The following is a 56,692-nucleotide window of genomic DNA, read 5'->3' as shown; positions in this document are numbered from 1 at the left end:
GAACCATGCGGTTCTCTATATTATCCGGTATTAGCTCCGGTTTCCCGAAGTTATCCCAGTCTTACAGGCAGATTGCCCACGTGTTACTCACCCGTCCGCCGCTAATCTTTGGGAGCAAGCTCCCTTGTATTCGCTCGACTTGCATGTATTAGGCACGCCGCCAGCGTTCATCCTGAGCCAGGATCAAACTCTCCAAAAAGAGTATTGATTGCTCAATAGTTTGTTACTTAATTTAAAACGTTGACGTTTGTTTATTGTGTTCAGTTTTCAAAGAACTTTTAATCCGCCGCTCAAAAGCGACTTTATTAATATAACATTTCGTATATTAAATGTCAACATTTATTTAATAAAATTAAATGAGACATTTATGAACATCGCTCTTTGTTTTTCAGCGACGGATATTAATATAACATGACCAAAACATAATTACAAGTGTTTTTTATTTTTTAAAGGCTGTTTTTTCAAAGTTCGTTGTATTAGACGTAAAACATTGAATCGGTAGTTTTATTCAACCTACGGCTTCACAAGAAAACAATCTATACGAAAACCTCTCATTTATAAAACAAAAAATAAAGCTACCCTACGAGTAATCTCGTAGGGTAGCTTTTAGATAAGTGATTTATAATATTGATATAGGTTTTCTGTTTCATTATATTCGTGCTCATATCCAAGTTCATTGTATATCTTCATTAATACTGTAAAAGGAATCAGATTTAAATGCTGTCTGTTATGCTGTTCATTTTCATCAAATAATAAAGGAAGGATCGCAATGTCCTGTTTACAATAGGAAATACATTCATCTACTGAACGATGATTATCTAGTCGTAACTTATCATGAATTTTAATTAACCATGTGTAACAGCGATGAACTGTGGCCAGGTTTTTGGACATTTCAATTGCTTTCAGAAGGAGCTTTTCTGTTAAATCGTATCTCTCCATCTCAAATGTCCATATTCCAATACCAAGTAAAAATGCACTAGCCTCTCTTCTTGTTGTTAAACTACTTTCATAGGAATCTACCTCATCTATCTTAAATCCTGATAATCCGTAAGACCTTTTACATACGTTCCTAACCATATTTTTTTCCTTATCAGTTAGTGATCTCCAAAATTCCTCTAAATTAAGCTGCCTGATAATCCCCCCATAACTCCGCGTAGACAATCCATGGCCTATTTCGAAATTCTTAGTTTTGAATAAATTTATAAAACTCATATATACCACCTCTTCAATGTACAACCATTTTATGCAAGAACCCTTTAGTTCATGAAGAGTTAGTTCAGTTATTTAGAATCGTGTGTTTAATAGAGAGAAGCTGTAAAAAATGCAAAAACCAACCCCATCGTTGCAGAAAACAGAAGGGAATCTGCCTGCACTTTCCCTTCACTATTAGAGATTCTGATTCCTTCCATATAGGCAAATGATAGAAGAAAAAGACACATTACAAATGATAAGAAGAGAGCAAATGCTTGAATAAATTCCATATCGTTACCTCCATATATCTGTTTGATAGATATATATGATAGAGAGTTTTCTACTATTCCCCTTATTAATAGAGTATTTTTCAATTTAACAATCTCTAGTAAATCTCACTTACAACAATCTTTGAAGGATTAATCAATTATTTGACCTAATTAATAATCAATAATCATCGTAATTGAATAGGATAATTAAAACGATGACTGGGGGGATTACTATGATTAGGATTAAAGGAATGACCATACACCCTACTAATGAGAACTTACCTTCATTGACCAAACAGGAAACAAACATAATCAAAATAATGGCAAATCAACAATCAATTCATGAGTATGATTCATTCGAACAGCTTATCTTTGAAATCAAACTTAGATTAGAGACTGTTAGGGCTGCTGAAGAACTTAATAATAGTGGTGTGAAATTTGCGACATTTGCAACTTCCAAATGTAATGAAAGCTATTGGGAATTAATTAATACTGGTGCTTTCGTTATAACAGACCACATAACACCGTCAGAGGCCATCTTAGATATTTTCAAACATGGAAACAAATATGCTTTTGAATGCGCAACTGCAATGGTCATCGTATTTTACAAAGCTATACATGATTCCATAAGTCAAGATTCTTTCAACCAGTTGTTTTCTGAACTAGTACTATATGATTGGCATTACGACAAAGACCTTGGTTTAACAACAACAAGAGAAAACGAGTTTATCCCAGGTGATTGTATTTATTTTAAGAATCCTGAATTTGATCCAGAAACGCCATATTGGAGAGGGGAAAATGCAATTGTTATAGATGAAGATTTGTATTATGGTCATGGAATCGGATTGAAAGATGCAAACGAGATAATTACTCACCTTAACGATCACCGAAAAATGAATGCTTCAGAATCTGCTTATATGCTCGACCAAGTATCTAGACCTGATTATCGGTCTCTTTCTAAATACGAAGCCCACACAAGACGCATACACTATCAAAGGCCAACATCCCTTTCGACTGCCATAATTGGAAGTTCCCTATATATCATTTAAAACAGTTTACACTTGTGTAAACTGTTTTTTTATCTTCGAAAAGGGATGCATTATTTGGTAAAAGTTGAAAATACTACTTATAAGAAATTATTTGTCTGGAGGAAGTTTCATGATACGTATTGTTGTCGTTTGTTTAACTCTATTCTTTGTTAATTTAAGTACTTCATATAGTGTGTTTGCGGCTGTTTCAGATGAAGAAGTCAGTGAATATATTGAAAGGATTGGAATAACACAAGAGGAATTAACAAACTATTTAAGCTTCTATCATCTGTCAATCGAGGAGTTTGAATCTGTATCAGATTTAGATTCATTTTTAGGAACTCCTATTAATACAGAAAATTTAAATCACCTACTTACTGCAATTGATTTATCAGAGGAAGAACTCCACACTCTACTAGCAGGATTTGGAGAGTCAATCGACGATTATTTATTTATAGAGGATTTAGAAGTTGATGTTAATTTTTATTTGAAACATGCTGAAATGATCCATGAAGCCGAGCGTCTCTTATCTGATATCGGTATGACTAGTGAAGAAGCTGACGAACTATTTGGTCATATTATTTCCTTAAATAAAAATGGTTCACTAGAAGACGAGTTAGAAACGATAAGTATTAATCTAGAGCAATACTATGCTTATGATACAAATGCGACTTTATCAGATGAACAGAAGAATGAGTTGATTACCCATTTCGAAAATCTGTTGAGTGCTCTTCATTTATCCTCTAGTTATTATGTGATGAATAACGGCACACAGCAACCAACCACACTGGAAAATTTACTTACAGATGAGGCGATCGAAGAGGAACAAATTGTTGTTGTTCAACTTAATAATGACCAAAATGAAACCATTATGGACCTTCAATTGAAAAAAGATGAATTGTCATCTGACTTCCTCATCTTGCGTGGGGAACAGTTCTTAACTATGGCAACACTAGCAAATGAATTAAATGGTACTATGATGACTGCAGAACTGCCTAATACCGCATCGCCGTTTTGGAACAATATGATGATTGGGCTTACTTTATTTCTTCTAGGCTGGTGGATTATATTAAGGAAAACTCTCTCTAGAAGAGAGTCTTAATTAATTATAAAAGCAAGGGTGTTACTCATACCCTTGCTTTCTCTTTTAAATCCCTAATATTAAGATTTTTTCATAACATCCCACCTTTAACATGAGAGTATCGTTTACGTTCATTTAAAAGGTACAAACCAATTCCTGTAATAATGATGACTCCTCCAATAACTTGTGTCCATAAAATATGTTCACCTAAGATAAAATAAGCTAAGATTGCTGCACCTACAGGTTCAAATAAAATTGCCATTGAAATAGTGGAAGTACTCACCCATTGCAAAGACCAATTAAACAATGTATGGCCTAATAAAGTCGGAACAATGGCTAAGAGCACGAAAACAATCCAGTCATTTGATGGATAGGGGCTTAGAGGGTAATCCAAAATGATTACATACAGGAATAATGTTATGGTGCTTATACTGTAAACAAGGAACGTGTACGTTATAAGAGAAAGCCTTTTTCGGATGTTTTGTCCTACTAATAAGTATGCAGTAACCATGGCACAAGCAACTAAAGCTAAAAAATCGCCATATAGAGCCATTCCACTTATTTTGAAATCACCCCACGCAATAACGACACTCCCACTTATCCCAAGAAAACCACTTGCGACTGCACTAAATCTTACTTTTTCTTTAAAAAAGAAATAGGTTCCTAAAAACGCGAATAAAGGCTGTAAGGTAACTAATACTGTAGAGCTTGTTACAGAGGTATAGTTAAGCGATTCAAACCACAGTATAAAATGAAAAGCCAAGAACACGCCTGCCGCAACTGAATATAGCCAATCTTTCTTTGAGATTCTTTTTAGCTCAACTTTATATTTCAAAAGAAAGATAGGAATCATTAGAACTGTCGAGAAAAACAAACGGTAAAATGCAGTAACTGGTGCTGGTGAGCTGGCCAACTTTACTAAAATAGCCGATGTTGAAACAGCCACCACACCAATCCCTATTAATACATACGGATTTATTTTCATTTCGTTTTAAACTCCTTAGTAAGATATAAATGTTTGTGATGTAATTATATCTAAAACTAGGAATTTGACTACCTTAAATTACTTAAACCTTATCTCGCCTTTGAGTTCAAATGTATCCATTTGATGGGCGGTTATTTTTGATGGAGAAAGAGCATACAAATAATCCCCTATATAAACCACTCTTGAAATACTACTCTCCCAGTCCTCATAATGGTGGTTACCTTCCATATGGTGGGTAATTTTTGACTGAAGCTGAAAGCCTTTGTCTAAATCTAGCTGATACACATAAGCCCCTTGGAATTCAAACCGTTGTTCAAATTCAGTACCCTCGACGTCATAATAAACAGATACAGGTAGGGAAAATAACCCTTTTGCTTTATGAAACAATAGCGCTTTATGATCATAATCAATGGGCGAATAAGTTCCTCTACCTCCAATAATTTCAGTGAACTTTTCTTTCGGGCTTGAAACATCACTAACATCAAACAATGAAATTTTAACACCTTGCGTTAACACCAATGGTTCTTCCCCTGGTTGTTTACTTGGAACGACTTTTGTGTCATGCCCAAACCCGATGATGTGATTTTCATCATAAGGATGCAAATAGTTACTAAAACCTGGAATTTTGAGTTCTCCTAGGACACTTGGCTTTTTAGGGTCGCTTGCGTCAATTACGAATAACGGGTCAACTTGTTTAAATGTTACAACATATATTCGCTCTTGCATAAACCTCGCAGAATAGATTCGTTCACCACGCGCCAAATCCTTGAGTTCTCCTAGTTGTTTTAATTGTTCATCATAAATATAGAGATTATTGGAAGATGGACGAACCTCATCCCATGTGTCACCCTTGGTTGTTACTACTCTAAAATGTCCTTTATACTCATCCATTGAGAACTGATTTAGAATTGTACCTTCCACCTCAGTCGTACTTTGAAAAGTAACAGTATCTTTATCAATTGAAAATTTATAAATATTTGTATTTGGTGAGAAGTTGTCCTCTGCCCTAATTCCAACGTAGCCACTATAATCAGCAACCGCTAAATATAGATTGTCTTTCGACATGTATAGTTGATGACCACTCCCCAGATAAGTAGTAAGCGACGCTTCTTTAATAGGTTCCTCAAGACTAAAAGCTGCTATCACGGTATAGTTTGTTTCAGGAGAACTAGGAAAATATTGAATGTCTTCATAATTAACAACTTTATCAATTCCATCCTCACTTCCTGCTGAATCCGAATAACGTGGCCTAAGTTCCATCTCCGCTTCCTTTTCATAAGTCCATATGTCTGGAGAATGATTTGATACAAGATAAATATGTTCTCCAATCCTTCTTGAAGTAATATAAGATCCCTCAATTTCCACATCACGAATCTGCTTCGGATCTTTTTTATCACTTAAGTCATATACAAGTGCACGTGTAGATTGAAAATAACCTGGCCAAATCCTAGAATCTTCTTTAGCAATAGTCGTCTCTTTTTTGACTTCAGTTTGCTCTTCATATCCATAACCAATTACAACTAACTGATTTTTATAAAGATAAATTTGTGTTGGTGAAAATGATTGTTTATACAAAATCGATCCTTCAAGCTTCATTTCACCTACTGGAACTGCTTTTGTAATAAGGACTTTCCCATCTTGTACTTGGTAAATATATTCACCGTCTATTTTTACAGTATCTGCTTCATCCACACCAGAAACTTGATTATTAGTTTCAGAATGACCCTGCCCCACGGCTTCATTACTACCTGTAGAATCAGCAGCAGATTCTGTAGACTTCTCCTCAGAAGCACCCATATCGAATAAACTAAATCCACGTTCTTCCTTCGCTCGTTCCATTGCTGTTTTAAATATCTGCTCAAGCTTTTCCTTTGAGCCGACAACGGGTAAGGTTTCTTGAACAATGAAGGTTTGTTTTTTAGCAGATTTTAGGCTATGACCATTATTCGCCTTCAACGATTTTTTGATATGAAGAGTGTAATAGGAGGCATTTGGATCAAACCCTTCCTCTGGTGGTTCCATCGTAATCGTTTTACCATCTTCACTTAAAGCTAGTTTCACATTTTGTTTATCACCCTTGTGATTAACGATGAAAATGGAATCAGATGTAATTGACTTAGGATTTAATTTCCTAGAGAATTCTATCTCCCACTTCTTATTTGGCATAACGACTATCTTCTCATCCGCCCATTTATTCATGACCTTCGGGTTCATTCCCAATAAGATGCTTAAGGTGAAAATTGATACAATAACAACACCGCACATGATAAGTAACTTTTTTTTCATAACTTACCCCCCTTTTTTCTATAGACGTAAAGAGAATCATTTCGTTACACTATTTAAGTTAAAATAAGTCAGAAAGAAAAGAATTGACTATCTTGTACGGGAAAATTAAAATAAAGTTACACCTTATAACTTGGGACTGTAGTTCAGTGGGAGAATACTTGTCTGGCAGACAAGGGGTCGTGGGTTCGAATCCCATCAGTTCCATACTATACTTCAATGCATTCTTTCTAACTATAGAGGAATGCATTTTTATTTTGCTCTTTATTGCATGCAAAAAAGACAGGAGTATCTCCTGTCTTTTCCATTAATTATGAAAATTCATACCATCCGTAGTCGCTTCAATTACACCTGAACGAACGACAAAGTCACCGAAATGTTCATCTTGTTCACGTTCTTTTGCATAACGAGGTAGTAATTCTCCTAGTACATTTAAAATTTCTTCTTCACCAATATTCTCACGATACATTTTGCTTAGTCGACTACCATCATGTGCAGCACCTAAATACATATTATATTTACCTGGTGCTTTACCAATAAAGCCGATTTCCCCAAGTGCGTGGCGAGCACAACCATTAGGACAACCAGTCATACGAATAGTAATCTCTTTATCACTAAGACCATTTTTATCTACAATCGCCTCAATTTTATCCATAAGAACAGGTAAATAGCGTTCTGCTTCTGCCATCGCTAATCCACAGGTTGGAAGAGATACACACGCAAGAGAACTGCGTCGAATGGCAGAATAGTGTTTACCATCTGTTAAACCATATTGCTCAATCAGTTCACTAATTTTTTTCTTTTTCTGACTTGATACATCAGCAATGACGAGGTTTTGATTTCCTGTTAATCTGAAATCACCAGTATGAATTTTTGCTATCTCACGCAAACCAGTCATTAATTTATACTCTTCAAAGTCCGCGATACGCCCGCCTTCAACAAACAAGGTAAAATGCCACTTTCCTTTTACACCTTTCACCCATCCATAACGATCACCATTATGGTCGAAATGATAGCTTTTAGCTTCAGGAAGTGCCCATCCAAGTCGGTTTTCTAATTCAGCCTTCACATTATCAAGACCAAGTCGATCAACCGTATACTTAAAACGTGCATTTTTACGAACCGAGCGGTTTCCGTAGTCACGTTGAATCGTTATAATTTTTTCTGCAACATCTACCATTTGTTCTGGCTTACAGAACCCTATCACTTTAGCAAGTTGAGGATATGTTGTCTTGTCACCATGTGACATTCCCATACCGCCACCGATTGCAATGTTAAACCCAACTAACTGGCCTTCCTCTATAATCGCGATAAAGCCAAGGTCTTGTGAAAACACATCGATATCATTTGAAGGAGGAACCGCAACACCAATCTTGAACTTCCGTGGTAAATACAAAGGTCCATACATTGGTTCAACTTCTTCATCAAATTCAGGTGTACTTGCTACCTTTTCTTCATCCAACCAAAGCTCATGATAAGCTCTTGTTCTTGGTAACAAATCATCACTTAGTTTTTTAGACCATTTAAATACCTCAGAGTGAACCTCGGATTGGTTCGGGTTTGGATTACACATTACGTTACGATTTACATCCCCACATGCAGCAATCGTATCTAATAGAGATGCATGTATTTCTTGTATCGTTTTCTTCATGTTCCATTTGAGAATTCCGTGCATTTGAAACGCCTGACGTGTTGTCAATTTCAACGTACCATTCCCATACTTTTGAGCTAAATCGTCCATCACAAGCCATTGAGCAGGAGTTGATACCCCACCCGGAGTTCGAACTCTTAACATGAACTGATAAGCTGGTTCGAGCTTTTGTTTTTGACGCTCATTACGAAGATCACGGTCATCTTGTAAATAACTTCCGTGGAACTTCATTAGTCGGTTGTCATCATCAGAAATCCCGGCACTAATTGGTTCAAGCATTGATTCTGCTAATGTTCCGCGCAGATAATTACTTCGTTCTTTTATATCTTCCACATCACTAGGTGTGCCTTCCGGCGCTTTTAATGTATTTACCATGTTGTCAGACTCCTTTCTAAATCAAGATCAATATACATCACGTTGATATCTTTTTTGCTTTTGCATATCTGCAAGGTAAGCTTCCGCTTCACCCGTGGTCATTCTTCCTTCTTTTTCAAGAATTTCAATAAGTGTGTTATGGACATCATGTGCCATATGCTTTTCATCACCACATACATAGAAAGCAGCCCCAGCCTGAATCCAATCAAACAATTCTTTACTGTTTTCAAGCAAACGGTGTTGTACATATACCTTTTGGTCTGTATCACGTGAAAAAGCAACATCCATCTTTGTTAAGACACCGTCTTTAACCCATTTTTGCCATTCTGTTTGGTAAAGGAAATCTGTGACAAAGTGTTGGTCACCAAAGAACATCCATGCCTTTCCTTCTGCACCTATTTCTTCGCGTTCTTGCATAAAAGAACGGAATGGTGCTACACCTGTCCCAGGTCCAACCATAATAATTGGAGTATCAGGATTTTCAGGTAACTTGAAATTTTCATTATGTTGAATATAAACTGGCAGTGTATCTCCTGGTTGCAAACGCTCTGCACATAAGATAGAGCAAACGCCTTTTCTTTCACGTCCATGTGCATCATATCGAACAGCTCCAATTGTCAAATGGACTTCATCTGGGTTAGCTGCAAAACTACTAGAAATTGAATATAGACGTGCTGGCATTTTTCTCAAGATTGAAATAAATTCTTGCGGAGAATTCTCCCACGGTCCAAAATCGCGAACTAAATCTAATAAATCGCGTCCTTCTAAGTATTCTTTTACCTTTTCCTCATTTCCAGCAGATACTAAATCCTTTAGCTCCGAATTCGAAGATATTTCAGCAGCCTGCTTTAAAAGCGGTTTAGTTAAGACCGTTATTTCAAATTGTGAGATGAGAGCATCTTTTAATGAGCCCACTTCTCCTTGCTTATTTATTGTTACTGTTTCTTCCGGATTCCATTTCAATTCTTCAAGTAGGATGTCTACAAGAGCCGGATCATTTTCCGGATAAACTCCTAGACTATCACCTGGTTGGAATGTAAGACCAGAACCTTCTAGCGATAATTCAAGATGTCGGGTTTCTTTATTTGATCCACGACCATTTAAGTTAAGATTCTCAAGAACTTCTGCTCGAAAAGGATTGGTTCTTGAATAGATTGATTCAGTTGTTAATGATTCAACACCTGTGCTAACTGGTGTGCTACTTCCACCATTAGCCTTACTTAGTCCATTAAGGACTCCATCAAGCCATTCTGCTGCTGGCTCATCATAATCAAGGTCACAATCAACACGCGGGTGAAGACGTACTCCTCCTAGTTCTTCTAGCTTTTCATCAAACTCTTTTCCTGTCTGACAGAAAAACTCATATGAGCTATCTCCTAAGGACAAAACGGAGAAACGAAGATCCTCAAGTTTCGGGGCCCTTTTACCATGGACAAATTCATGAAATGAAAGTGCGTTATCTGGTGGGTCACCTTCACCATGTGTACTCACGACAATAAGTAGATTTTTGACCTTTTTCAAATTATTAGGCTTAAAATCACTCATAGAAGAAACTTCTATTTTGAACCCATTCTCTTCTAGTTTCTTTCCTGCTTTCTTAGCAAGTCCCTGTGCATTGCCAGTTTGTGAACCAAAAAGAATGGTCACTTCCTTGGAAATTGGCTGTTCTACATTTACAGAAGGAATTTCCGAAATAGGTTCTGAAGTTATTGAGGATGTTTGAGCTACTGGCTGGGTTGCGGCAATATAACCACTAAGCCAAATTTTTTGTGATTCTGTTAAAGTCGGCAGTAAGCGATTAAGAAGCTCTACCTGCTCTTGATTAAACGGACTGTTCATTACCTGAAGTTGCAACAATATCCACCTCACAAAGGAATATAAAACTATCATATTACATTTTATTTATTATGACCTGTTTCTACAATTTTTGCGTTTCACCTTTTCAGTGAAAAAATAATTAATTTTATCGTATATTCATTATTCCTATAAGTCAAGTAGGTTTTATTACTCTTTTAGATTTTTTAAGAGCTTTTCTTTTTAGAGTTAAATTTTATAAATCTCCTTGAAGACCCTATTCTAGATTGATAAATAAGATATTGATTAACTAATTGTCGAAATCATGTGATAAGGAACGTCGAATTTACTCGGAAAGTATTAGTTATCAAACACACTAATCTTGTCAATCATAATCTAGAACCGGGCAGGTAAGACTGACTACCATTGCTGCTTTTATCTCATAACATTCATCATCACCTTGCCTGGTTTTTAATTCTAATTGAATGTGTATATATTTCATCATTTAATCTAATAATAAATATAAAAACAACATATAGGTGGGGTTTTACTTGAGTATATTTGATTCTATTTCTGCATGGAAGAATGAAAGACATCACCATCATGTAACACAAATGAAGAGTAGTGGAAAATGTCCTGATTGCAATGGGAGTAGAATTGTCCCAACTTTCCGTGCTATATATAATGGACCACCCTTATGCTCTGGCTGTAATGGAAGTGGCTTATATTCTGATTGGCAAGACCGACAATAAAGGAGAGGTTAAGACTCACAAAGTCTTGATCCCTTACTCCCTTATTTATTTGTCTCTAAATTCTCCTTGCCTATCCTCTTTAACACAAAGATACTTTTCCTACCCTTAGACTTTTCAATTGAATTTACAATTAAGCTGACAACAATCAATTCAGATAGTATACCGATTGATTGCGCAAACGCACCAACCGCTCCGTTCCATTCACTAGCATATGTAACACCCAATCCTAAAAAGATCAATGTGATGATAAGGTTTGTGGATTGCGAAACAATGGTTACTTTGGTTTGTCTATGTAGCATTAAAATTCCATTAAAGAAATCAACAAACGGGAACACAATTGCCATAATTAAAAAGATTTTCAAGACTTTTAGACTCTCTTCTAATAATCTGCCATCTACCCCCATCACGTATCTTAGGAATAAAGCCCCTACTTCCGTAAAACAAAAAACAGCAATGATAACAAAAGGAATAAAGCCTATAATTAGCGAGAACCGTTTGATTTTATTCTCATGTTCATCATAAAAATTGATGACGATTTGATGGATATACGAAAAGAAACTTATAAATAACTGAGTAACTCCTAATGCAATGGCGTAACTTGCTATTGCAAGTTCGATATTCCCTGTTTTACCGAGGAACACATTAATAGCAGGACCTATTAATACTGTAATAAATGAAGATAGCATTAAGGGATTATAGAACCGAAAAATTTGACGGTTGGACTTAATTTTCAAGTCACTATTTACAGGCATTTTTTTCAATAAACTCAATGCCTCAATCATACTAATTATACACTCTATGATCATCCCTACTAAAAATATATAAGCACCAGATACAGCTGTTATATTACCTGACTTAATAAAATAAAGAGATAATAAATACATACCAATTAGCCTTATAACCATCCCTATCGTTAACCACTTCGTTTGTCGATTAAAGATGATAATTCCGTGACAAAGACATCTTAGTCCAGAAAAAATAGTAACATAAATCAGAACCTGATAGATCTCCTTAATACCTGTAACCATGTTTTCTTTCACGCCAAAAACGTTAAGGAAAATAAAGTCTCCTAGGGAAGTATAGGCAATAGCCAATGAAATAAGAAGCAACCCCCCGATTAGGTAGAATGCAAAATGAGTCATTAACTTAAAGGAGTTCTTATCTCTTACCAATGTGGAACATGTCTGCCTCAAAATCACAGCAAGTCTCTCAGTAATAGCAAATAAGCTCATGGCAATCGCGTAACTAGAAATTATCAGTTCTGAGTTCTCCGCTCTTGCTAATGTACTATTTATAATCAGGTGAGAAAGTGTAACAAGACTAGCTGAAATTCCAAGCGGTATGAAAAATAATAATAATGTTTTGGTTTCAAGCTGCTTTATAGTTCCTGAATTCATCGTGTTAACAGCACCTTTTATCCTTTTTAGCAAGTCTCTCGCAAAATCAAATAAAAGAAGCTGTCCCTATTTCGTGCAAAGCACTTTAGGAGGGCAGCTCCTTTCTTATACGGGTTTACACACCCATTTTCCTACGAGTATTACTTGGTTTTTTCGTTTGTTGGCTCTTAGCTTTCTGGTTTGCACTTAAACCATGCTTTTGTCCCGTTGATTGGGCCTGTTTTTTATTAGCTAACTGCTGTTTCATTAATTCCTGCAAGCTAACCTTTTTACGTTCTGGTGCTTCAACTGGTTCTTGGTTATTTTGTTCGTTCGTCATATATATAAACCCCTTTACATACTTTTAATGCTTCATTACTGATTGTCACCATTATAATACAACCCTAGTCATAAAACCATTGTACTGAACAAAATATTTTGCTTTTTATATTGATTTAGATATTCATCCCTTTTCTTCCCACCGTAAGCCAACGTTCGAAAAAAGCGCATCAAACAAATGTTTAATACGCTAATAACCCTTAGGTTTATCTTGTTTGTCCGTCACCAGACATTAAATATTTAACCGTTGTTAATGCAGGTAATCCCATTGGTCCCCTAGCATGTAGCTTTTGAGTTGAAATTCCAATCTCAGCTCCAAAGCCTAATGCACCACCATCTGTAAATCTGGTAGAAGCATTATGGTATAGTGCTGATGCATCAACCATTTTCATAAATTTAGTTGCTGCTGATTTGTCTTCAGTAATAATTGCTTCAGAGTGCTTTGTTCCATATGTTTCAATATGATCAATCGCCTCATCAATATTGTTTACCACTTTTACAGCAATATCTAAGCTTAAATATTCATTACTCCAATCATCTTCATCCGCCTTGAGTGCTCCAGGAATTCTTTTCACAACGGTCTCGTCTCCATGAATCGTTATGTGATTTTCACTGCAAGCTGTGACGAATTGCTCAAGATTTTGTTCAAACCATACCTTATGGATAATTGCTGTTTCTGCCGCATTACACACCGCTGGGCGATCTGTTTTAGCATTTATCAAGATTTTTAACGCTTTATTAACATCTGCGCTTTCATCAATATATAAGTGGCAATTTCCTACACCTGTTTCCAGAACTGGAACTGTTGCATTGTTCACAACAGCGTTAATGAGTGAAGCACCACCACGTGGAATTAATACATCAATATGTTCTTTCATCGTAAATAGTTGCTGTGTTGCCTCACGGTCTGTACTTGCAATAAATTGAACAGCCTCTTTTGGAATCTTAGTTTGCTCAAGTGCTCCATGCATGACTTCTACAATTGCTTTATTTGAGGTAATAGCCGAAGATCCTCCCTTTAAAACAATGGCATTTCCTGACTTAAGAGCAAGGCCTGTAGCATCAACCGTTACATTAGGACGTGCTTCATAAATCATCCCAATCACTCCAAGTGGTACGGTAACCTTTTCTACTTTAAGTCCATTATCTAGAGTCCAGCTTGACAATACCTCATCTGTTGGGTCTGTTAGTTTGGCAACTTGACGTAGTCCATCTGCAAAGTCGTAGATTCGTTCCTTTGTTAAGGTGAGTCGATCGATGAAGGCTTCTTCATATCCCTTTTCTTTTCCTGCTTCCAAATCTTGTGCATTTGCTTTAAGAATCGTTTGATACTCTGATTCCAATGTATTTGCCAAGATCATTAGTGCTTCATTTTTTTCTTCTGTTGTTAGTAAACTTAACTTTTTTGCTGCTTTTTTTGCAGCGATTGCTTGCATCTCAACATTCGTCTTTTCTATAACTGCCATCCAATCACTCCCGCTTTTTTTATAATCCTGCTGGTATTGATATATCTAAATGACATACAAAATTCTCTATATCCACAACTGGCTTAATATGTGTCTGCGCATTCTCTGTTCCATCCAAATATTCTTGTATTTGATCTGATGAATAATTAATAATCCCAAGACCTATTTCTTCTCCATTTTCTTTACAAAGGCGAATAACAGATCCTTCTTTGAAATAGCTATCCAGTTCAATGACTTCATGGATATATATACTTTGTTTTTTGTCTACTAGCAGTTTTTGTGCTTTATCTGTTAAAGTTAGATTTCCTTTCGGACCAGAGTTGAACGCAATCCATTGTTTTTTCTGATTTAAACAAACTGTATTATTCTCCACCTCAAAGTATGTTCCCTTAGCTTTCTGGTGAACAGCATCAATTAAAATATTAGGATTACTTGCTTTTCCTAAGAAGATATTAATTCCTAAAGCCATCGCTATTTTTACTGCGTCTATTTTAGATTTCATCCCACCAGTACCTACTTCACTACCTGAACCTCCGGCAGCTGCCTCAATTTCTGGTGTAATATCATGGACTCTATCTAAAAGTTTCGCTTCAGAATTCTTTCTAGGATCTGAGTCATATAAGCCATCTATATCTGAAAGGATGATCAATTGATCGGACTCAAGCAAGCCCGCTACCTTTGCTGAAAGTGTATCATTATCACCAAACTTAAGTCGATCAACTGTCACTGTATCATTTTCATTCACAATTGGAATAATTCCACGCTCTAACAACACATTAATTGTATTTCTAACGTTGTTATAGCGGTTTTCATCAGAGAAATCTCCTCTGGTAATTAAAATTTGGGACGCTACATAACCATGAGACAAAAATAATTCTGAATATGCCTCAATTAAAAGCCCTTGCCCAATAGAAGCAGCTGCTTGCTTTTCTGGTAATGAGATTGGTCTGTCAATACAACCTAGCTTTCGATAACCTGCTGCTACAGCTCCTGAAGAAACTAATACAACTTCATGTCCTTCATCTTTTAATTGGACCACTTCATCAACTAGTTTTTCAAGTTTCTTTCGGCTAATCTCACCATGTCTGCTTGTTAGTGAGCTGCTTCCTATTTTTATTACAACCCTAAGGTTGTTAACGTCTTGGGCCGACATTCTATCACTCCTGTGTCTAGTTTGGTTGTTAATTAATAAGGTTTACATCATGCTTATATTACTTGTTTCTTCTTTGAAGAGGATTCTCCTTGAAGCTGAGCACTAATCTCCATTGACCGAGCTGCTGCACTTCTCACTGCTTCTGCAATCGCATTGCCTCCACCGTTCAATTCTAATGCCTTTAAACCAGCTGCAGTTGTACCATTAGGAGAAGTTACATTCTCACGTAAAACCGTAGGTGTTTCATTTTGCTCTTGAATCATTTTTGCTGCACCGACAATCGTTTGGGCAATGATTTGTCTCGAAGTTTCTGGGTCTAAGCCGTTTTCAGCTCCTGCCTTCTCCATATGCTCCATTAAATAATAAAAGTAAGCTGGACCGCTTCCCGCGATACCAGTAAAGATATCCATTTTTTCTTCACTTATAACGAATACTTCTCCGATTGTTTGAAGTAGTTCTTTTGTTAATTTGACTTGTTCAAATGATGTTTGTGTTCCAGAGGAAATAGCTGTTGCTGATTCACCGATCATACTAGATGTGTTTGGCATTACCCGTATGACTGGCTGGCCTTCTTGAAGATGTTGTTCCATATATGAGGTTGTAATTCCCGCCAAAACGGAAAGTATAAGAGCATTTGGATTAATTTCATTTTTTATCGAAAGTAAGGCTTGATCAATATCCTTTGGTTTCATTGCTAGAATAATGATGTCGACTTCCTTTAAATTCACTTTGTCTCTTTGAGAAACCGATATCCCATACTTTTTCTCAAGTTCTTTTAGACGTCCTACATTACTTCTATTTGTTGCAATTACTTGCTTTGCTGGAACCTTTTCAGAGTTAACGATCCCTGAAATCATTGCCTCTGCCATTGATCCTGCACCTAAAAACGCGATTTTCTTTTTATATAGCATGTCATCTCTCCCATGTGTTTTGTTCGTATTATTGTTCTTATTTTTTAACAACGACTTTATCGTAACATGTTTGAAAATGAATTCAATAGGTTCAAAGGAAGTCATAAGGAAATCAATCAATTAGTGAGTGAAAGCGTTACCATTTATCCCTATTCTTTGATAAACCCTTCTGAAGGCTGATAATACCGTCTCAGTCTGGAATTTAGCGTTTGCTTGGACAAGCAGTCTTCTTAGAATAGTACAAAAGTAGTCTTCTATAAAAATTAAATCATGATTATATAACTACTACTAATCACACAAACAAATTTATAAGCAAAGAGAACTTATTTCAAATTAGTTCTGATAAAAATAAGACTGTATAACGAGACTAACTTTTAAAATGTGATAAAATAATGCTAATATTCGAACATTTAATTGAATGGAGGCGTCTATAATGAATCCTTTCGAGTTTCATTTACCCACAAGCATAAAACTTGGTGTTGGGAGTTTTCAAAAAACTTCACAGTATTTCTTAGAGTCCATCAAAGGTAAAAAAGTTTTTATTGTTACAGATCCTGGTATTGAGAGAATTGGGCTCGTCAATCAGCTTGATTCTTCACTTAAGGAAGATGGATTATCAACCTATACCTTTAATAAGGTTCAACCAAACCCAAGAGATTATGATTGTATTCAAGGTGGGTTCGAGGCACGTGATTTCAATGCAGATTGTATTATTGCTTTAGGAGGAGGCTCTGTTATCGATGCCGCGAAGGCAATAGCAGTTTTACAGGTGTTAGGTGGTAGCCCTCAAGATTATGCCGGCAGAAATAACATACCATCTGCTGTAACACCACTTATTGCAATCCCTACGACAGCTGGAACAGGAGCAGAGGTGACTCGTTCATCAGTCATCACTGATACAAAAAAGAAAACAAAGCTTACTATTAAAGACGTTAAAATAGCTCCAGCACTCGCAATCATTGATCCAGAACTTACATACAACCTCCCTGCGCCCTTAACTGCTTCAACCGGTATGGATGCACTGGTACATGCAATTGAAGCTTTTACTTGTAAGCTCTCTAATCCTATTGCAGATGGTCTTGCATTACAAGCCATGAAATTCATCTATCCGAACTTACGTAAGACATATACTGACGGCAAAAATAAACAAGCACGAGAACAATTAATGATTGGATCAACCATTGCGGGAATGGCTTTTTCACATGCTGATGTAGCATCTGTCCATTGCATGGCTGAAGCGATTGGTGGATTATATGATACTCCACACGGTGTTGCTAATAGCATGTTTTTACCATATGTCCTAGAATTTAACGCACAAGCAAATCTGACCAAACATGCAACAATCGCGAGGACAATTGGTGTTGCAACTGAAACACAATCAGATGTAGATGCAACAATCAATCTCGTAGAAGCTATGAAGAATCTTGCTAACGAGCTCTCTATCCCAAATTTTTCATCTTTAGCTAATGTAAATCCTTCTGATTTTGATTATTTAGCTCAATCCTCTTTTCTTAATGGATCGACACCAAGTAATGCTAGAGAGATTACGAAGAAAGATTATTTTGAGTTATTCCAAAGTGCTTATAAAGGACCTGTCTCCTTATAAAATAGCAGGAAAAAACATTCACTTTATCACCAAGTGAATGTTTTTCTATTTATCCCCCTCACCCTCCCTACCAAGCAATAGGCATATCTATAGGACGAGTTTCATAAATAATCTATATATCTCTATATTGGAGGAAATTCTATGAAGTTACTACTACCTGTTTCACTGGTTGTGATTGTTACCTTAGTTATAACCGCACTATCTCTCTCACCTTCACCTTTAACTGAAAAGCCAGATGTATCAATTGAAGAACAAACTGAAAACAAATACCTTTCCTTTCAAGCTCTTAATAGTAAAAAATTAGAAAATGATGATCTCGAATTATTCCAGACATTGAAAAACAATATCCAAATTTCAAATCAAGTGATGAACGAGTTGGATTTCCTTTTAAACGAATATGCAACAAGTGATTCTTTAGATGGTGCAATGGAAGCGATGGAAATTGCTTATGAAGAAAGTGTTGTACTCGTTCGTGATATTCAAACACGTTTTGACCCGAATGATCCTACCCTTCTAGAACTTAAAGAAAGGTATACAACAATCATGACCCATTATATCGAAGGATTAAGCAATCAATTAACGGCAATTGAAAGCGGAGATATAGAGAAAATGAATCACTCATTGAACGTAGCAAAACAATCAAAACAAGAAATATTGCTTTTAGTCTCTGTATTGGAAAAAAAGTCAAATTAAACATTCACCCATCTCTTTCATCTGAATATCATACGATGAGAATTTATTCATTCTCATATTAGATGAAAGGTAGGTCCTATTATGTTTTATCACATTAAAGAGTTGCAGTACAAAGCAAAGCCTGAACGTCCAGACCCAATCTTTGCTAGACAACTACAAGAGATTTTAGGAGGGCAATTTGGAGAAATCTCCGTTGCACTACAATACTTATTTCAAGGTTGGAATACTCGTGGAGATGGAAAATATAAAGACTTGTTAATGGATACGGGTGCTGAGGAATTAGCGCATATTGAAATGCTAGCCACAATGATTGCACGCTTATTAGACGGTGCACCAGTTGGAGATTTAGAAGTTGCTGCAAAGGATCCTGTTATTGGAGCGATCTTAGGTGGAATGAATCCTCAGCATGCGATTGTGTCAGGTTTAGGCGCAATGCCAGCCGACAGTGTTGGAAATAAATGGTCAGCAGATTATATTATTGCAAGTGGGAACCTATTGGCTGATTTCCGTGCAAATTTAAATTCAGAATCCCAAGGGAGACTTCAAGCAGTAAGGCTCTATGAAGCAACAACTGACCGTGGTGTGAAAGACATGTTATCATGGCTAATTGCGAGAGATACCATGCATCAAAATCAATGGTTAGCAGCTATTTATGAATTAGAATGCAAAGAAAATGTCGTTGTTCCAAGTACATTCCCTCGTGAACTTGAAAAGAGAGAAGTCTCTCATGTACTATTTAATTATTCAAGAGGAAACGAGAGTGCTACTGGGCGCTGGGCTAATGGACCAAGTATTGATGGAGAAGGTGTATTCCAATATGTTGAGAATCCTCAACCATTTGGAAAAAAACCAATCTTAAAACCTGCACCACCATATATACATGATACATTACCAGCTGTTCTTCGCGATCAAGAAATACCACCTAGCTTGAAATAAACAAGAAAAAAGCAGATTCCCTTTAGGGCGGGAATCTGCTTTTTTCTTAATTATTTTTATTTATCACTAGCTCATTATACAAGTTACGCAATACCGCTGCTTTATAGCTTTCAAGCTTTCTTCTACCTACTGGGTGGTAGGAGTATCCATTTGACTTCAATTGTTGTACATACCAACCTTTTGATCCTACATGTGCCATTTATCATTCTCCTCTACCTTTTATTTTTATTATCTATATTCAGGTAGACAAGCTTTTATTACCTTATTGAGGAATTCAATTATCACTATAAGTCACTCCACATGTACATCGTTTGTTCCCAAAAAACATAGAATAGGCTACAGGAAATTCCTGATTAACTCTCTGTACTTCTTTTGCGAACTGATGTTTATCCACAGGAACTCTTTTTAACGAATCTGCCTTATCTTGTGTATCAATGTGAGCTCCTGGAGGTACAAAGGAATACGGTTCTATAGTAACTCCATTTGATACACTAGAATAAGCTGAAATATAAGAACCTTCACCCACAATTGCGTCAAAAATAATGGAGTTAAATCCAACAAAAACTCTATCACCTATAAAACAAGGACCGTGAATTAGTGAACCATGGGTACATGAAACCTCTTCACCGATATAGATTGAGTACTTTTTTTGATGGATCTCGATTTGTTTATTCTTAAGTCCATGCAAAGTGACTCCATCCTGGAGGTTAGTATTTTTACCGATTCTAAAAGGGCTTCCCTCATCAGCTCTAATGCTAACAAAAGGTCCGATATAGACATTCGAATATACCGTTACGTTTCCTATAACTAAACAAAAAGGACTAAGTGTTGCCGTTTTTGATATTCGGGGAAACATGATTGCTTGGTTGAAGGATGTATAAGGGTTTGCTCCAATATAATAAGTATAAGCATTGTATGGTATATATTGACCTTTCATCAATTAAGATCCTCCTTTCACATCATAATTAACTTTATTCATCTGGATCTCTGATATGAATGAATCTCCCATCCCCACTTTACCATCTTTAAGTCCACATACTTTTTAGCTTTCGAATCATACTAAAACAGAAGTCTTAAAAATGGAGTTGATCCTATGGGAAGAGTTAAAAAAGGAAATCCAAATGCACAACGTAACAACAATGTAAAAGAGGGTAATCGTACGAGTGAAGAACTTGTCGAATTCGCTTCTTACACCGAGTTCAAGGCAGAAAAGCAAAACAAAGATAAATAAAATGAAGAAATTAATGCCAAGGTGTCTAGCCTTGGCGTTTCAGAGTATTGACAAAGTATAATTTGTAAAACCCAGGCTGATTGAAAACGCTTGAAGTCGAGGCGCGAACCCTTGGGAGGAGCGGAGTTACCATGAGGGTAATGAGCACCGAGCGAGGGTTCGCAACGAAGAATGCGAGCGTTTGTCAACAGCCTGTAATGCCAAGGTGTCTAGCCTTGGCGTTTTTTGTATTAAATAGGCACTTACATATTTTCTGATATTCTGACATATTACCTCATTTTCATGAATAGAATAAATTTCGCGAAACTTTTACTACTGCTTTTACGTCTATTATTATGAATACCTACCAGAGGTGGAAAAAAATGAGGTATGCATTCTTATATGCAAATCAACTTGCTGATCAACTAATGCTCACGGTCACTGATTTCGTTCTAAATAAGACCATCACATTTACAATCGATGAATTACAAAAGAATAATCTAAGTGAAAGTTTAAAAACATTCATACTAACAAATCCGGACATGATGAAGTTTTTTTGAACTTAAAGACTTAAAAATGCCTGGTACCATTTGGTGCCAGGCATTTTTAAGTTCTCTTCTTTATAATTCTTCTAATTCTGTCACCGCTACAGAGCTCTTTTCATCCTCTTTGCCTCTCATATGTACTGTACATGTATGACCTTGCTCATCGCAACCATCTATCCATACTGATTGTCCATGATAATGCACAGTGATATCCTCTGGTGACGATAGTATTTGCTTGGCACGCTTAATATCCATTTTTTCCCCTCCTTAATTTCAACATATACTCAAACTTTAGTTTCTTATTTTGTCAGCCATTTTATGCAAATCTTTTTATTAATTGCACACACTACTAACACGGTTATGATGAAAAGGAGTGACAATATGAAATTATCAGCAGAAGAAAAGAAAACACTAAGTTCGGCTATTGATAAACTAAATGAAGGATTAGATGAAATCATTGCTTTATATAATGAAGCAGAAGAAGATCGACCATTCATTCAATTTGAACCAGTTGTAATGGAATCAATCGAGAAAGCAAAAGAAACATTTGGAGAAGAGGAAATATCTCGTCGTATAAATACGATTATTAAAGAGGTATTTTCCTTTTTACCAACAACAGAAAAATCTACGGAAGAATCAGAATGAAAACAACGAGCCTTATCGCAAATTTCTTACGTTGGCCTATTATTTTACGTATTTTAATGATTATCATCTTAGTTACTTTTTTATTTGGTTCAATGATTCACCTAATAGAACCGTACAACTTCCCTACCATTTTTGATGGGATATGGTGGGCAATTGTGACAACATCTACAGTCGGATTTGGTGATTTTGTGCCTACATCAATAACTGGACGTGCTGTTGCTATTTTATTAATTTTAGTGGGAACAGGTTTTGTAACCATCTATTTTGTCACTTTATCAACTGCTGCTGTGACAAATCAAAATGCTTATATTGAGGGAAAAATCTCTTATCATGGTAATCAACATATTATTATTATAGGTTGGAACGAAAGAGTGAAAGAGACGATTAGTCAAATTAAGGAAATTGATCCTCAAATGGACATCATTTTAATTGATGAAACACTTGAAACAAACCCTTTTCCTTCCAATCATTTCCACTTCATTAGAGGGAAACCTTTTAATGACGAAGTTTTAATAAAAGCTAAAGCAGAAGAAGCATCAACGATCTTAATCACCTCAGATCAAAGCAAGGATGAAGTTCAAGCAGATATGTCTGCTGTCCTTACCTTATTAGCTGTTAAAGGTATTAATCCTCACATATACAGTATCATCGAAATCCTTACTTTTAACCAAGTAAAAAATGCAGAACGAGCTGGAGCTGATGAGATCATTCAAACGAATAAACTGACTAGCTCAGTCATGATTAATAGTTTAGTTTCTCATGGCATGTCAAATGCATTATCACAAATGCTCGATCAATTAAGAGGAAGTAAATTAACCTATTTAGAAATTACCTTTGACCTAGTCGGAAAGACATTTGGTGAATGCAGTCGTCTTTTATTACAAGAAAAGAAGTTATTAATTGGAATTAAAAGGGGAGGACAAACGATGGTTAACCCTGATTTCAATATAGAAATTGAAAAACAAGATAAATTATTAGTGATTAAAGATTGACCACAACTTAAATACAAAATAACCCTTCATCTATAAATTGAAGGGTTATTTTAAACTATTTTATACAAACTTATGATTACTCTATTAGAACTGCTTCAAGTTCTCCCACAAGAGCCTTTCCTAAATCAATATACTTCTCTGGAAATGAGGCATCAGGATCTTCTGGCTCTTGGAATTGATCAATTGTTGCTGACAAACCATCCATATCTGTTTGAACATGGTCTTCTAAACCTATTTGGTATTTGTGTGATAAAAGAAAAGGTCGTCCTAGATTAACCGTTACACCGTGAGAATCAAGCTGTCCATCAACTGCTTCAAATGGTACTCGTAAAAATTGATATCCAACTTCGTCATCAATCTTATAATCAAAATAACCATGGTCATAATCCCAATTACCACCGATATTATACCCTAATGGTTTTAGGACTTGTTCTAGTTGATATAACTGTGAAGTCAATCCTTCAATTTTTGAAGGTAGTGGAATCATGTGGATAACCCCCTTTAAAAGTATCTATTATTAGGTTATCCAATTATAAATAATAAATTTATAAAAAAGTTGTACAAATGCAAAAGGATCCTGTCACATGACAGAATCCTTTTGCACATCTTATTTCAAACGAGCTTCAAGCTCTGCTTTCTTTTCTTCAAAACCAGGCTTACCAAGAAGTGCGAACATGTTAACCTTGTATGCTTCAACTCCTGGTTGATCAAATGGATTAACACCCAATAGATAACCACTCATTGCACAAGCCTTCTCAAAGAAGTATACCAAATAGCCAAATGTGTATTCGTTCATCTCTGGTAAGTTAACAATTAAGTTAGGTACTCCGCCATCAGTATGTGCTAACATTGTTCCTTCAAACGCCTTCTTATTTACAAAGTCTACTGATTGACCTGCTAAGTAATTCAAGCCATCTAGATCATTTGCTTCTTCTTCAATCGTTAATTCATGTCGTGATTTTGCAACATGGAGAACTGTTTCAAATATGTCACGACGTCCCTCTTGAACGTATTGCCCAAGTGAGTGAAGGTCTGTAGAGAAGTTCGCTGATGAAGGATAGATCCCCTTTTGATCTTTCCCTTCACTTTCGCCAAATAACTGTTTCCACCACTCAGAAAAGTATTGTAGTCCTGGCTCATAATTGATTAACATCTCAATTGTTTTACCTTTGTTGTAAAGAAGATTACGAACAGCAGCATATTGATATGCTGGATTATCTTCTAATTCTGATTTAGAGAAATCCTTACTTGCATCAGCAGCACCTTCCATAATTGCTGCAATGTCTACACCACTAGCTGCAATTGGTAATAAACCTACTGCTGTTAATACAGAAAAGCGTCCACCAACATCATCTGGTATGATAAATGACTCATACCCCTCTTCTGTTGCAAGTGTTTTCAATGCACCACGCGCTTTGTCAGTTGTTGCGTAAATTCGCGCCTTAGCAGCTTCTTTACCATATTTCTCTTCAAGCATTTTACGGAAGATACGGAAAGCAAGTGCTGGCTCAGTAGTTGTACCAGATTTTGAAATGACATTAATTGAGAAGTCTTTTCCCTCTAAAACATCCACTAAATCTTTCATATATGTAGAGCTAATGTTATTACCTACAAAAATCACCTGAGGTGTTTTGCGTTGCTCCTTAGATAATGAATTGTAAAAAGAATGATTTAACATTTCAATCGCAGCTCTTGCACCTAAATAAGAACCACCAATACCTACTACAAGTAAGACATCAGAATCAGATTTAATTTTTTCTGCGCTTTTCACAATACGGCTAAACTCTTCTTTATCATATTGTGTTGGTAAGTCAATCCAACCTAAGAAATCGCTTCCTGCACCTGTGCCTTCATGAAGAGAATGATGTGCGACTTTAACTGCATCACGTAAATATGTAATTTCATGTTCACCAAAGAATGTAAGTGCTTTTGTATAGTCAAACGTTACATGTGTCATCTGTTTATAGCCTCCAAACTTTAAAATTTTCACTACTAGTTTCACTTTATCGAATCATGTCCATGAAATCAAGAACAGCACACGCATGTAAGCGTAATCAGTTGTAAATTTTTCATGAACCTTTTTATTTCCGCCTAACCTACCTATAAAATAGACAATTGAAAGTAAGAAGCTACCTTAATGTTTTTTACAAAAAAGTAGCTTCTTTGGAACAGATTATAATGCTGCTGTTAATATTTGCATAACATCATTTTTGCCTAACTTATTAAAAGTACCAAATTCACCGAAGACAACCGTTTTATCTGCCATTACATCTACTTGGTCATCACTAATATCGTAATCTGCTAACCGTTCTGGAGCACCAATACTGTTCCAAAATTGACGGAGTTTAACAATTCCTTCTAGGGCAATTTCCTGATCGGTTTTACCAGAAGATTGAACATCAAATACCCGCTCGGCTAATTGCTTAAATCGCTTAACATTTACATTCAAATTATATGCCATCCAATGAGGGAAAATAATCGCTAACCCGCCACCGTGTGGAATATCATAAACAGCAGAAACCGCATGCTCAATGTTATGAGTTGCCCAGTCACCACGATACCCCATATTGACCATTCCGTTTAATGCCATTGTTCCGCAATAAAGAATCGTTTCTCGAAGCTCATAGTTCTCTAAATCCTCAACCAATTTAGGACCCGCTTCCATGACCGTACGTAAAATAGATTCACACCATCGATCTTGCAAAGGTGTATTATCCACATTATGGAAGTAATGTTCAAGTACATGGGACATCATATCTACAATTCCATAAATCGTTTGGTCTTTTGGAACGCTAAACGTATGTACAGGATCTAATATTGAAAATTTAGGGAATGTTACAGGGCTTCCCCATCCATACTTTTCATTTGTTTCCCAGTTAGTGATAACAGATCCTGAATTCATCTCAGAACCAGTTGCAGCCAAAGTTAATACTGTACCAAATGGTAATGCTTCTTTAGCAACAGCCTTACGCGTCATAAAATCCCAAACATCTCCATCATATTTTGCACCTGCTGCAATTGCTTTCGTACAGTCAATAACACTTCCACCACCAACAGCAAGGAGAACATCAATCTGTTCTTTCTTACAAATATCTATACCTTTTCTAACTGTTGATAAACGAGGGTTAGGTTCAACACCTGAAATCTCGAACACTTCAGCCCCAATTTCGTTCAAAAGCGATAAAACATTATCATAAATACCATTGCGTTTTATACTACCGCCACCATAAACGATTAATACCTTGTTACCATATTGAGGTAATTCAGTTTTAATCTGCTCTAGTTGGCCTTTACCAAAAATTAATTTTGTTGGATTATAAAATGTAAAATTTTCCATGATATATCCCTCCTATAAAATTGATTATGAGCGTTCAAAAAATGTTTGTAAAGTAATTCACTTTTAAATTTTCACCATGTATATTTTTCATACTTTTACTAATTCTATACATGTAGGTATTTTTTCTAAAGGAGGATGTTTATGAGTACAATTCAACGTATAGCACTTGTTCTTACTATAATTGGAGCAATCAATTGGGGACTTATTGGATTCTTCCAATTTGACTTAGTTGCTGCTATCTTTGGTGGCCAAACATCTGCTTTATCTAGAATTATTTATGGTATAGTTGGTATTGCTGGGTTAATCAACCTTGGCTTATTGTTTAAACCATCTCCAGAAGCAGCAACAAACACAGAACCTAGACCAACGAGGTAAAATAGACGTCTAGTTTAAAAAATAAAAAGAGGCCAATATTATGTTGGCCTCTTTTTACTGATTTATTTTTTTATTAGATCTTTACGATCTGATTGTTCAATCCACTCTTCTAACTTTTCTTTTAAAGTATTGAAACCTTGTGGTGTTTCAGCAGTTTCAAATTTGGCCGCAGGAGCTGGACGCTTCTTAGGTTTTGATTGCTTAGGCTCTTCTTTCTTTTCTGGAGCTTCTTGTGTAGCACGAATAGAAAGACCGATTTTCCCAGCTGCTTCGTCAATCGATAAAATCTTAACACTTACCTCATCACCTAATGTAAGATGCTCATTAACATCTTTCACATAACCATGAGTAATTTCTGAGATATGAACTAATCCTTGTGTTGATTCATCTAATGCAACGAATGCTCCATAAGGTTGAATTCCTGTAACTTTTCCTTGAACAATACTACCAACTTCGAATTTTTCTGACATGTAAACACTCCTAGATCTTTATTTATATACATTCTTTTATACGCAATTTTAAATTATATCATAGTTCATTGATATAATCAAAATTTTCTACTGGCACTCTTATGATTAGCCTATTTTATTACAATTATTTAATACTCTTTCTCCTACTTTGCATTTTAAATCATTTTATAATCTTATCTTACTAATCACATTCAATAATGTGCCAAGAAGATCGTTTGAATGACAAGAAATTGTCATGATTTAAGGGAGTGAACGAGTCTTATAAATGGTAAAATATAGTAAAGAAGAGTATCTTATTTTGCCATAAGGGGTTGATGTTTAATGAACAACTTTGGGGAAAAAGTTAAATCTTTAAGAGAATTAAAACAAATGAATCAGCAGGAGCTTGCTATAAAAGTAAGAGTAGGACCTGGAACCATTGAGAAATATGAAGCTGGTTTAAAAGTTCCTGATATTCAAATGATTTTAAAATTATCAACTGTTTTAGACGTACCTGCTACTGAGTTATTACCAATCACTGAACAACCTGGTGGTTCGAATGAGTTGGAGATTCTACATTTAACTCAAAAAGTAGGTGTTACTAAGTCAGAACTAATTTTAAGCAAGATTGTCGATCTATCCGATGAAGAATTTTCTCAGTTATTAGAATGGATTCAAGAATTAGAGAAAAATAAAACGGTTCATTAAAAATATAAATCAGAAGGTTTAAATCTAAAAAATTATGGCTACTATAATAAAAGGCTTTCTAGTATTCCCCCCCCTTTTTTGTTAATAGGCTGTCTCCTCGTGTTGCTTTATCAGCATCATGAAGAGGACAGCCCTTTTTTTACTTTCGTTTTTCCATAAATCTTCCCATTCTTTTTATTGCTTCTTGTAACTGCTCAATCGAAGATGCGTAAGAACATCTGACATATCCTTCTCCACTTTCACCAAACACATTCCCTGGAACCACTGCTACTTTTTCCTCTAGAAGTAGATTCTCAGCAAACTCTTCAGAAGTCATGCCAGTATTCTCTATTGAGGGAAATGCGTAAAAAGCACCACCAGGCGTATAACAAGGTAAACCAATTTCAGTTAGAGAGTTAACAAAGAAGTTTCTTCTTTGACGATAGCTTTTTTTCATTGCTTCTACATCTTGCATTCCACCCCGAAGAGCTTCAATCGCTGCATGCTGGGCCATTGTCGGAGCACACATCATTGTATACTGATGAATCTTTAACATCGCTTGAAGGATTTCTCCTGGTCCACATACGAACCCAAGTCTCCAGCCTGTCATTGCAAAACCTTTTGAAAAACCAGAAATTAAAATGGTTTGATCAAACATTTTCTCAATGCTTGCAAAACTAGTATAGGGCTGATCATATGATAATTCAGCATAAATTTCATCTGAGATAACGAGTAAATTATATTTTTCTACAATATGGCTAATCTCAACCAATTCTTCCTTTGATAATACACTTCCTGTTGGATTGTTAGGTGAACAAATTAGGATCGCTTTCGTTTTATCTGTGATAACATGCTCAATTTGCTCAGGTCTTAATTTAAACTCATCTTTACTATTTGTATGGATTGGTACCGGAACTCCTCCTGCTAATGTAACAATAGGAGCATACGAAACAAACGTAGGCTCCACAATGATAATTTCATCACCAGGATTAATGATTGCACGTAGTGCCAAGTCTAACGCTTGGCTTGCACCAACCGTCACAAGTATTTCGGATTCAGGGGAATATTCCACTGAAAATGAACGTTTTAAATAATTTGATATTTCCCTTCTTAATTCAATTAACCCTGCATTGGCAGTGTAAGATGTATACCCTTGCTCTAACGATAAAATACAAGCTTCTCGAACAGCCCATGATGTGACAAAGTCAGGCTCTCCTACACCTAAAGAGATTACACCTTCCATATTAGCGGCTAAATCAAAAAACCTTCTTATCCCAGAAGGCTTGAGATCAGAAACTGTTTTTGATAAATATTGGGTTTGCTTAATACTCATGGAGACACCACAATGCGTTTATCTTCTTCACCATGATCAAAGATCGTACCATCGTGCTTATATTTCTTTAATACAAAATGTGTGGTGGTTGATAGCACAGAATCAAGAGTTGATAACTTATCAGAAACAAAATTACCTACTTCTGACATTGATTTGCCTTCAATTACAACAGATAAATCATATGCTCCAGACATTAGATATACTGATTTAACTTCAGGATATCTGTAAATTCTCTCAGCGATTGCATCAAAACCAACCCCTCGCTTCGGTGCAACTTTCACATCAATCATTGCCGTAACACCTTCATGCCCATCAACTTTTCTCCAATTGATGATAGAATTATATTCAACAATTACATTAAGTTCCTCGAACTTTCGAATAATAGCCTCTACTTCTTGCTCGCTTTTATTTACCATTTTTGCTATGGTTTCCATAGATATTCGGCTATCCTTCTCAATTAACCCTAATATCTCTACTTCAACTTCATTAAATGTCATGCTGTTACCTCCTTTTTTCTAAAAAACAGGGAATTTTCTCATAATTATAACAAAAAACTGTCCTCAAGTCCGTTTTATTCATTGTTTTTATCATCTTTTATTACGCATGAATAATTTCCCATTTAGGCGGAGAAATTAAAGCATATTCTTTTTAGATGGAGTCGATTTTATGATTAACAACAAGGCAACCGAACAAACAATGACCATTTCCGGAATCAACATCCATTATGAGTATTATAAAAATAGTTCTGATAAACCCACTCTAGTATTAATACATGGTTTTTTATCATCTACTTTTAGTTTTCGGCGGCTAATCCCATTATTAGCAGACCATTTCTCAGTCATAGCGATTGATTTCCCTCCATTTGGAAAAAGTGGAAAATCAAAAACGTTTACTTACTCTTATCATAATATCGCAAAAACGTTTCTGCTATTCCTTAAAGAGCTTAACATTAAAAATGTCATTTTAGTCGGCCATTCAATGGGAGGCCAATTATCATTACAAATGGCAAAGCAACATCCTACAATTGTAGATAAAATCATTTTATTATGCAGCTCCGCTTATTCAAAACCTGTAAAGAAGTCTATCATTTATTCTTCATATTTACCGTTTTTTCATCATTATGTAAAGTTTTGGTTAGCTAGAAGAGGAGTCATCAATAATCTATTAAATGTTGTATACAACAAGTCCCTGATTGATGAAGAAATGATCAAAGGCTATAGTTCACCTTTTACAAATAATGAAATATTTGTAGGCTTAACCAAATTTATTCGTGATCGCGAAGAAGAATTAAGCTCAACTGAACTAAAACGAATAGCTACTCCATGCCTACTCATTTGGGGTAAACACGACAAAGTAGTACCCGTCCATATTGGCAAAAGATTACACAATGATCTACCTAATTCAAGATTTGTTGTATTCGATGAAACAGGACATCTCGTCCCAGAGGAAAAGCCTGAGGACGTTTATAGACAGATCTTACAGTTTTTAAATTAGGCTCACTTCCGTAAACTATGTTGCTATTTGACTAGGTTAGGTTGATTTGCAGTCCAGGTATGTGCTTTCCGCGGGGCAGGTGATGAGCCTCCTCATCGCCAAGCTCCTGTGGGGTCTCATCCTTCCTGCGCATCCCGCAGGAGTCACATACCTTCCGTTCCAATCAACGAGCTCTACCACATTAAATAAGTCTTCTAATAAAACAGAGGCATTCCATTTTAATTTCCTTTCATTAGAAAGGAGATTATTTGGAATGGCCTCTTGTTATACAATAAAGCAAATAACCGTTATAAATCACAAGAACTACTATTTTTAATCACTAATAATTCTTTGGCCATTTTCTCACACGTATTTAAAGGGATTATCTCCTCAAACGAGAATTCATATATAGCCTGAATTTTTCTTGCAAGTTGGGATATATCATTTACTACATGAACTGCTTGAAGAACATCCACAATTTCAGTTTCATAAGAATCAACTCCATAGCCTAGTGGATCCCAACTTTGCAATTTATCCATCAGTTTTAGATTCATATTTTGCATTTCCACAGATATCACCTTATTAACCGTTTTTTCGAGCTATATTAGCATATCATATCTTATAGGAGGGGTAAATTTGTATCAACCGTCATTTCATAACGTAATTGAACGAAGAGGAACAAACTCAGCTAAATGGGATTTAACAGAAAAATTATTTGGTGACTCAGAAGTATTACCAATGTGGGTAGCAGATATGGACTTCATGGCACCTGAGCCAGTCTTATCTGCTATTAAAGATCGATTAGATCATGGGATTTTTGGTTATAACGTCATACCACAATCACTTCCTGATTCCATCTGTGGCTGGCTAAAAAAAAGACATGGATGGGAGATTAACAATCAATGGGTAACCTATAGCCCTGGGGTTGTAACAGCAATGGCCATGGCCATAAGTGCATTTACAAATCCGGGAGATAAAATTCTAACACTCACACCTGTTTATCAACCATTTTTCCACGTAGTTGAACGAAACGGTCGTCAGCTGGTAACAATCGAAAATAAGCTAATAGACAACCACTATGAAATCGACTTTGAGCAATTGGAACAGGTGCTTACACCTGACATTAAAATGTTTCTCCTATGTAATCCTCATAATCCAGGGGGGACAGTCTGGAGTAAGAAAGATTTGCAAAGACTTGGGGAATTATGTGTAACAAATGGGACTTTATTATTATCTGATGATATTCATTCCGATATTCTTGTAGGGAGTACTCCTTATACTCCAGTTGCATCAATTTCGGAGGAAATTAGTCAGCAAACAATCACTTTTATTGCTCCTACTAAAACATTTAATCTAGCTGGACTTCAAGCATCTGCCGTTATTATTCCAAATCGCCGGTTAAAAGTTAAATTTGACCATCATCAGATAAACCAAGGTTTATTTGGCCTCAATACATTTGGAATGGTTGGTATGGAAGCTGCTTATTTACACGGTGAAGAATGGCTTGAAAATTTCTTAGCGTATATAAAAGAAAACATCAGCCGGTTGAAGGAATTTTTAGAGAGCGAATTACCCTCAATTAACATGATTGAACCTGATGCTACATATTTAGTGTGGTTAGATTGTCGTAAACTAGGTTTGTCAGATAAAGAGCTAGCTAAAGCTTTAATGCAAAAGGGAAAAATAGGGTTGGAGCCTGGGCCTAAATATGGACCGGGTGGAGAAGGATTTGTTAGAATTAATTTAGGATGTCCTAGAGAGACATTAGAGGAAGGTTTAATAAGACTTAAGAGGGCTTTTCAATAAATTTGTCTGATCCAAGTTCTAGAGTACACCTCACTCTTGGATCAGGTATTCAATTACTCTTCATTTTTCAACTTTTCCTCGAGCTCTTTTGCTTTTTCTTGCTCTTTTCTAGAATGTAGAATGAAAAAACGCATCGTTAAAATAGCACCAATCAAAAAAACCATACTTGATATAGCAGCAGGTAAGTACTCTGACTTATCTGCTGGAAAGTATAAGAAAAGCGATAATACATTTAATAAACTCAACACAATCATCCCTTTATTAAATAATCTTGGTCTAGTATACCATTTTAGATTTTTAATTAGCTAGTTATAATAGGGGATTTTATCATTAGGTACTTTTCTAAAAGATTGTTGTTTTAAGACTTATTTAATGTATAGAGCTCGTTGATTGGAACGGAAGGTATGTGACTCCTGCGGGATGCGCAGGAAGGATGAGACCCCACAGGAGCTTGGCGACGATAGGTTCATCCCTGCACCAAGGAAAGCACATACCTGGAGTGCAGATCAACCTAACCAGGTCAAATAGCAACATAGGTTGCAAAAAGAGCCTAACATTATAAAAGGAGTATGAGAAAATGTCGAGTGAACAATTAAACATAGGTGAGATTGTGACAGGAATCTATAAAACTGGAAAATACATTGGTGAAATAACAGCTGTCCGCCCACAACATTATTTAGTTAAGGTTAAATCTGTAGTAAAGCATCCTATGCAGGGCGACTTACACCAACCAAAGGATGCAGATGTCCCCTTCTTTCATGAAAGAAGAGCATTGGCATTGAATGAACAAACAAACATTCCAAAAGCCATGGTGAAAAAGTATGAAGGTGAAGTCACTCCATACGAACAATCCCTTCGTCATGCTATTGACTCTCTAAAAGATGAATTAAAACCTGCATCTACCCCATGGGAAAAACGTTCACTTGAAACGATAGAGATCCTTGAATCTGATTATTTTAAGATTTAACAGATAAAGGCTGTCTATGTGGAGATTACTCATCACACAGTCAGCCTGAGTTTCTTAATAGACTCTTTTGGCTCCTACATAATATTGAGACCAATATGAGTGGTCTAGTGAATATACTGCAATACCCTTTGATGACGTTGCAGATATAAACTGATTGTTTCCAACATAAAAACCAACATGTGATATCTCTCCTGGTCTATTTACAGCATAAAAAACTAAATCTCCTGGTTGCAAATTCGCACGAGAAACCGCAGTTCCCATTTGATAATATCCACTTGAAGTCGTTCTCGAAATGTCAATTCCGTGTTTTGAATGCATAAATGAAATAAAACCAGAACAATCAAAGCCTGCAGGAGTTGTCCCACCCCAGAGATATGGAACACCAATATAATTAAAAGAATCCCGAACAAGTTCTTGATTAATTTCCTGCTTTGATTTTGTTTGTTCAGTTGTTGTCGTCCCTTGTGTCCCAACTACCTTCAAGGTTTGTCCAATATAGATCGTATCTCCATTTAAATGATTTAGAGCCTTTAAATCGGATATTGTCATATTGAATTTCCTTGCAATAGCAGATAACGAATCTCCTGCTTGTACATTATAAAGTTGACTGGAAGGATTTTCAGCTTGAGGCTGTGTTGTCTGATTAGACGAACTCGCAACCTTAAGTGTTTGTCCAATAAAAATAGTATCTGACGTTAATCCATTCAGCCTTTTTAATTCAGTTACAGTTGTTTCATACTTTCTTGCAATTGCTGATAACGAATCTCCTGCCTGAACAATATATGATGATCCTATTTCTGGTGATGGACTAGGGGGTGTTGAGTTTCCTTTAACTAAAAGAATCTGTGATGGACGAATAAGATCCGATGTTAAGTTATTTAATATTTTTATTTCGGTTACGGTCATATTAAATTGCCTTGCAATAGCCGACAAAGTATCTCCACTTTTAACTGTATATGTAGCAGGAGATTGTTCCGTAATTGTGTTAGAGACGTTTAGTACCTGTCCGATATAAATCATGTCACCTGTTACATTGTTAAGTTGCTTTAGTTGTGTAGTGGTCATACTATGATTTTTGGCAATGCTCCATAACGTGTCACCTTGTTGCACCTGATAGGTTTTATTATTTTCTATAATAGATGGTTCTGTAGAAGCCTCTGCTTTCTTCGCCGGTTCAGCTACAAAGGTAACAGTTGCTACAACAAATGTTCCCATCATAATCTTAACAATTGAAGGATTAAAATACGGAACCTTTTCTACTATATATTGCTTTATACTCTCATTTAAGTGCTGTTTTTTACTATTATTATGATAACCAAGTTCGGTCGAGAATTCAGTTAACTTTGGGTCTAAGTGTAATACAATTGTATTTTCATCTTGTATTTCATGGCCTACAAACATAAGATCCCTCCTTTGTTTTAGACTTTCCTACGAATCCTATTTTTATGAAAGCTGGAGTCTTATGTAAGTAAGTTATACATAATGAGAGCTTCTTACATTATTCTTTTTGAATGGATTTTTTCACAAACAAAAATAAAGCGAGATCAAATCACTCTTAAAGTGATTTAATTCGCTTTATAATGCAAACTTATTTAAGACTTTAGAAAGATCAATTCGATCCCCTATAGTCGTAGGTTCTGGTTTAGCTAGATAGCGTTTATCTTTTTCAACTAGCTTAAAAATATTATATGTTGTTAATGCGTCATCAAGTGCACAGTGGTGTTTCCCTGTTCCTTCCTTGCCATACTCTTGGACAGCCTTCCAAAGACCTGTTTGGTTTTGGTCTCCAAAGAAACGTTTGTATTCCATTGATAAATCTACTTTACTCCCTTTGAATGGGAAGGGGATATTATGTTTCAAACAGTTAGCTCTTAATACTTTCATGTCCATGTTTCCCCATGTAACAATTGTGCTTTCCTTCGTGGTATCAGCTTCATTTAGATATTCTACCAAATCTACAAAACTCATACCTTGATCAACTTGGGATTGTGTGATACCTAAGAAGGATTTGCACCTTGAAGTTAACATTGGATAATAGCTTGGTTTTACATACGAGGAAAAAGTATGATTAATTGATTGGTTACTAACTGAAACTAGCCCTACCTCAATAATTTCAGGGAAAAACCCTTGTGGAGTCGTCTTATTTTCAGGCATTGAAAATTCAAAATCAATAAAAAGATATTGGTTATATTCAACCATTCGCCTTCCCCCTTCCTAGAAATAACACCATATATCTAAGAGTTACGAACATTATAAGTAACTATCATTATAACACGATAAGTACCATTATTTGTGTCTTTTTCAGAATATATTTAAAAATCCACTTACTTCAGATCAGTATGTTTTTGCCTCCGAGGTTTCCTGATCATGATAAGGTCTTTCAATAATCGAAATATTATTTTATACTATTATTTAGACAGACGAAATAATAGTACAGGAAGGTGTAAGTATTAGAAATCGAAATCTACTGATTATGTGGTTTGCAAATTTTTTTGTTGCTGCAAGTGCAACGATGATTCTCCCATTCCTGTCTCTCTATATCGAGACTTTTGGTGACTTTTCTTCTGATTATGTTCAACGCTGGGCAGGATTTGTTTTTGGAATTACTTTCTTAACTGCATTTTTTGTATCACCCTTATGGGGGAGATTCGGAGATAAGTACGGTTATAAGAAAATATTAATGATAACTGGCTTTGGAATTGCCATAAGTATTTTTCTTATGGGGTATGTTTCATCAGTTTCTCAATTATTCTTTCTCCGTTTATTTATGGGAGTTGTTACTGGTTTTATCCCAACCTCATTAGCTTTAATCTCTGCACAAACACCGAAGGAATCTGCTGGAAAAGTACTTGGCACACTACAAATGGGAACAGTATCTGGTGGTTTACTTGGTCCATTAATCGGAGGAGCATTTGCTGATTCAGTGGGCTTTCAATATACGTTTTTTCTTACTTCTATTGTTATTACACTTGCTACACTTCTTGTCACCTTCGGAATAAAGGAAATTCGCAAACAAGAAACCGAAGAGACGAAAAAATTCACTCGAAAACAAGTGCTCGCTCATATTTTTCATCATCCAGTATTATTATCCATCATGATGATATCGGTTATCATACAAGCGGCAAACTTCAGTGTTCAGCCATTATTAGCATTGTATGTAAGCGAACTAACCGAGGCTGTAAATTTGGCATTCTTAGCTGGGTTAGCCTTTTCAGCAACAGGCTTTGGCAATATGCTCGCTACAAGACAATGGGGTAAGCTAGGAGATAAAATTGGGCATGAGAAGGTTATTTTTATTTTATTAATCTTAGCTGGAATTATGTTTATTCCTCAAGCATTTGCCAGTTCATTGTTGCAACTAGTGATCTTCCGTTTCATCTTTGGAATTGCCATTGGTGGCCTTATCCCCTGTATGACAGCTTATATTAGACAGGTTGCCCCACTTTCAGTCCAAGGAGAGGTTCTCGGCTATAATGTTAGTTTTCGCTATTTAGGAAATGTCATTGGTCCCACAATGGGTGGAATATTGAGTGGTTTTTTTGGAATTTCAACCGTCTTTCTAATTACAAGCTGTTTATTTTTCTTAAGTGCAGTTATTTTGTGGCTAAGTATCCACCGCTCCTCTGAAGAAGTTGATATAGGAATGGATGTACAAAAAGGATGATAAATAATCATCCTTTTTGTATGGTTTATTTTTCACATTTCATTTATAATGCAGGCAATATAAATAACTTTAAAAGGATAAATTAAATCTATGAAAAAAGTTTCTTTTCTTTTCTTACTATTTCTAGTTGTGGCTTGCTCGAATGAATCCAATTCAACGAAAGAAGAAATTACGATTTCAGCTGCTTCAAGTCTTACTAATGTATTATTAGAGATTAAGAAAGAGTTTGAAATACATAATGAATTTGTTGAGGTTCATCTAAATTTCGGTTCATCTGGTACCCTTCAAAAGCAAATCGAACAAGGAGCACCTGTTGATTTATTTGTATCAGCATCAAGCTCGCATTTTAAAACACTACTAGATAAAGAAATGATTGACCAAAACTCTGTAGTGAATCTACTAACAAATGAACTTGTATTAGTTAAAAATAAAGCTTCAGAACTTGCCATTAGTGACTTTTCAGATTTGACAAACGAAAACATTAATACCATTGCGATTGGGATTCCAGAAACAGTCCCTGTTGGACACTATTCAAAGGAACTATTACAAGAGATTGGACTATGGGAAACGATCCAACCAAAGATAGTGCTGGCAAAAGATGTCAGGCAAGTATTAACTTATATTGAAACCAATAATGTAGATGTCGGTATTGTTTATTCATCTGACGCACATACTTCTAATAAGATAGAAGTCATAGCGAAAGCAAATAAAAATCATCACTCACCAATCTTTTATGAAGTTGGAATCATTCATAAAAGCGAACATAAGGAGCTTGCAAAAGAGTTCTCGCTTTTTCTACAGAGTGAAAGTAGTGTAGAGATATTTAAACAATATGGTTTTAAACCACTAATAAACTAAAAAACACAAGGATAGCTAATCCTTGTGTTTTTTTTGATATAGGCAGGGTAATTAATTTCCCCTATTAACGATCCACTACTCGAATATACTCTCTTGACATAAATGCCGGGAATATCCGAATTTCACCTCTACCATCAATCATGTACTGATCATCCGTTTGTTGAATTTGATAATCACTTTCTTCATTGTGCATGTAATATTCTCGTTTTGTTTGTTCATTTAATACCCAAGCACCAATGAACAACAATGCAAATATTGAAATGGCAACAATTGCTTTTTTGAACATGCTGATCACCTACTTGGTATATAGTTTTTAATAAAAACGAAAAAATATACATGTGATATAAAAAAATTTTTTGTAGAATTTATACGTCTTTCTACATATTTAATAATTTCTAATTTAATGGCAGATACTACAAGGTAGCACACATGCAAGAAATAAACCTATGGTATATAATAAGTTTTGCCACTTATTATTGGGTTTACTCGGGTTAGCGTAGAAGAAAACAATAAGAAATCACATCCATTTTAAAATGAAAAATACAAGGGGGTTATACTTTTGTCATTGTTACACTGGGCCATTTTATCACCTTTTATAATGGCTTTATTTGTACCATTCTTTTATAAGTATTTTCGCAAAATACATACCGGTTGGTTCGTTCTAATTCTCCCAATTATTTTATTCACTTATTTCTTTCAATTTATAAGTGAAACGATGAATGGAAGAAACATTTACGAAACTGTCCCATGGATTCCATCTATAGGGATTAATTTTTCAGCATATTTAGATGGATTAGGTCTACTCTTTGCACTTCTTATAACAGGAATTGGCGCACTTGTTATCTTGTACTCCATCTATTACTTATCCAAGGAAAAAGAAGCACTTCACAATTTTTATATTTATTTATTAATGTTTATGGGTGCGATGCTTGGTGTAGTTTTATCTGATAACGTCTTGGTTCTGTATACATTTTGGGAACTTACAAGCTTATCTTCATTTTTGTTAATTGGGTACTGGTACCAAAGAGAAAAGTCTAGATATGGTGCACAGAAATCAATGTTAATAACTGTATTCGGTGGTTTAGCAATGCTTGCAGGTTTTATCTTGCTGTCGATTATGACAAATACTTTTAGTATTCGTGAGATGATTAGTCAGGTTGCAACATTGCCTGAACATACGCTTTTCATCCCTGCCATGTTATTAGTATTGCTCGGTGCTTTTACAAAGTCAGCACAATTCCCATTCCATATTTGGCTACCTGATGCAATGGAGGCACCAACTCCTGTAAGTGCTTATTTACACTCAGCCACGATGGTTAAAGCTGGGATTTATCTTGTAGCTAGATTTAGCCCTATTTTTGCAGGCTCTTTCGAGTGGTTTTGGATTGTATCCAGTGTTGGGATTATCACACTATTCTGGGGATCCTTCACAGCTGTCAAACAAACAGACTTAAAATCGATTTTAGCTTTCTCAACCATCAGTCAACTTGGAATGATTATGTCGTTACTGGGCCTTGGTTCCGCAGCTCTCCATTACGACCATCTTGATAAGAATATATATATGGCTGCAACTGTTGCCGCTGTATTTCACTTAATTAACCATGCAACCTTTAAAGGCAGTTTGTTCATGGTTGTTGGGATTGTTGACCATGAAACAGGTACTCGAGATATACGAAAGCTCGGGGGTCTTATGGGGGTAATGCCAATCACATTTACACTAGCTGTCATAGGAACATTCGCTATGGCTGGAATTCCACCATTTAACGGATTTTTGAGTAAGGAAATGTTCTTTACTGGTGTCGTAAATGCTGCTAAGCTAGGGATTTTCAATATGGAAACATGGGGCTTATTGTTTCCTATCATTGCTTGGATTGCTAGTGTATTTACCTTTATTTACAGCATGATTCTTGTATTTAAGACCTTTACTGGCAATTATCAACCAGAGAAACTGGATGTAAAACCACACGAAGCTCCGATTGGGATGCTAATTCCACCGATTATTTTAGCCTCGTTGGTGATCATATTTGGTCCATTTGCAAACATCCTATCTCAATCAATCATTGAGCCTGCCATGGCATCTATACAACCTAGTTTGTTAGGAGAAAATGGAACTTACCATGTTCATCTCTATTATTGGCATGGCTGGAACATCGAGATATTTATGACAATGGGTGTGATTGCGTTAGGAACCATTATGTTTATCACCCTTTTAAAATGGTCTAAGATCTATGATGTTTTTCCAAAGCGTCTGACTCTGAATAAACTTTATGATGGTGGACTCGTAGCACTCGAGCGTTCTTCTTATAAACTTAATAAGTTTTATATGACAGGATTTATACGAGATTATCTTGTGATGATTTTCGCATTTATGATTGTCGTTCTGTTAAGTTCATTATTCATTAAGGATGCTTTTGCATTTACGACAACAAATAGTGCTCCAATTGGCATCTATGAAGTTGTTTTAGCACTGGTCATGGTTGCGGCAACGGTTGCTATTCTTTTTGCCAAATCAAGACTCACTTCCATCATATCTTTAGGGGTAGTTGGGTACAGTGTTTCATTATTTTTTGTATTATTTAGGGCACCTGACCTTGCATTAACACAGTTAATTGTTGAGACTGTTTCTGTCGCATTGTTCTTGCTTTGTTTTTATCACTTACCAGAGTTAAAGCTTAAGCCAAAGCCGCTTAGTTTCCGTTTGCCGAACCTTGTAATTTCACTGGGAGTAGGTACTGTTGTTACCTTGCTTGCGCTATCAGCTAATGGGACAAAATTATTTGATTCTATTTCAAGTTATTTCGTTGAAGCAAGTTATAAGGAAGCTGGCGGAAAGAACATGGTTAACGTCATACTCGTTGATTTTAGAGGGTTTGATACCTTATTTGAAATTGCCGTGCTCTGTATTGCTGCTTTAGGTATATTTACGATGATTCGTTTACGTCTAACAAGGGGGAAAGAAGGATGAAGACTAATGACTTGATCTTACAAACTGTCACCAAAATCATCATATTCCTTATTCTAGCTTTCTCTCTTCACCTTTTCTTTGCTGGACATTATACCCCTGGTGGAGGCTTTATTGGAGGCTTGATGACTGCAGCTGCTCTTGTGTTATTATTATTAGCCTTTGATGCAAAAACCGTGAATAAAATCTTTCCAATCGATTTTATTCAGGTGGCAGCAATTGGATTATTGATTGCCGTATTAACTGGAATTGGGTCATTTTTCTTCGATGTCCCTTTTCTAACACAAACTTTTGGCTATTTTGATTTACCGATTTTAGGTAAAACAGGCTTGGCTACTGCAGTACTTTTTGATATTGGTGTATATCTTGTGGTTATTGGTGTCACGATGACCATTATTCAAACGATTGGGGAGGATGAATAATGGAGATTTTAATGTCAATTTTAATTGGAATTTTATTTACAGCTGCTACCTATTTAATGCTGTCTAAAAGCTTATTACGTATTATTGTTGGCACAGGACTACTAAGTCATGGTGCTCATTTATTGCTACTAACGATGGGTGGGTTAAAAACAGGTGCTGCTCCCTTATTAGGAGAAAACGCCGAATTTTATACAGATCCACTTCCACAGGCATTGATTTTAACAGCGATTGTTATTAGCTTTGGAGTTACTTCCTTCTTCTTAGTTCTTGCGTACCGTTCATATAAGGAGCTAGGGACAGACAACATGGATAATTTGAGGGGAACTGATCGTCATGAATAATTTAGTCATTCTACCAATCCTTATCCCGCTTGTCACAGGGATTTTACTCATATTTTTCAATAAAAACATTCCCTTGCAAAAGTGGATAAGTGTCATTGCATCTATCGCAACTATCGTGGTATCGGCCATTTTAGTTCAAACCGTTTTCACAGGGGGAATTCAAACACTTGAAATTGGTGACTGGAGACCTCCCTATGGGATTGTGTTAGTGGCAGACATGCTTGCTTCACTATTAGTATTAACAGCAAGTATTGTCAGTCTTACATGTATATTATATGCGTTCCGCACAATCGGAGAAGCTCGTGAAAAGTTTTATTTTTACTCTGTTGTTCAATTTCTAATGGTCGGGGTATTTGGTGCATTCTTAACAGGAGACCTTTTTAACTTATTCGTCTTCTTTGAAGTCATGTTAATGTCTTCTTACGTACTAATTGTCCATGGTGGTACCAAAGTTCAGTTACGTGAGTCCATCAAATATATTCTTGTCAATATTATCTCTTCTGCCTTATTTGTTGTAGCTGTCGGCCTCTTATATTCAGTTGTTGGGACATTAAATATGGCTGATTTATCACAGCGTATCAGTGAGGTTGGTCAACCAGGAATACTTACAGTAATAGCTGTCTTGTTTTTAATTGTCTTTGGATTAAAAGGAGCAATATTCCCGCTGTTCTTTTGGCTTCCTGGTTCCTACCAAGCACCACCAACTGCCATTACGGCTTTATTTGGAGCACTGTTAACAAAGGTTGGGGTATATTCAATCATGAGGGTGTTTACACTTATTTTTTATCATGATACCGAGTTTACACATGGATTAATCTCAATACTTGCCGGATTAACCATTGTGGTTGGCGTAATCGGGGCTGTTTCTTATTGGGATGTTAAGAAGATTATCATCTATAATATTATGACTGCTGTCGGGGTTATTTTAATTGGAGTAGCTACAATGTCTACTACTTCAATTACAGGCTCAATCTTTTATGTTGTTCATGACATGATTGTCAAAGGTGCACTCTTCTTTCTAGTAGGTGCCATGGCCATTCTCTCCGGTACTTTTGATTTAAAGAAGATGGGTGGATTAATAAGAAATCACCCTGTACTCGGCTGGTTGTTCTTTATTGCAGTGGTCACTATAGCCGGTATTCCACCATTAAGTGGATTTGTTGGTAAGCTATTGATTGTTCAAGGTGGACTTGAAAATGGAGATTATGTACTTGCTGGTGTGGTTCTGCTGTCAAGCTTGCTTGTTTTATATTCTGTTATGAAAATCTTTATGAACGGATTTTGGGGAGAAACAAAACTCAGTGTAACAGAAGAAAAAGGGTCCACCAAAGGGCTTATTTTACCAATCGCTCTCCTTCTCTCACTATCAATTGCGCTCGGTGTAGGAGCTGAATGGTTTATCCCATATTTCAATGAGGCTGCTGAAACAATGATGAACCCTTCAATCTATATCGATGCAGTTTTAAAGGAGTAGATAACATGGCATTACAATTACTATTAAATATTTTTCTAGCATTCATTTGGATGTTTCTAGGAAATTCATTTACTGTTGGATCACTGTTCGGTGGTTATTTAATCGGGTTATTAATGATTTTTATGATGAGAAGATTTTTCCCTCAGCGATTTTATTTATCTAATGTCATTGCTGTGATTAAGCTGCTTTTTATCTTTATAAAAGAGTTAATCCTATCTAACATAGAGATTTTAAAAATCATTTTAAAACCAAAACTAGACATACGACCTGGAATCTTTGCTCTACCTACTGAGCTTGAAAAGGATTGGGAGATTACTACTCTCGCTAATCTGATTACTCTTACACCAGGTACACTTGTACTAGAAATATCGGATGATCGGAAAACACTCTATATTCATGCAATGGATTTAAAGAACGTTCAGGAATCAATTGATTCAATAAAGAATACCTTTGAAAAAGCAATTAAGGAGGTGAGCCGATCATGATTAGTATCTTATTAAATATCGGGCTACTCCTGTTATCGGTCTCTACTCTTGGCTTTGTTTACCGTGTAGTAAAGGGCCCAACAACTCCTGACCGAGTGATTGCACTAGATGCGATTGGTATTAATTTGATTGGCATGACTGCCATTACTTCAGTCATTCTAAGAACAGAAGCATTCTTAGAGGTCATTTTATTACTTGGAATATTAGCTTTCATTGGTACTGTAGCCTTTTCGAAGTTTTTAGAGAAGGGAGTTATCATTGAAAATGAAAGAAAATCTTGAGGTCATTTTTGCAGCTATTGTCGTTATTGGAGCTATAATTAACTTAATCAGTGCGATTGGTGTCATAAGACTACCCGATGTTTATACTAGGAATCATGCAGCATCTAAGGGAGCGACACTCGGGATTTTACTTATACTCTCTTCTGTTTTTTTATTCTTTTGGGTAGAGGAAGGGTATATGAATGCTAGGCTTCTGCTTGGTATCATCTTTGTCTTTATGACTGCGCCTGTGGCCGGGCATTTAATTAGTCGGGCAGCATACAACTCAGGAATACCTCTATGGGAGAAAAGCGGTCAAGATGCTTTAAAAGCAACGAAGCAAAAAGTGAAAAACAAATAAGTATAGATAGAAAAAAAACTCCCACAAACGCTATCTAATGCGTTTGTGGGAGTTTTTCATTAAATCCCTTTAAGAAAGTTTAAAAATGCTTCCTTGCCTTCTGCATCTCGTTTGAAGACCCCACTATGTTCAAGTATAGTTGAAAATATGAGTCCTACTTCCTTTTTCAGAACCTCATCGATTGTTTTTTCATTTATATCACTATATTTCTCTTTAATCTTTTTTGCCCATTCTAAGTGTTTCTGAATCATTTCATTTTGGTTAATTTCATTCTCATACGTATCAAGTAGCATTGCCTTTCCTAACTGTCTTAATTCTTCTTGAAGTCTGCCTGGTAACACAGCAAGACCCATGACCTCAATCAAACCAATATTCTCTTTTTTAATATGATGAACTTCAGAATGTGGGTGATAAATACCCATTGGATGCTCATCATTTGTACGATTATTCCTAAGGACAAGATCTAATTCAAATAACGAGTCTCTTCGACGGGCAATCGGTGTTATTGTATTATGTGGTGTTTGAGTTGTAAAAGCATGAATTCCCACAGATGGATCACTATACTTTCTCCATGCTGATAAAATTTTATCGGCTAACTCACTAACTTCAACCCTACTTTCTCCTTGTAACCGGAGAACAGACATTGGCCATTTTACGATTCCCGCATTAATAGTTGGATAGTCTTTGAACTTAAAATTTGTTTCGATTTCCGCCTTTGCCATCGGAAACTCATGATGGCCACCTTGAAAATGATCGTGACTTAGGATTGACCCTCCTACGATTGGTAAGTCAGCGTTTGATCCTAAGAAATAATGTGGCATCTTATCAACAAATTCCAATAGGGTATCAAATGTTCTTTTAGAAATTTTCATTGGTTGATGCTCACCTAAGAAGACAATTGCATGCTCATTGTAATATACATAAGGTGAAAACTGAAGATACCATGATTCATTTTTAAGGTTGATAGGAATCGTTCTTAAATTCTGTCGTGCTGGATGATTAATTCTCCCTGCATATCCGACATTTTCTTTACATAATAAGCAGTCAGGATATGAAGATTCACTAACATTCTTTGCATTCGCAATCGCTACTGGATCCTTTTCAGGCTTCGATAAGTTAACTGTAATTTCAATGTCACCATACTCCGTAGAAGAAAACCAATGATCGTTTTTGTTTATTCGATCCATTCGAATATAGTGACTATTCTTAGACAGTTCATATAAATATTCTGTAGCTTTTACTGGACCTTCCGAACTATACAGAGAAGAGAATGTTTTATTTACTGCCGATGGTTTTGGTAAAAAACACCCCATAATCTTTGTATCTAATAAATCACGGTAGGTAACCGTGTTTGCAACAAGCCTTCCATTCTCTGCAGCCCAATCTAGGATTGGTTCAAGGTAAAGAGCTGGTGTATGAATTTCACCTTCAATCTTTACCTCCACTTCCTGCCATTCATCTATCTCTAAAATGTCTAAAATTTGATTTCTTGTAAAGATTAGATCTTCTTGTTCAATTAAAGTCTTTTCAATCCCATACAAGAGAAGTCGTTGTATATTTTCATAAACATGATTCATAATTAATCAGTCCTTCTCGGTTTTTTAATCGTCATAACCATTCGGGTGATTTTGGTGCCATTTCCATGCAGTTTCAATGATTTCTTCTAATGTGTCATGCTTTGGCTTCCAACCTAGTTTTGCGAGTGCTTTTTCTGATGATGCAATAAGCATTGCTGGATCTCCCGCTCTCCGAGGGGCTAGTGTTGCTCTAATTTCTTTCCCGGTTACTTTTCTAGCCATCTCAATAACTTCTTTAACAGAGAAACCATTGCCATTTCCTAAGTTAAATACATCACTGCTACCAGTTTTGCGTAACTTTTCAATCGCTAATATATGTGCTGCAACTAAATCACTCACATGAATATAATCACGGATACATGTTCCATCTGGTGTTTCATAGTCATCTCCAAAAATTTTAATGTCTTCTCTTTGCCCTAATGCTACTTGAAGAATAAGCGGAATTAAATGTGACTCTGGTTGATGATCCTCACCGATATCCTGGACAGTATGTGCCCCAGCTACATTGAAATATCTTAAAATCGTATATTTTATTCCATAAGCCTGTTCAGCCCATTTAAGCATTTTTTCAATCGCAAGCTTTGTCTCACCATATGGATTGGTTGGTATTGTAGGATCACTTTCAACAATTGGAATCGACTTTGGTTCACCATAGGTTGCGGCAGTTGATGAAAATACGATTCTTTCCACCTTATGTTTCACCATCATTTTCAACAAACAAAGTGCACCATTTACATTATTATCATAGTATTTCAAAGGATCCACAACACTCTCTCCTACAAGAGAGTCTGCAGCAAAGTGCATGATTGATTCAATCTTATGGTTTAAGAAGACCGTCTCAAGAAAATTCTCATCACGTAAGTCACCAGTATGAAGAACTGCACCTTCTAATACTGCAGATTTATGACCAGTTTGAAGATTATCAACTACAACTACTTCTTCCTCACCTTTTTCTAACAGGTCAGCTACTGCATGACTTCCAATATAACCAGCACCACCACATACTAAAACAGCCATTTCTCTTCCTCCCAATTTAAGCTAGTGTTATTTCTGACGCACCATTTCCTACATTGACAATATAGAAATCTGCTTGGATTCCTGTACGAGTGCGATATTTCTCACCAACTGATTTAATAAAGCTGTCAAGTGCTCCATTTTCAACAATACTTACCGTACAACCACCAAATCCTGCACCAGTCATTCTCGAACCAATAACTCCCTCTTCACTCCTTGCGGATTCTACGAGTGCATCTAACTCAGTTCCTGTGACTTCATATAAATCTCTTAAAGAGATATGTGACTGATTCATTAATTCACCAAATTCCTTTATGTTTCCTTGTTTTAGACAAATGACAGCCTGTTTTGTTCGCTCATTTTCATAGACTGCATGTTCTGCACGCTTCCGATCAACTTCCCCTTGGATAAGGTGTTTATGTTTCTCAAATTCATCAATCGTCAAATCACCTAAAGAAGATATCTCTAGTGATGACTTTAAGTCGGCAAGTGCTCGTTCACATTCACTACGACGTTCATTATATTTAGAATCGGCAAGTCCTCTCCTTTTGTTTGTGTTAGCAATCACTAGAGATGCCTCACCAAGTTCAACCGGACTGTATTCATACTTTAATGTTTCACAATCTAAAAGGATTGCATGGTTCTCCTTTCCCATTCCAATGGCAAATTGGTCCATAATCCCACAACTTACTCCAATGTATTCATTTTCTGCTTTTTGACTAAGCTTCACCATATCAATCATTGATACATTTAAATCAAAGAGTGTATTCAGCATGACAGATGTCGCTAACTCAATCGAAGCAGATGATGATAAACCTGCACCGTTTGGAATATTACCGTAAAATAAAACATCAAAACCTTGTTCAATCTTTAAATCTTGATCTTTAAAAATCTTTAATACACCTTTAGGATAGTTCGCCCAATCATGTTGTTCATCGTATGAGAGATCACCTAAATCTAATTCAATTATTCCTAAGTCTTCAAAGTTTTTAGAATACATTCGTATGTTTGTATCCTCTCTTCTTCTTGCAATCACATATGTTCCCACACTTAATGCACAAGGAAACACATGACCACCATTATAATCAGTATGCTCTCCAATTAAATTTACTCTTCCTGGTGCAAAGAAGGCTTTAACATTGCCTCCTTCTTCAAAAATCTTAATGAAATCGCTTTTAAGTTGTTGTATCAAAATTTTCACCCCATAAGTTATATTTAAAAAACTTTGTTAATTTAATTAATTAAGTATCTAAACCTATTATAGTATCAATCTAATTGCTTATCAATTGTTTTATTAAAAACAAAAAAGGCCAGGCATATCTATGTTTATGACTGACTTAATTAAACGAAATTTTAAATTAAATATAAATGATATTACCTATATCTTTCATTTCTTTCGTAACATTTCTTGTATCCAAGACAAATGAAGAATTTTCCACGATCAATTTATAGGGAATATTTGAATGATCTGTAAGAATAACCGAACAATCAGATGTTTTTAATAGTTCAGAGGAAAGATCTATAGAGTGGAATGATTGATTTGAAATTTTAATTGTAGGGTTATATGGATCATGGTACATTACTTGTGCACCTTGATCCAGAAGTAGCTTCATAACTTTCAAGGCTGCTGACTCTCGAACATCGTTAATATCCTTTTTATAAGAGAGTCCTATAAGGATAATATTGGTGTCACTCATGCTTTTCCCCGTGTATTTTAAAAGATTCTTTTTAAGTTTTTCAACAACGTATTTAGGCATATTCTGATTTATTTGGTGCGCGTATTGAATAAATTGTAAGTTAGATTGATAATCAGATGCTTTCCAAGATAAATAGAGTGGGTCAATGGGTATACAGTGTCCCCCAATTCCAGGACCCGGGTAGTATGGAGTAAATCCAAATGGTTTCGTACTTGCTGCATCAATGACTTCCCAAATACTAATTCCCATTTTATCACAGAGCATCATAAGCTCATTCATAAAAGAAATGTTTATCAATCTTTGCGCATTTTCAACTAGTTTGGTCATTTCTGCTACTCTTGGTGATGAAACACAGACCACTTCGCGAAAAGCTCTATCATATATACTTTTTGCCATAAATGTACAGTTCTTTGTGACTCCCCCAACTACTTTAGGTATTTCTTCCAATAAATGAACTTTCTCACCAGGATTAATTCGTTCAGGAGAGTATGCAACAAAGATATCTTTTCCAATTGTAAATCCTTTTGAATTAATGATTGGAACAATTTCTTCTTCAGTTGTTCCAGGGTAAGTTGAACTTTCTAAGACAATTAATTGTTGCTTCCTTAAAAAGGGCAAACATGAATGAAGTGCATCCTTTACATAAGATAGGTCTGGTTGATATTCCTTATCTAGTGGAGTTGGAACACATAGTAGAATCGCGTCTACCTTTCCTACACTCTCAAATGATGTAGAAGGGTGGAATAAACCTCGTTTGAATAATTGAGACATCTCGGCATCTGTAAAATCGCTAAGATAACTCTTATGTTGGTTAAGTTGGTTGATTTTTGAGTCATCATGATCGATACCATAAACTCTACACCCTTTTTCAAGGAACAGTGAAACCAGAGGGATTCCTACATATCCTAAACCGATGACTCCGATTGATAACTGTTTATTTTCCATTATAAAATCTCACTTCCTTAAGTTGCTGGATAGCATTTCGATCTTTTGTACCATCCGAAAAACCACCTCGTTTATTCGTGTGATTAATTATGAAGTTTACTGCTTCAAGATGGTCTCCAAGAAAGGTTGACTCGTTTTTATTTTCTAAATCCTCTTCTAAGTTAACTCGACATGGAACCTTTAATGGAATACCACTCAAAACTGCCTTTACATAAGCAAGCGGTGGGATTAATAAGCTTTCTAGCCCTATCTCCTGTAGAACTTGGTGATGAATAGCATGTGGATACTCGTTTAGGGAACAATTCGAGAGGTTAGGTTTCTTTAGTAAAATATTTAAAAAGAAATAAATCGAATTTTTTGAACCTATTGGATAGTTTTGAAGACAATACGATACATCATTTATTGCAATTCCTTTAGTTGTTTCAACTGACTTATAAAAGGCTTCAATTTTTGTTTCATCTATCTTCTGATTGCCATCCAGAAATAAAACAACCTCTCCCTTCGCTTTCTTTGCTGCGCTCAATCTGTCTAAGTTAGGAACATACTTCTCATTAGTCTCTAGAATAGTCACATTTTGGAAAAGGAGTTTACCACTATTTTCATGATCAATTAATATAATATCCTTGATCTCTAGTTTTGCTAAAGTAGAAATAATTGATTGTAATTGCCCTGCCCCTCTATGTGTCATAATTACAGCACTACGGTTTTCCACGCACTGTTTCTTAAAACGCCCCTTCCCCCTTTTGAAGATAAACCTTCTAGACAGTGAGTCTTGAAAACCACCACGACTGCCCTTTTGTTGAATAAGAGTATATAATCCAAACACGTGATCACCTATAATGGTATCGTGGGATTTTGCAAATGGAGAGTTTTGTGCTTTTATTAACTTAATAGAACGATAAGCATTATTTCTAATTACATCGATGGCTATTGGCGAGTTAATCGTAAGATTCTTTTCTACTGCTAGCGTAAGGGCGACCGCGGTATCTGCAAAATTCCACCAGCCAATTAAATCTACTGCTTTTCTACTAACTGCATGTGGAATTGAAACAAATGAATCAATATCCAATTCTTCCTTTTTTAAAAAGAGGTTTAATGCCTTTCTTACGATAGCTGTAGGATGTGGACGTACTTTACGCTTTAATAACCATGAAAAATCATTTAAAGCAATATCAACTCCGTCGTGAATTGACTTGATAAATGGCATAAATTTATAAGCTGGGATAAATTGATCACCATCCATGAATAATAAAATATCACCCTCTGCATGGTACGCTCCTATAGCTCTTGGTACATTCTTTCCTAAAGCTTGGTTATACTCAATAACCTTCACACCCAATGACTCTGCAATTTTCTTCGTTTGATCTGTTGATCCGTTTACAACAACGATGATTTCAAAAGGATCTAACTTATTAAATTCCTTTATTAGCTTTCCAATCATTTTTTCCTCATTTTGAGCAGGTATAATAACAGAGACTTTTTTATTACTTTTAGTTATGTTCGTATTTTTCATATTCCACCTCTCTAGTATTAATAGATTTCAAACTTCAGCTTTTGCTAGTTTATCTAATCTCTATTAATTTATGTTGACGAGTAACAATAGAAACGGCTATTAACCATTAAAGAACAAAACAAGCTCTTATCACAGATTCTAGTTATTATTTAATAACTCATTTACCACACTAAGGTTCTTCCCACTAGCTGCATACCCTCCTCTAAAATCTGTATCTGTAAATAATTGATTAAACGCTGTAAAGAAATCACCTAGGATTATTTCTTCGTATTTCTGATAACTGTTATAACGTTTAGAATTAACTATTGAATTCAGCGACTGAATCCCTAATTGTTGTTTAATAGCAATTGCCATCGCTAGAGGAGGATTTATTAAATTGTTTATTCCAATCTTATTTAGTGCTTTCCTAGAAACTGAGAATGGTGTGTAAAATAATGAATTATTAAGTAGGTTTGGTTTCTTTAAAGCTACATTTAAAAAGTACTGAATTGTATTTATAGAATCAAATGGATGACTTTTCCTGAAAACAGTTGAGACATTTTTTAAAGCTATGTCACTGCCACTCTCAATTTTTTTATAAAATGGCTCTGCATTAATTTTTTCTATTACATCCATCTCATCTAAAAATAAAAGATTGTCACCTGTACACGCTGCGGCTCCAATCACCCTGCCTTCAAATAGACCTAACTTCCTTGGCACAGTGATGAATTTGACATGTTCATGGCGAGCAACCGTTTTAGATGGGAATCTCTCTTCACACACGAATATGATTTCCTCTGCTCCCAACGATTTAAGGTATTCTATTGCATTCGACCAATTCAAAGGTGCTTGCTGGACAACAATAACAACACTTCTTTTATTTTGGATTTCTGTTTTAGGAAGTATATCCCTTAGAGAACGATGCGAATCTTCTGAATAGCCTCCACGTATTCCATCTTTTTTTATCATATAATTTATGGCTTCTAGATGATCTCCTATAATCCTACTTTGACTCCTTGTATAAGGAGTATTTTTCTCAATTGTTAAATGTAATTCAGGACGAATTCTATTAGATTTTATGACTTCTATATAAAATGGCGCAGCGATTAATAAGTTTTCTTTTAATGCGATTGCTTGTGAAATTGGTGCGTTAGCTAACTGATGCCAGCCAATCCTTTCTAATGCCTTCCTTGTCAAAGCATGTGGAATTGCAACGAGAGAGTTTATTCCACTTTCATTATGATTACAAAGATCTCCTAGAGCTTTTTTTGCGAGAGACACTTGGTCTAGTTGAAATGCTTGAATATTTAGCATCCAATTTAGATTATTTAGTGTAATATCATATCCTTCTTTTAACTTATCAATCATTTTTTGAAGCAGTTCTCCTTTAATAACAATATCTCCATCTATAAATAATAGAATCTCACCCTTTGCATAGTAAGCCCCTATCGCCCTGCCTACATTATGACCCAAGGATTCCTTATATTGAATTACTTTACATCCAAGGGACTTGGTGATGCTTTCGGTACGATCAGTTGAACCATTTACTACCGTAATAATTTCAAAGGGATTTATTCTTTTTACTTCTGAGATAATTTCTGCTATTTTTTCTTCTTCATTTCTTAAAGGTATAATGACTGAAACGTTAACCATTGGTCTCCACCTTCTATTTATGAATTAATGAAATCGGTTTATTAAAGAAAACCAACCTTCTAATAATAGAAATAGTTGGTTTTTGGGTTTTGGTTTTAATTTTTTAAAAATTTTTTAAACCATTTATTAGCCTAATAGTTTCTTGCGGATACAGATTTTAACAATCTCTTTTTCTACAAATCTCCAAGCTACTGGAGAGTCAAATTCAGTGTGTGTACCGAAATTTGTTGGGTGTGCAAACACATCGCATAGGATTGCCGCACCAACAATATCAAATTCATCACCTTCGTTTGCATCATCTCGATCAATGAAGCATTGGAACGGGAAGTCATCATATGTTACCCCTGGAACAATTTCTCCTTGATCATTAAGCATTAGATAATTAATCTCTTTTCTAATTACTCCACAAATAACGACTTTTTCCGGACAAACGCCTTCGATCGCTGCTTCAACCGTTTTGGTATGTGTGATTGGATATAGTTCTGGATTTTCCGGATCATAAAGAGCGGGACCTACTAGTTGAGTTTTTCCTTCTAGCATTATTTGACAACATGTTTGTGGATTAGCAATAGGACATGGCGGTGGTGGTGTTGTTGTTACTGCTGGTGTTGTTGTGACCGCTGGTGTTGTTGTGACTGCTGGTGTTGTTGTGACTGCTGGTGTTGTTGTGACTGCTGGTGTTGTTGTGACTGGTGGTTTACAAGATGGTCCTGGAATGGTGATACCGCTTGCTGCTGCATCTCCTCCTCCTGCTGTTGATACTTCCACACAACCTTGGAAGATTAATTCTGCAAATTCTGCATCAAATGTAATACAAAAAGTTGCAACTCCACCTGCTTCCTCGAATCCTTCAATATTGTCAAACTTAATTCCTAAGATTGGATTCTGCATATTAAGATTATCTACAATTGTACAAGTAAACTCAATTTCTTCATCAGAATTTACGGGTGTCACAGTGAGTGTGACATCTTCACAATCCAAACTCTCGATAAACTCCTCCGGGCAATCTAACCCAATGATTAGGTGGCTTAATCCACTTGTAGGATTAACTGCTGTTACAAGATAACAAAATTCTAAAGGGTTATCAGTTGGTACAAATTCAACATCCCAACCAAGAACATTTACTGAATTAGCATCACATGCCATATATTCTCTCCTCCATATATATAAGTCTCACAATAGATTATTCATATGTCAGCATGGTGCATGGACTTTACGGCATCTATTTTAAAAATTATTCAAAACCCCCATCCATTAACTCATTATTTTCATACTCTATAAAGATGAAGAATTAATTTTTAGAAAGGAGCTAGCTTATGAATGTGCAAAAACCAGTTGTATCAATCATATTTCCAGTCAAAAACGAGGGACAACATATTCAAAATACAATTGAATCTGCTAAGACGGTTAAGTCAGAATATCCCTTTGAAATGATTGTCGTTAACGATGCATCAACTGATAAATGCTGTGACTTCCTAACGAGTCTTCAGGACCCTCAGGTTAAGCTCGTGCAGACAGAAGGACTTGGTGCAGCTATGGCAAGAAATATAGGTGCGGATCATGCTGAAGGAGATTACTTAATCTTCTGCGATGCACACCTGTTTTTTGAGGATTATTGGATGGAGAAGTTAGTTGAACCAATAAAAAGCGGTATTGCAGATGCAACCAATCCTGGTATCGGAGATGTAAAACACCCAGGTAATGTTGGTTACGGTTATAGCTGGCTCAACACACTTGAACCAAGATGGAACACAGGAAAAACAAAATTATTTCCATCCCCTCATTTAGCAGGAGGTTGCCTGGCAATATCAAAAAAGACCTTTTTCGATGTGAATGGTTTTGAAACGGGATTTAAAGTATGGGGCAGAGAAGACGAAGAATTATCCCTAAAGCTGTGGCTATTTGGTTATAGATGTTACGTACAACCATCAGTTAAAGTACTACATGTATTTCGTGCAGATTCACCTCCATTTAAAATAACATGGGATGACCTAAACTTTAATTTGATGAGGATGGCGTATAGTCATTTTAACGAAGAGCGAATCCAGAAGTGTAAAGAACTGATTAAGTACTCCAATGTGGATCAGATTATTAAAACGGTCCTTGAAACAGATGTGATGGAACAAAGAAAGCTCTATTTAAGTAAGAGGAAGCACGACGACAATTGGTATATGAAGAAATTTAACATACCTTTTTAAGAAGGGAGCCGGTCTTATGCGTAGAGCAGTAGTCGTTTTTATTGAAGACAAACCAAATCTATTATTACAATGTTCTTGCCTTTATACTTCACTCAAATATATTGACCCAAAAGACACTGATTTAGTTGTTTATGGTACTAAGGATGCTTTGCAGAAGCTACCTGATGATTGTGTAAAACTAGAAGTTGAAAAAGCGAGTAATCCACCTGAATTCAAAAATTATCCTAGAATCAATTCTAACTACTGCTTTCTTAATGATGATCAAGCAAATAAACTGATGGAATATGATTACATCTTAAAAACAGATGCCGATACATTTTTAACGAAAGCTTGGAACCAGTATTATCCCAAGAATTTCACTGTTGGTAAAGGGGGCTATGTTAATGACCAAATTGTAAAAGATAAATTAAAAGAAGTGGCTGAATTACATGGGTTAACTCATCGAGGTTTATATAATATTGGATCCACTCATTATGGAGAAACAAGAAAAGTTATTAATATTGCACGCCTTTCAGTAAAAATTTCAGACTATTTACTCACCAAAGAATTTAAAAATAATATTGGAAAATGGCCTAGTTGGTATGGTGGGGTTGTTAATATGTATAGTAATGACATTGCAGTTAATCATTTACAAGAAAATGTTACAATTGATAAAGGAAATCTAGACTTTGAGAGCACATCATCTAATTCTGTAAATAATCATGCACATATACATTGCTGGCACACTGATAAAGTCTTTTCTAAATTCCACTATGCAGCTGGGAAATACGATAACCTTCCTTCCGATACGCTAAATCTTGATATCATTAAGGATTATTGTTTATATATTGCTCTGAGGGCAAAAAAAGAAAATAGGTGGTAATTATGTTTGCAGGCAAGAGTTTTGTATCGGACATATTCTAAACTAACAAACTAGTCCTATATAAATCAAAAAAAAGGCTATCCTTAGGGTAGCCTTTCTTCATACTACTTTTTTAATACAAATCTTCACTACTTCTTTTTCATCCAACCGGAAAGCTAGCACCTTTTTTTCACTACCATATGATTCTCTGAATGCGGCTTCCTTACTATATACTTCACACAATATTTGTAAATCACAAATTTCGTACTTATCATGACTCTTAATATCATCCCTATCAATTATACAATGAAAGGGAATATCATCATAAATCACAAACTCTTGCTCATCTTCCTCATCAATTAATGCTGTGTAAGATATGATCTTTTTAATTATCCCAGTAATAATTACAACTTCATCACAGACTTTTTCTATACAAGCTGTTATTTCCTTATTTACTATCGTGCTATTCTTTATTGCAGGTGGGACAAGCTGTGTAGAATGCTTGACAATAAATCTACAACAGAGATCTTTCCCTGGTCCTGGTGGTCCCGGAGGTCCTGCTGGGCCAGGTGGGCCTTCTTCCCCTTTTGGACCTGCTGGACCAGGTGGACCCTCTTTGCCTTTTGGACCTGCTGGACCAGGTGGACCCTCTTTCCCTTTTGGACCTGCTGGGCCGGGTGGGCCTTCTTTTCCTTTTGGACCTGCTGGACCGGGTGGGCCTTCTTTTCCTTTTGGACCTG

General features: G+C 35.9%; 59 protein-coding genes, 1 tRNA gene and 1 rRNA gene. 27 read left to right on the top strand and 34 right to left on the bottom strand.

The features are described 5' to 3' along the window. The 3 genes from BLQ56_RS21665 to BLQ56_RS21655 all read right to left on the bottom strand — a co-directional run. Nucleotides 1-199, bottom strand: a 16S ribosomal RNA gene (locus BLQ56_RS21665); the annotation flags it as partial. Between the two features lie 407 nt (nt 200-606). After that, nucleotides 607-1,212: a hypothetical protein gene (locus tag BLQ56_RS21660; protein WP_090859483.1), complete on the bottom strand. Its 606-nt coding sequence runs from the start codon at nt 1,210-1,212 to the stop codon at nt 607-609. An 86-nt stretch (nt 1,213-1,298) separates the two neighbouring features. Next, nucleotides 1,299-1,481, bottom strand: a complete 183-nt coding sequence (locus BLQ56_RS21655; RefSeq protein WP_090859480.1) for a hypothetical protein — start codon at nt 1,479-1,481, stop codon at nt 1,299-1,301. Nucleotides 1,482-1,693: 212 nt separating this feature from the next. Between BLQ56_RS21655 and BLQ56_RS21650 the strand changes: the two genes are divergently transcribed. Both BLQ56_RS21650 and BLQ56_RS21645 read left to right on the top strand, forming a co-directional pair. Then, the gene (locus tag BLQ56_RS21650; protein ID WP_175490421.1) at nt 1,694-2,509 is read left to right on the top strand and encodes a protein-glutamine gamma-glutamyltransferase; all 816 of its coding nucleotides are present in this window, start codon (nt 1,694-1,696) and stop codon (nt 2,507-2,509) included. 109 nt (nt 2,510-2,618) lie between these two features. Continuing rightward, a complete protein-coding gene (locus BLQ56_RS21645; RefSeq protein ID WP_090859476.1) occupies nt 2,619-3,590 on the top strand; it encodes a processed acidic surface protein in 972 nt (323 codons plus the stop codon). A gap of 70 nt (nt 3,591-3,660) precedes the next feature. Here the strand turns inward: BLQ56_RS21645 and BLQ56_RS21640 are convergent, their stop codons facing one another. Both BLQ56_RS21640 and BLQ56_RS21635 read right to left on the bottom strand, forming a co-directional pair. Then, on the bottom strand, nt 3,661-4,554 hold the full coding sequence (locus BLQ56_RS21640) for a DMT family transporter (RefSeq protein ID WP_090859474.1): 894 nt from the start codon (nt 4,552-4,554) through the stop codon (nt 3,661-3,663). 78 nt (nt 4,555-4,632) lie between these two features. After that, on the bottom strand, nt 4,633-6,840 hold the full coding sequence (locus tag BLQ56_RS21635; protein WP_090859472.1) for a beta-propeller domain-containing protein: 2,208 nt from the start codon (nt 6,838-6,840) through the stop codon (nt 4,633-4,635). 132 nt (nt 6,841-6,972) lie between these two features. Between BLQ56_RS21635 and BLQ56_RS21630 the strand changes: the two genes are divergently transcribed. Next, nucleotides 6,973-7,044 (top strand) — tRNA-Ala (locus BLQ56_RS21630). A gap of 100 nt (nt 7,045-7,144) precedes the next feature. Here BLQ56_RS21630 and cysI read toward each other — a convergent pair. Beyond that, nucleotides 7,145-8,863 carry an assimilatory sulfite reductase (NADPH) hemoprotein subunit gene (gene cysI, locus BLQ56_RS21625; RefSeq protein WP_090859470.1) on the bottom strand — a complete coding sequence of 573 codons (1,719 nt, stop codon included), beginning with the start codon at nt 8,861-8,863 and terminating at the stop codon, nt 7,145-7,147. Between the two features lie 27 nt (nt 8,864-8,890). Beyond that, nucleotides 8,891-10,717 (bottom strand): assimilatory sulfite reductase (NADPH) flavoprotein subunit, encoded by a 1,827-nt coding sequence (locus BLQ56_RS21620; RefSeq protein WP_090859468.1) that lies wholly within the window; start codon nt 10,715-10,717, stop codon nt 8,891-8,893. 491 nt (nt 10,718-11,208) lie between these two features. Between BLQ56_RS21620 and BLQ56_RS21615 the strand changes: the two genes are divergently transcribed. Next, on the top strand, nt 11,209-11,409 hold the full coding sequence (locus tag BLQ56_RS21615; RefSeq protein ID WP_090859466.1) for a hypothetical protein: 201 nt from the start codon (nt 11,209-11,211) through the stop codon (nt 11,407-11,409). A 41-nt stretch (nt 11,410-11,450) separates the two neighbouring features. On the opposite strand, the gene BLQ56_RS21610 is transcribed toward BLQ56_RS21615, so the two are convergent. The 5 genes from BLQ56_RS21610 to proC all read right to left on the bottom strand — a co-directional run bounded on the left by BLQ56_RS21610 (nt 11,451) and on the right by proC (nt 16,654). Then, complete coding sequence (locus tag BLQ56_RS21610) at nt 11,451-12,806, bottom strand: multi antimicrobial extrusion protein MatE (RefSeq protein WP_238457342.1); 1,356 nt, start codon at nt 12,804-12,806, stop codon at nt 11,451-11,453. Between the two features lie 115 nt (nt 12,807-12,921). Beyond that, nucleotides 12,922-13,125, bottom strand: coding sequence for a hypothetical protein (locus BLQ56_RS21605; protein ID WP_090859464.1), 204 nt, complete (start codon nt 13,123-13,125; stop codon nt 12,922-12,924). Nucleotides 13,126-13,330: 205 nt separating this feature from the next. Beyond that, nucleotides 13,331-14,590, bottom strand: a complete 1,260-nt coding sequence (locus tag BLQ56_RS21600) for a glutamate-5-semialdehyde dehydrogenase (RefSeq protein ID WP_090859463.1) — start codon at nt 14,588-14,590, stop codon at nt 13,331-13,333. A gap of 19 nt (nt 14,591-14,609) precedes the next feature. Further along, the gene (gene proB, locus BLQ56_RS21595) at nt 14,610-15,743 is read right to left on the bottom strand and encodes a glutamate 5-kinase (protein WP_090859461.1); all 1,134 of its coding nucleotides are present in this window, start codon (nt 15,741-15,743) and stop codon (nt 14,610-14,612) included. Between the two features lie 53 nt (nt 15,744-15,796). Continuing rightward, nucleotides 15,797-16,654 (bottom strand): pyrroline-5-carboxylate reductase, encoded by an 858-nt coding sequence (proC, locus tag BLQ56_RS21590; RefSeq protein WP_090859459.1) that lies wholly within the window; start codon nt 16,652-16,654, stop codon nt 15,797-15,799. Between the two features lie 433 nt (nt 16,655-17,087). On the opposite strand from proC, the gene BLQ56_RS21585 reads away from it, so the two are divergent. The 3 genes from BLQ56_RS21585 to BLQ56_RS21575 all read left to right on the top strand — a co-directional run bounded on the left by BLQ56_RS21585 (nt 17,088) and on the right by BLQ56_RS21575 (nt 19,889). Beyond that, entirely contained in the window at nt 17,088-18,260 is a 1,173-nt protein-coding gene (locus BLQ56_RS21585) for an iron-containing alcohol dehydrogenase (RefSeq protein WP_175490420.1), read from the top strand. A gap of 141 nt (nt 18,261-18,401) precedes the next feature. Next, nucleotides 18,402-18,953 carry a hypothetical protein gene (locus tag BLQ56_RS21580; protein ID WP_090859455.1) on the top strand — a complete coding sequence of 184 codons (552 nt, stop codon included), beginning with the start codon at nt 18,402-18,404 and terminating at the stop codon, nt 18,951-18,953. Nucleotides 18,954-19,034: 81 nt separating this feature from the next. Beyond that, the gene (locus BLQ56_RS21575; protein WP_090859453.1) at nt 19,035-19,889 is read left to right on the top strand and encodes a manganese catalase; all 855 of its coding nucleotides are present in this window, start codon (nt 19,035-19,037) and stop codon (nt 19,887-19,889) included. A 46-nt stretch (nt 19,890-19,935) separates the two neighbouring features. On the opposite strand, the gene BLQ56_RS21570 is transcribed toward BLQ56_RS21575, so the two are convergent. Both BLQ56_RS21570 and BLQ56_RS21565 read right to left on the bottom strand, forming a co-directional pair. After that, nucleotides 19,936-20,088: a YflJ family protein gene (locus tag BLQ56_RS21570; RefSeq protein WP_090859451.1), complete on the bottom strand. Its 153-nt coding sequence runs from the start codon at nt 20,086-20,088 to the stop codon at nt 19,936-19,938. Between the two features lie 75 nt (nt 20,089-20,163). Next, nucleotides 20,164-20,826, bottom strand: coding sequence for an LbetaH domain-containing protein (locus BLQ56_RS21565; RefSeq protein ID WP_090859449.1), 663 nt, complete (start codon nt 20,824-20,826; stop codon nt 20,164-20,166). Between the two features lie 156 nt (nt 20,827-20,982). Between BLQ56_RS21565 and BLQ56_RS23700 the strand changes: the two genes are divergently transcribed. Then, nucleotides 20,983-21,120: a hypothetical protein gene (locus BLQ56_RS23700; RefSeq protein ID WP_175490419.1), complete on the top strand. Its 138-nt coding sequence runs from the start codon at nt 20,983-20,985 to the stop codon at nt 21,118-21,120. 362 nt (nt 21,121-21,482) lie between these two features. Further along, nucleotides 21,483-21,659, top strand: a complete 177-nt coding sequence (locus tag BLQ56_RS23695; protein WP_175490418.1) for a hypothetical protein — start codon at nt 21,483-21,485, stop codon at nt 21,657-21,659. A gap of 60 nt (nt 21,660-21,719) precedes the next feature. Here the strand turns inward: BLQ56_RS23695 and BLQ56_RS21560 are convergent, their stop codons facing one another. Continuing rightward, the gene (locus BLQ56_RS21560; protein ID WP_090859447.1) at nt 21,720-21,899 is read right to left on the bottom strand and encodes an H-type small acid-soluble spore protein; all 180 of its coding nucleotides are present in this window, start codon (nt 21,897-21,899) and stop codon (nt 21,720-21,722) included. A 126-nt stretch (nt 21,900-22,025) separates the two neighbouring features. Here BLQ56_RS21560 and BLQ56_RS21555 point away from each other — a divergent pair, with 126 nt between their 5' ends. Next, nucleotides 22,026-22,289, top strand: coding sequence for an atypical membrane-integrating protein (Mistic protein) (locus tag BLQ56_RS21555; RefSeq protein WP_090859445.1), 264 nt, complete (start codon nt 22,026-22,028; stop codon nt 22,287-22,289). Beyond that, on the top strand, nt 22,286-23,281 hold the full coding sequence (locus tag BLQ56_RS21550) for a potassium channel family protein (RefSeq protein WP_090859442.1): 996 nt from the start codon (nt 22,286-22,288) through the stop codon (nt 23,279-23,281). Before BLQ56_RS21555 ends, BLQ56_RS21550 begins: the two co-directional genes overlap by 4 nt. A gap of 76 nt (nt 23,282-23,357) precedes the next feature. Here the strand turns inward: BLQ56_RS21550 and BLQ56_RS21545 are convergent, their stop codons facing one another. From BLQ56_RS21545 to BLQ56_RS21535, 3 genes are all read right to left on the bottom strand, one after another. Next, entirely contained in the window at nt 23,358-23,768 is a 411-nt protein-coding gene (locus tag BLQ56_RS21545) for a YugN-like family protein (protein ID WP_090859440.1), read from the bottom strand. A 120-nt stretch (nt 23,769-23,888) separates the two neighbouring features. After that, nucleotides 23,889-25,238 carry a glucose-6-phosphate isomerase gene (locus BLQ56_RS21540; protein ID WP_090859439.1) on the bottom strand — a complete coding sequence of 450 codons (1,350 nt, stop codon included), beginning with the start codon at nt 25,236-25,238 and terminating at the stop codon, nt 23,889-23,891. A gap of 216 nt (nt 25,239-25,454) precedes the next feature. Further along, entirely contained in the window at nt 25,455-26,618 is a 1,164-nt protein-coding gene (locus tag BLQ56_RS21535; protein ID WP_090859437.1) for an iron-containing alcohol dehydrogenase, read from the bottom strand. Between the two features lie 141 nt (nt 26,619-26,759). Between BLQ56_RS21535 and BLQ56_RS21530 the strand changes: the two genes are divergently transcribed. Continuing rightward, nucleotides 26,760-26,993 carry a DUF378 domain-containing protein gene (locus BLQ56_RS21530; RefSeq protein ID WP_090859435.1) on the top strand — a complete coding sequence of 78 codons (234 nt, stop codon included), beginning with the start codon at nt 26,760-26,762 and terminating at the stop codon, nt 26,991-26,993. A 62-nt stretch (nt 26,994-27,055) separates the two neighbouring features. Here the strand turns inward: BLQ56_RS21530 and yugI are convergent, their stop codons facing one another. Further along, nucleotides 27,056-27,463, bottom strand: coding sequence for a S1 domain-containing post-transcriptional regulator GSP13 (gene yugI / locus BLQ56_RS21525; protein ID WP_090859433.1), 408 nt, complete (start codon nt 27,461-27,463; stop codon nt 27,056-27,058). 321 nt (nt 27,464-27,784) lie between these two features. Between yugI and BLQ56_RS21520 the strand changes: the two genes are divergently transcribed. Continuing rightward, nucleotides 27,785-28,150, top strand: a complete 366-nt coding sequence (locus tag BLQ56_RS21520; protein ID WP_090859431.1) for a helix-turn-helix domain-containing protein — start codon at nt 27,785-27,787, stop codon at nt 28,148-28,150. Between the two features lie 139 nt (nt 28,151-28,289). Here the strand turns inward: BLQ56_RS21520 and BLQ56_RS21515 are convergent, their stop codons facing one another. Together BLQ56_RS21515 and BLQ56_RS21510 are read right to left on the bottom strand one after the other, a co-directional pair. Then, entirely contained in the window at nt 28,290-29,462 is a 1,173-nt protein-coding gene (locus tag BLQ56_RS21515; protein ID WP_090859429.1) for an aminotransferase, read from the bottom strand. Then, a complete protein-coding gene (locus tag BLQ56_RS21510) occupies nt 29,459-29,959 on the bottom strand; it encodes an Lrp/AsnC family transcriptional regulator (protein ID WP_090859427.1) in 501 nt (166 codons plus the stop codon). Before BLQ56_RS21510 ends, BLQ56_RS21515 begins: the two co-directional genes overlap by 4 nt. 172 nt (nt 29,960-30,131) lie before the next feature. Between BLQ56_RS21510 and BLQ56_RS21505 the strand changes: the two genes are divergently transcribed. Further along, nucleotides 30,132-30,956 (top strand): alpha/beta fold hydrolase, encoded by an 825-nt coding sequence (locus tag BLQ56_RS21505; RefSeq protein ID WP_386756500.1) that lies wholly within the window; start codon nt 30,132-30,134, stop codon nt 30,954-30,956. A 287-nt stretch (nt 30,957-31,243) separates the two neighbouring features. Here BLQ56_RS21505 and BLQ56_RS21500 read toward each other — a convergent pair whose 3' ends face one another. Then, entirely contained in the window at nt 31,244-31,489 is a 246-nt protein-coding gene (locus BLQ56_RS21500; protein ID WP_090859487.1) for a DUF1871 family protein, read from the bottom strand. Nucleotides 31,490-31,571: 82 nt separating this feature from the next. On the opposite strand from BLQ56_RS21500, the gene BLQ56_RS21495 reads away from it, so the two are divergent. Further along, nucleotides 31,572-32,741: a MalY/PatB family protein gene (locus tag BLQ56_RS21495; protein WP_090859423.1), complete on the top strand. Its 1,170-nt coding sequence runs from the start codon at nt 31,572-31,574 to the stop codon at nt 32,739-32,741. A 53-nt stretch (nt 32,742-32,794) separates the two neighbouring features. Here the strand turns inward: BLQ56_RS21495 and BLQ56_RS21490 are convergent, their stop codons facing one another. Then, the gene (locus BLQ56_RS21490; protein ID WP_090859422.1) at nt 32,795-32,995 is read right to left on the bottom strand and encodes a hypothetical protein; all 201 of its coding nucleotides are present in this window, start codon (nt 32,993-32,995) and stop codon (nt 32,795-32,797) included. Nucleotides 32,996-33,318: 323 nt separating this feature from the next. Here BLQ56_RS21490 and kapB point away from each other — a divergent pair, with 323 nt between their 5' ends. Beyond that, nucleotides 33,319-33,708: a kinase-associated lipoprotein KapB gene (kapB, locus tag BLQ56_RS21485; RefSeq protein WP_090859419.1), complete on the top strand. Its 390-nt coding sequence runs from the start codon at nt 33,319-33,321 to the stop codon at nt 33,706-33,708. 54 nt (nt 33,709-33,762) lie between these two features. Here kapB and BLQ56_RS21480 read toward each other — a convergent pair whose 3' ends face one another. After that, a complete protein-coding gene (locus BLQ56_RS21480; protein ID WP_090859418.1) occupies nt 33,763-35,109 on the bottom strand; it encodes a C40 family peptidase in 1,347 nt (448 codons plus the stop codon). 174 nt (nt 35,110-35,283) lie between these two features. Next, a complete protein-coding gene (gene kapD / locus BLQ56_RS21475) occupies nt 35,284-35,907 on the bottom strand; it encodes a 3'-5' exonuclease KapD (protein ID WP_090859416.1) in 624 nt (207 codons plus the stop codon). Between the two features lie 274 nt (nt 35,908-36,181). Here kapD and BLQ56_RS21470 point away from each other — a divergent pair, with 274 nt between their 5' ends. Both BLQ56_RS21470 and modA read left to right on the top strand, forming a co-directional pair. Next, nucleotides 36,182-37,372, top strand: coding sequence for an MFS transporter (locus BLQ56_RS21470; protein WP_090859414.1), 1,191 nt, complete (start codon nt 36,182-36,184; stop codon nt 37,370-37,372). Nucleotides 37,373-37,462: 90 nt separating this feature from the next. Further along, on the top strand, nt 37,463-38,230 hold the full coding sequence (modA, locus tag BLQ56_RS21465) for a molybdate ABC transporter substrate-binding protein (protein ID WP_090859412.1): 768 nt from the start codon (nt 37,463-37,465) through the stop codon (nt 38,228-38,230). Nucleotides 38,231-38,294: 64 nt separating this feature from the next. Here modA and BLQ56_RS21460 read toward each other — a convergent pair whose 3' ends face one another. Beyond that, complete coding sequence (locus BLQ56_RS21460) at nt 38,295-38,516, bottom strand: hypothetical protein (protein ID WP_090859411.1); 222 nt, start codon at nt 38,514-38,516, stop codon at nt 38,295-38,297. 273 nt (nt 38,517-38,789) lie between these two features. Between BLQ56_RS21460 and BLQ56_RS21455 the strand changes: the two genes are divergently transcribed. Genes BLQ56_RS21455 through mnhG form a run of 7 tightly spaced genes read left to right on the top strand, consistent with a single transcriptional unit; the run spans nt 38,790 to nt 44,535 of the window. Further along, complete coding sequence (locus BLQ56_RS21455; RefSeq protein WP_090859410.1) at nt 38,790-41,195, top strand: Na+/H+ antiporter subunit A; 2,406 nt, start codon at nt 38,790-38,792, stop codon at nt 41,193-41,195. Further along, complete coding sequence (locus BLQ56_RS21450) at nt 41,192-41,614, top strand: Na(+)/H(+) antiporter subunit B (RefSeq protein ID WP_090859408.1); 423 nt, start codon at nt 41,192-41,194, stop codon at nt 41,612-41,614. Before BLQ56_RS21455 ends, BLQ56_RS21450 begins: the two co-directional genes overlap by 4 nt. Next, nucleotides 41,614-41,955, top strand: a complete 342-nt coding sequence (locus tag BLQ56_RS21445; protein ID WP_090859406.1) for a Na(+)/H(+) antiporter subunit C — start codon at nt 41,614-41,616, stop codon at nt 41,953-41,955. The genes BLQ56_RS21450 and BLQ56_RS21445 overlap by 1 nt, the downstream gene beginning before the upstream one ends. Next, nucleotides 41,948-43,429 carry a Na+/H+ antiporter subunit D gene (locus BLQ56_RS21440; RefSeq protein WP_090859404.1) on the top strand — a complete coding sequence of 494 codons (1,482 nt, stop codon included), beginning with the start codon at nt 41,948-41,950 and terminating at the stop codon, nt 43,427-43,429. The genes BLQ56_RS21445 and BLQ56_RS21440 overlap by 8 nt, the downstream gene beginning before the upstream one ends. Nucleotides 43,430-43,434: 5 nt before the next feature. Beyond that, nucleotides 43,435-43,914 carry a Na+/H+ antiporter subunit E gene (locus BLQ56_RS21435; protein WP_090859403.1) on the top strand — a complete coding sequence of 160 codons (480 nt, stop codon included), beginning with the start codon at nt 43,435-43,437 and terminating at the stop codon, nt 43,912-43,914. After that, nucleotides 43,911-44,195, top strand: a complete 285-nt coding sequence (locus BLQ56_RS21430; RefSeq protein WP_090859401.1) for a Na(+)/H(+) antiporter subunit F1 — start codon at nt 43,911-43,913, stop codon at nt 44,193-44,195. Before BLQ56_RS21435 ends, BLQ56_RS21430 begins: the two co-directional genes overlap by 4 nt. Next, nucleotides 44,179-44,535: a monovalent cation/H(+) antiporter subunit G gene (mnhG, locus tag BLQ56_RS21425; protein WP_090859485.1), complete on the top strand. Its 357-nt coding sequence runs from the start codon at nt 44,179-44,181 to the stop codon at nt 44,533-44,535. The genes BLQ56_RS21430 and mnhG overlap by 17 nt, the downstream gene beginning before the upstream one ends. A gap of 59 nt (nt 44,536-44,594) precedes the next feature. On the opposite strand, the gene galT is transcribed toward mnhG, so the two are convergent. The 7 genes from galT to BLQ56_RS23265 form a co-directional block, all read right to left on the bottom strand. Beyond that, nucleotides 44,595-46,112 carry a UDP-glucose--hexose-1-phosphate uridylyltransferase gene (galT, locus tag BLQ56_RS21420; protein WP_090859399.1) on the bottom strand — a complete coding sequence of 506 codons (1,518 nt, stop codon included), beginning with the start codon at nt 46,110-46,112 and terminating at the stop codon, nt 44,595-44,597. Between the two features lie 24 nt (nt 46,113-46,136). Continuing rightward, entirely contained in the window at nt 46,137-47,129 is a 993-nt protein-coding gene (gene galE, locus BLQ56_RS21415) for a UDP-glucose 4-epimerase GalE (protein WP_090859397.1), read from the bottom strand. Between the two features lie 16 nt (nt 47,130-47,145). Next, the gene (locus tag BLQ56_RS21410) at nt 47,146-48,318 is read right to left on the bottom strand and encodes a galactokinase (RefSeq protein WP_090859395.1); all 1,173 of its coding nucleotides are present in this window, start codon (nt 48,316-48,318) and stop codon (nt 47,146-47,148) included. 166 nt (nt 48,319-48,484) lie between these two features. Then, nucleotides 48,485-49,768: a nucleotide sugar dehydrogenase gene (locus tag BLQ56_RS21405; protein ID WP_090859393.1), complete on the bottom strand. Its 1,284-nt coding sequence runs from the start codon at nt 49,766-49,768 to the stop codon at nt 48,485-48,487. After that, entirely contained in the window at nt 49,758-51,281 is a 1,524-nt protein-coding gene (locus BLQ56_RS21400; protein ID WP_090859389.1) for a glycosyltransferase family 2 protein, read from the bottom strand. Before BLQ56_RS21400 ends, BLQ56_RS21405 begins: the two co-directional genes overlap by 11 nt. A 138-nt stretch (nt 51,282-51,419) precedes the next feature. Then, nucleotides 51,420-52,913, bottom strand: a complete 1,494-nt coding sequence (locus BLQ56_RS21395; RefSeq protein WP_090859387.1) for a glycosyltransferase family 2 protein — start codon at nt 52,911-52,913, stop codon at nt 51,420-51,422. A gap of 126 nt (nt 52,914-53,039) precedes the next feature. Further along, nucleotides 53,040-54,059 carry a hypothetical protein gene (locus tag BLQ56_RS23265; RefSeq protein ID WP_139163136.1) on the bottom strand — a complete coding sequence of 340 codons (1,020 nt, stop codon included), beginning with the start codon at nt 54,057-54,059 and terminating at the stop codon, nt 53,040-53,042. A gap of 170 nt (nt 54,060-54,229) precedes the next feature. Here BLQ56_RS23265 and BLQ56_RS21385 point away from each other — a divergent pair, with 170 nt between their 5' ends. Continuing rightward, nucleotides 54,230-55,111: a glycosyltransferase family 2 protein gene (locus BLQ56_RS21385; protein WP_090859383.1), complete on the top strand. Its 882-nt coding sequence runs from the start codon at nt 54,230-54,232 to the stop codon at nt 55,109-55,111. Between the two features lie 16 nt (nt 55,112-55,127). Continuing rightward, on the top strand, nt 55,128-55,973 hold the full coding sequence (locus BLQ56_RS21380) for a DUF7164 domain-containing protein (protein WP_090859382.1): 846 nt from the start codon (nt 55,128-55,130) through the stop codon (nt 55,971-55,973). 99 nt (nt 55,974-56,072) lie between these two features. Here BLQ56_RS21380 and BLQ56_RS21375 read toward each other — a convergent pair. Then, nucleotides 56,073-56,692, bottom strand: a 620-nt coding sequence (locus BLQ56_RS21375; RefSeq protein ID WP_090859380.1) for a hypothetical protein, incomplete at its 5' end; no start/stop codon positions are given.

The sequence above is a fragment of the Litchfieldia salsa genome (genome assembly GCF_900104555.1).
Classification (GTDB): domain Bacteria; phylum Bacillota; class Bacilli; order Bacillales; family Bacillaceae_L; genus Litchfieldia; species Litchfieldia salsa.
This window is presented reverse-complemented; position numbering and strand designations above follow the sequence as displayed.

What these genes read in the sequence shown, in the direction of transcription:
- BLQ56_RS21660 (WP_090859483.1), bottom strand. Translation starts at nt 1,212, where the DNA reads ATGAGTTTTATAAATTTATTCAAAACTAAGAATTTCGAAATAGGCCAT.
- BLQ56_RS21655 (WP_090859480.1), bottom strand. Translation starts at nt 1,481, where the DNA reads ATGGAATTTATTCAAGCATTTGCTCTCTTCTTATCATTTGTAATGTGT.
- BLQ56_RS21650 (WP_175490421.1), top strand. Translation starts at nt 1,694, where the DNA reads ATGATTAGGATTAAAGGAATGACCATACACCCTACTAATGAGAACTTA.
- BLQ56_RS21645 (WP_090859476.1), top strand. Translation starts at nt 2,619, where the DNA reads ATGATACGTATTGTTGTCGTTTGTTTAACTCTATTCTTTGTTAATTTA.
- BLQ56_RS21640 (WP_090859474.1), bottom strand. Translation starts at nt 4,554, where the DNA reads ATGAAAATAAATCCGTATGTATTAATAGGGATTGGTGTGGTGGCTGTT.
- BLQ56_RS21635 (WP_090859472.1), bottom strand. Translation starts at nt 6,840, where the DNA reads ATGAAAAAAAAGTTACTTATCATGTGCGGTGTTGTTATTGTATCAATT.
- cysI (WP_090859470.1), bottom strand. Translation starts at nt 8,863, where the DNA reads ATGGTAAATACATTAAAAGCGCCGGAAGGCACACCTAGTGATGTGGAA.
- BLQ56_RS21610 (WP_238457342.1), bottom strand. Translation starts at nt 12,806, where the DNA reads ATGAATTCAGGAACTATAAAGCAGCTTGAAACCAAAACATTATTATTA.
- BLQ56_RS21605 (WP_090859464.1), bottom strand. Translation starts at nt 13,125, where the DNA reads ATGACGAACGAACAAAATAACCAAGAACCAGTTGAAGCACCAGAACGT.
- BLQ56_RS21600 (WP_090859463.1), bottom strand. Translation starts at nt 14,590, where the DNA reads ATGGCAGTTATAGAAAAGACGAATGTTGAGATGCAAGCAATCGCTGCA.
- proB (WP_090859461.1), bottom strand. Translation starts at nt 15,743, where the DNA reads ATGTCGGCCCAAGACGTTAACAACCTTAGGGTTGTAATAAAAATAGGA.
- proC (WP_090859459.1), bottom strand. Translation starts at nt 16,654, where the DNA reads ATGCTATATAAAAAGAAAATCGCGTTTTTAGGTGCAGGATCAATGGCA.
- BLQ56_RS21585 (WP_175490420.1), top strand. Translation starts at nt 17,088, where the DNA reads ATGAATCCTTTCGAGTTTCATTTACCCACAAGCATAAAACTTGGTGTT.
- BLQ56_RS21580 (WP_090859455.1), top strand. Translation starts at nt 18,402, where the DNA reads ATGAAGTTACTACTACCTGTTTCACTGGTTGTGATTGTTACCTTAGTT.
- BLQ56_RS21575 (WP_090859453.1), top strand. Translation starts at nt 19,035, where the DNA reads ATGTTTTATCACATTAAAGAGTTGCAGTACAAAGCAAAGCCTGAACGT.
- BLQ56_RS21570 (WP_090859451.1), bottom strand. Translation starts at nt 20,088, where the DNA reads ATGGCACATGTAGGATCAAAAGGTTGGTATGTACAACAATTGAAGTCA.
- BLQ56_RS21565 (WP_090859449.1), bottom strand. Translation starts at nt 20,826, where the DNA reads ATGAAAGGTCAATATATACCATACAATGCTTATACTTATTATATTGGA.
- BLQ56_RS23700 (WP_175490419.1), top strand. Translation starts at nt 20,983, where the DNA reads ATGGGAAGAGTTAAAAAAGGAAATCCAAATGCACAACGTAACAACAAT.
- BLQ56_RS23695 (WP_175490418.1), top strand. Translation starts at nt 21,483, where the DNA reads ATGAGGTATGCATTCTTATATGCAAATCAACTTGCTGATCAACTAATG.
- BLQ56_RS21560 (WP_090859447.1), bottom strand. Translation starts at nt 21,899, where the DNA reads ATGGATATTAAGCGTGCCAAGCAAATACTATCGTCACCAGAGGATATC.
- BLQ56_RS21555 (WP_090859445.1), top strand. Translation starts at nt 22,026, where the DNA reads ATGAAATTATCAGCAGAAGAAAAGAAAACACTAAGTTCGGCTATTGAT.
- BLQ56_RS21550 (WP_090859442.1), top strand. Translation starts at nt 22,286, where the DNA reads ATGAAAACAACGAGCCTTATCGCAAATTTCTTACGTTGGCCTATTATT.
- BLQ56_RS21545 (WP_090859440.1), bottom strand. Translation starts at nt 23,768, where the DNA reads ATGATTCCACTACCTTCAAAAATTGAAGGATTGACTTCACAGTTATAT.
- BLQ56_RS21540 (WP_090859439.1), bottom strand. Translation starts at nt 25,238, where the DNA reads ATGACACATGTAACGTTTGACTATACAAAAGCACTTACATTCTTTGGT.
- BLQ56_RS21535 (WP_090859437.1), bottom strand. Translation starts at nt 26,618, where the DNA reads ATGGAAAATTTTACATTTTATAATCCAACAAAATTAATTTTTGGTAAA.
- BLQ56_RS21530 (WP_090859435.1), top strand. Translation starts at nt 26,760, where the DNA reads ATGAGTACAATTCAACGTATAGCACTTGTTCTTACTATAATTGGAGCA.
- yugI (WP_090859433.1), bottom strand. Translation starts at nt 27,463, where the DNA reads ATGTCAGAAAAATTCGAAGTTGGTAGTATTGTTCAAGGAAAAGTTACA.
- BLQ56_RS21520 (WP_090859431.1), top strand. Translation starts at nt 27,785, where the DNA reads ATGAACAACTTTGGGGAAAAAGTTAAATCTTTAAGAGAATTAAAACAA.
- BLQ56_RS21515 (WP_090859429.1), bottom strand. Translation starts at nt 29,462, where the DNA reads ATGAGTATTAAGCAAACCCAATATTTATCAAAAACAGTTTCTGATCTC.
- BLQ56_RS21510 (WP_090859427.1), bottom strand. Translation starts at nt 29,959, where the DNA reads ATGACATTTAATGAAGTTGAAGTAGAGATATTAGGGTTAATTGAGAAG.
- BLQ56_RS21500 (WP_090859487.1), bottom strand. Translation starts at nt 31,489, where the DNA reads ATGAATCTAAAACTGATGGATAAATTGCAAAGTTGGGATCCACTAGGC.
- BLQ56_RS21490 (WP_090859422.1), bottom strand. Translation starts at nt 32,995, where the DNA reads ATGATTGTGTTGAGTTTATTAAATGTATTATCGCTTTTCTTATACTTT.
- kapB (WP_090859419.1), top strand. Translation starts at nt 33,319, where the DNA reads ATGTCGAGTGAACAATTAAACATAGGTGAGATTGTGACAGGAATCTAT.
- BLQ56_RS21480 (WP_090859418.1), bottom strand. Translation starts at nt 35,109, where the DNA reads ATGTTTGTAGGCCATGAAATACAAGATGAAAATACAATTGTATTACAC.
- kapD (WP_090859416.1), bottom strand. Translation starts at nt 35,907, where the DNA reads ATGGTTGAATATAACCAATATCTTTTTATTGATTTTGAATTTTCAATG.
- BLQ56_RS21470 (WP_090859414.1), top strand. Translation starts at nt 36,182, where the DNA reads ATGTGGTTTGCAAATTTTTTTGTTGCTGCAAGTGCAACGATGATTCTC.
- modA (WP_090859412.1), top strand. Translation starts at nt 37,463, where the DNA reads ATGAAAAAAGTTTCTTTTCTTTTCTTACTATTTCTAGTTGTGGCTTGC.
- BLQ56_RS21460 (WP_090859411.1), bottom strand. Translation starts at nt 38,516, where the DNA reads ATGTTCAAAAAAGCAATTGTTGCCATTTCAATATTTGCATTGTTGTTC.
- BLQ56_RS21450 (WP_090859408.1), top strand. Translation starts at nt 41,192, where the DNA reads ATGAAGACTAATGACTTGATCTTACAAACTGTCACCAAAATCATCATA.
- BLQ56_RS21445 (WP_090859406.1), top strand. Translation starts at nt 41,614, where the DNA reads ATGGAGATTTTAATGTCAATTTTAATTGGAATTTTATTTACAGCTGCT.
- BLQ56_RS21440 (WP_090859404.1), top strand. Translation starts at nt 41,948, where the DNA reads ATGAATAATTTAGTCATTCTACCAATCCTTATCCCGCTTGTCACAGGG.
- BLQ56_RS21435 (WP_090859403.1), top strand. Translation starts at nt 43,435, where the DNA reads ATGGCATTACAATTACTATTAAATATTTTTCTAGCATTCATTTGGATG.
- BLQ56_RS21430 (WP_090859401.1), top strand. Translation starts at nt 43,911, where the DNA reads ATGATTAGTATCTTATTAAATATCGGGCTACTCCTGTTATCGGTCTCT.
- mnhG (WP_090859485.1), top strand. Translation starts at nt 44,179, where the DNA reads ATGAAAGAAAATCTTGAGGTCATTTTTGCAGCTATTGTCGTTATTGGA.
- galT (WP_090859399.1), bottom strand. Translation starts at nt 46,112, where the DNA reads ATGAATCATGTTTATGAAAATATACAACGACTTCTCTTGTATGGGATT.
- galE (WP_090859397.1), bottom strand. Translation starts at nt 47,129, where the DNA reads ATGGCTGTTTTAGTATGTGGTGGTGCTGGTTATATTGGAAGTCATGCA.
- BLQ56_RS21405 (WP_090859393.1), bottom strand. Translation starts at nt 49,768, where the DNA reads ATGGAAAATAAACAGTTATCAATCGGAGTCATCGGTTTAGGATATGTA.
- BLQ56_RS21400 (WP_090859389.1), bottom strand. Translation starts at nt 51,281, where the DNA reads ATGAAAAATACGAACATAACTAAAAGTAATAAAAAAGTCTCTGTTATT.
- BLQ56_RS21395 (WP_090859387.1), bottom strand. Translation starts at nt 52,913, where the DNA reads ATGGTTAACGTTTCAGTCATTATACCTTTAAGAAATGAAGAAGAAAAA.
- BLQ56_RS23265 (WP_139163136.1), bottom strand. Translation starts at nt 54,059, where the DNA reads ATGGCATGTGATGCTAATTCAGTAAATGTTCTTGGTTGGGATGTTGAA.
- BLQ56_RS21385 (WP_090859383.1), top strand. Translation starts at nt 54,230, where the DNA reads ATGAATGTGCAAAAACCAGTTGTATCAATCATATTTCCAGTCAAAAAC.
- BLQ56_RS21380 (WP_090859382.1), top strand. Translation starts at nt 55,128, where the DNA reads ATGCGTAGAGCAGTAGTCGTTTTTATTGAAGACAAACCAAATCTATTA.